61 protein-coding genes, 1 tRNA gene and 1 pseudogene (2 of these 63 running past the window's edge) are annotated in these 55,827 nt (G+C 36.2%); 32 read left to right on the top strand and 31 right to left on the bottom strand.

Annotated features, from left to right (window positions below; genetic code table 11):
• Together trpE and psaD are read right to left on the bottom strand one after the other, a co-directional pair.
• Positions 1-717: the beginning of an anthranilate synthase component I gene (gene trpE / locus CY0110_RS00585; protein ID WP_008272576.1), read on the bottom strand. It extends 807 nt beyond the left edge of the window; 717 of the gene's 1,524 nt are visible here — the first part of the coding sequence; it begins with the start codon at positions 715-717; its stop codon lies off the left edge, out of view.
• A gap of 199 nt (positions 718-916) precedes the next feature.
• Positions 917-1,345, bottom strand: coding sequence for a photosystem I reaction center subunit II PsaD (gene psaD / locus CY0110_RS00580; RefSeq protein WP_008272575.1), 429 nt, complete (start codon positions 1,343-1,345; stop codon positions 917-919).
• Between the two features lie 225 nt (positions 1,346-1,570).
• Here psaD and CY0110_RS00575 point away from each other — a divergent pair, with 225 nt between their 5' ends.
• Positions 1,571-2,077 carry a hypothetical protein gene (locus CY0110_RS00575; RefSeq protein ID WP_008272573.1) on the top strand — a complete coding sequence of 169 codons (507 nt, stop codon included), beginning with the start codon at positions 1,571-1,573 and terminating at the stop codon, positions 2,075-2,077.
• A 41-nt stretch (positions 2,078-2,118) separates the two neighbouring features.
• Entirely contained in the window at positions 2,119-2,646 is a 528-nt protein-coding gene (locus tag CY0110_RS00570; RefSeq protein ID WP_008272572.1) for a hypothetical protein, read from the top strand.
• 53 nt (positions 2,647-2,699) lie between these two features.
• Here the strand turns inward: CY0110_RS00570 and CY0110_RS00565 are convergent, their stop codons facing one another.
• Genes CY0110_RS00565 through CY0110_RS00555 form a run of 3 tightly spaced genes read right to left on the bottom strand, consistent with a single transcriptional unit; the run spans position 2,700 to position 5,019 of the window.
• Entirely contained in the window at positions 2,700-4,031 is a 1,332-nt protein-coding gene (locus CY0110_RS00565) for an aromatic ring-hydroxylating dioxygenase subunit alpha (RefSeq protein WP_008272571.1), read from the bottom strand.
• A 47-nt stretch (positions 4,032-4,078) separates the two neighbouring features.
• Positions 4,079-4,513: a VOC family protein gene (locus CY0110_RS00560; protein WP_008272570.1), complete on the bottom strand. Its 435-nt coding sequence runs from the start codon at positions 4,511-4,513 to the stop codon at positions 4,079-4,081.
• Between the two features lie 2 nt (positions 4,514-4,515).
• The gene (locus CY0110_RS00555) at positions 4,516-5,019 is read right to left on the bottom strand and encodes a TIGR02652 family protein (RefSeq protein WP_008272569.1); all 504 of its coding nucleotides are present in this window, start codon (positions 5,017-5,019) and stop codon (positions 4,516-4,518) included.
• Positions 5,020-5,245: 226 nt separating this feature from the next.
• Here CY0110_RS00555 and CY0110_RS00550 point away from each other — a divergent pair, with 226 nt between their 5' ends.
• The 8 genes from CY0110_RS00550 to CY0110_RS00510 all read left to right on the top strand — a co-directional run bounded on the left by CY0110_RS00550 (position 5,246) and on the right by CY0110_RS00510 (position 12,288).
• Positions 5,246-5,791: a gamma carbonic anhydrase family protein gene (locus tag CY0110_RS00550; protein ID WP_008272568.1), complete on the top strand. Its 546-nt coding sequence runs from the start codon at positions 5,246-5,248 to the stop codon at positions 5,789-5,791.
• Between the two features lie 65 nt (positions 5,792-5,856).
• Positions 5,857-5,976 (top strand): photosystem II protein Y, encoded by a 120-nt coding sequence (locus CY0110_RS00545; protein ID WP_008272567.1) that lies wholly within the window; start codon positions 5,857-5,859, stop codon positions 5,974-5,976.
• A gap of 100 nt (positions 5,977-6,076) precedes the next feature.
• Entirely contained in the window at positions 6,077-6,775 is a 699-nt protein-coding gene (gene pyrF, locus CY0110_RS00540) for an orotidine-5'-phosphate decarboxylase (RefSeq protein ID WP_008272566.1), read from the top strand.
• On the top strand, positions 6,759-7,334 hold the full coding sequence (locus CY0110_RS00535; RefSeq protein ID WP_008272565.1) for a hypothetical protein: 576 nt from the start codon (positions 6,759-6,761) through the stop codon (positions 7,332-7,334). Before pyrF ends, CY0110_RS00535 begins: the two co-directional genes overlap by 17 nt.
• A gap of 56 nt (positions 7,335-7,390) precedes the next feature.
• Positions 7,391-8,764: a DUF2207 domain-containing protein gene (locus CY0110_RS00525; protein WP_008272564.1), complete on the top strand. Its 1,374-nt coding sequence runs from the start codon at positions 7,391-7,393 to the stop codon at positions 8,762-8,764.
• Positions 8,765-8,834: 70 nt separating this feature from the next.
• The gene (locus tag CY0110_RS00520; protein WP_008272563.1) at positions 8,835-9,614 is read left to right on the top strand and encodes a hypothetical protein; all 780 of its coding nucleotides are present in this window, start codon (positions 8,835-8,837) and stop codon (positions 9,612-9,614) included.
• Positions 9,615-9,725: 111 nt separating this feature from the next.
• Entirely contained in the window at positions 9,726-11,450 is a 1,725-nt protein-coding gene (locus CY0110_RS00515; RefSeq protein WP_008272561.1) for an ABC transporter ATP-binding protein, read from the top strand.
• The gene (locus CY0110_RS00510; protein ID WP_008272560.1) at positions 11,437-12,288 is read left to right on the top strand and encodes an energy-coupling factor transporter transmembrane component T family protein; all 852 of its coding nucleotides are present in this window, start codon (positions 11,437-11,439) and stop codon (positions 12,286-12,288) included. The genes CY0110_RS00515 and CY0110_RS00510 overlap by 14 nt, the downstream gene beginning before the upstream one ends.
• A 26-nt stretch (positions 12,289-12,314) precedes the next feature.
• On the opposite strand, the gene CY0110_RS00505 is transcribed toward CY0110_RS00510, so the two are convergent.
• The 7 genes and pseudogenes from CY0110_RS00505 to CY0110_RS29130 all read right to left on the bottom strand — a co-directional run bounded on the left by CY0110_RS00505 (position 12,315) and on the right by CY0110_RS29130 (position 16,702).
• Complete coding sequence (locus CY0110_RS00505) at positions 12,315-12,884, bottom strand: Uma2 family endonuclease (RefSeq protein ID WP_008272559.1); 570 nt, start codon at positions 12,882-12,884, stop codon at positions 12,315-12,317.
• A 214-nt stretch (positions 12,885-13,098) separates the two neighbouring features.
• Entirely contained in the window at positions 13,099-13,461 is a 363-nt protein-coding gene (locus tag CY0110_RS00500) for a hypothetical protein (protein WP_008272558.1), read from the bottom strand.
• 196 nt (positions 13,462-13,657) lie between these two features.
• Positions 13,658-13,918 (bottom strand): annotated as a pseudogene (locus tag CY0110_RS30655) (transposase); the annotation flags it as partial.
• A gap of 19 nt (positions 13,919-13,937) precedes the next feature.
• Positions 13,938-14,150, bottom strand: coding sequence for a type II toxin-antitoxin system HicA family toxin (locus CY0110_RS00495; RefSeq protein WP_008272557.1), 213 nt, complete (start codon positions 14,148-14,150; stop codon positions 13,938-13,940).
• Positions 14,147-14,416, bottom strand: a complete 270-nt coding sequence (locus CY0110_RS00490; protein ID WP_008272555.1) for a type II toxin-antitoxin system HicB family antitoxin — start codon at positions 14,414-14,416, stop codon at positions 14,147-14,149. Before CY0110_RS00490 ends, CY0110_RS00495 begins: the two co-directional genes overlap by 4 nt.
• Before the next feature lie 215 nt (positions 14,417-14,631).
• On the bottom strand, positions 14,632-16,260 hold the full coding sequence (locus tag CY0110_RS00485; RefSeq protein ID WP_157464510.1) for a GUN4 domain-containing protein: 1,629 nt from the start codon (positions 16,258-16,260) through the stop codon (positions 14,632-14,634).
• Complete coding sequence (locus CY0110_RS29130; RefSeq protein ID WP_008272553.1) at positions 16,214-16,702, bottom strand: hypothetical protein; 489 nt, start codon at positions 16,700-16,702, stop codon at positions 16,214-16,216. The genes CY0110_RS00485 and CY0110_RS29130 overlap by 47 nt, the downstream gene beginning before the upstream one ends.
• 94 nt (positions 16,703-16,796) lie before the next feature.
• On the opposite strand from CY0110_RS29130, the gene CY0110_RS00480 reads away from it, so the two are divergent.
• The 4 genes from CY0110_RS00480 to CY0110_RS00465 all read left to right on the top strand — a co-directional run bounded on the left by CY0110_RS00480 (position 16,797) and on the right by CY0110_RS00465 (position 19,896).
• Positions 16,797-17,219, top strand: a complete 423-nt coding sequence (locus tag CY0110_RS00480) for a hypothetical protein (protein ID WP_008272552.1) — start codon at positions 16,797-16,799, stop codon at positions 17,217-17,219.
• Between the two features lie 241 nt (positions 17,220-17,460).
• Positions 17,461-17,754, top strand: coding sequence for a YkvA family protein (locus CY0110_RS00475; RefSeq protein WP_008272551.1), 294 nt, complete (start codon positions 17,461-17,463; stop codon positions 17,752-17,754).
• 336 nt (positions 17,755-18,090) lie between these two features.
• Positions 18,091-18,750 carry a hypothetical protein gene (locus CY0110_RS00470; RefSeq protein WP_008272550.1) on the top strand — a complete coding sequence of 220 codons (660 nt, stop codon included), beginning with the start codon at positions 18,091-18,093 and terminating at the stop codon, positions 18,748-18,750.
• 207 nt (positions 18,751-18,957) lie between these two features.
• The gene (locus CY0110_RS00465; RefSeq protein ID WP_008272549.1) at positions 18,958-19,896 is read left to right on the top strand and encodes a DUF1350 family protein; all 939 of its coding nucleotides are present in this window, start codon (positions 18,958-18,960) and stop codon (positions 19,894-19,896) included.
• 37 nt (positions 19,897-19,933) lie between these two features.
• Here CY0110_RS00465 and CY0110_RS00460 read toward each other — a convergent pair whose 3' ends face one another.
• Positions 19,934-20,314: a Fur family transcriptional regulator gene (locus CY0110_RS00460; RefSeq protein ID WP_008272548.1), complete on the bottom strand. Its 381-nt coding sequence runs from the start codon at positions 20,312-20,314 to the stop codon at positions 19,934-19,936.
• A gap of 32 nt (positions 20,315-20,346) precedes the next feature.
• On the opposite strand from CY0110_RS00460, the gene purS reads away from it, so the two are divergent.
• Together purS and purQ are read left to right on the top strand one after the other, a co-directional pair.
• Positions 20,347-20,625, top strand: a complete 279-nt coding sequence (gene purS, locus CY0110_RS00455) for a phosphoribosylformylglycinamidine synthase subunit PurS (protein ID WP_008272546.1) — start codon at positions 20,347-20,349, stop codon at positions 20,623-20,625.
• A complete protein-coding gene (gene purQ, locus CY0110_RS00450; RefSeq protein ID WP_008272545.1) occupies positions 20,622-21,302 on the top strand; it encodes a phosphoribosylformylglycinamidine synthase subunit PurQ in 681 nt (226 codons plus the stop codon). Before purS ends, purQ begins: the two co-directional genes overlap by 4 nt.
• A 158-nt stretch (positions 21,303-21,460) precedes the next feature.
• Here the strand turns inward: purQ and CY0110_RS00445 are convergent, their stop codons facing one another.
• Both CY0110_RS00445 and CY0110_RS00440 read right to left on the bottom strand, forming a co-directional pair.
• A complete protein-coding gene (locus tag CY0110_RS00445; RefSeq protein ID WP_008272544.1) occupies positions 21,461-22,678 on the bottom strand; it encodes an ABC transporter permease in 1,218 nt (405 codons plus the stop codon).
• A 59-nt stretch (positions 22,679-22,737) separates the two neighbouring features.
• Positions 22,738-23,202 (bottom strand): Fur family transcriptional regulator, encoded by a 465-nt coding sequence (locus CY0110_RS00440; RefSeq protein WP_008272543.1) that lies wholly within the window; start codon positions 23,200-23,202, stop codon positions 22,738-22,740.
• Between the two features lie 182 nt (positions 23,203-23,384).
• Between CY0110_RS00440 and CY0110_RS00435 the strand changes: the two genes are divergently transcribed.
• The 3 genes from CY0110_RS00435 to CY0110_RS00425 all read left to right on the top strand — a co-directional run bounded on the left by CY0110_RS00435 (position 23,385) and on the right by CY0110_RS00425 (position 24,808).
• Positions 23,385-23,957 carry a peroxiredoxin gene (locus tag CY0110_RS00435; RefSeq protein ID WP_008272542.1) on the top strand — a complete coding sequence of 191 codons (573 nt, stop codon included), beginning with the start codon at positions 23,385-23,387 and terminating at the stop codon, positions 23,955-23,957.
• 108 nt (positions 23,958-24,065) lie between these two features.
• Positions 24,066-24,138 (top strand) — tRNA-His (locus CY0110_RS00430).
• A gap of 361 nt (positions 24,139-24,499) precedes the next feature.
• Complete coding sequence (locus CY0110_RS00425; RefSeq protein ID WP_008272541.1) at positions 24,500-24,808, top strand: hypothetical protein; 309 nt, start codon at positions 24,500-24,502, stop codon at positions 24,806-24,808.
• Positions 24,809-24,921: 113 nt separating this feature from the next.
• Here CY0110_RS00425 and CY0110_RS00420 read toward each other — a convergent pair whose 3' ends face one another.
• Complete coding sequence (locus CY0110_RS00420; protein WP_008272540.1) at positions 24,922-25,143, bottom strand: hypothetical protein; 222 nt, start codon at positions 25,141-25,143, stop codon at positions 24,922-24,924.
• Between the two features lie 193 nt (positions 25,144-25,336).
• Positions 25,337-28,651 carry an efflux RND transporter permease subunit gene (locus CY0110_RS00415; RefSeq protein WP_035797914.1) on the bottom strand — a complete coding sequence of 1,105 codons (3,315 nt, stop codon included), beginning with the start codon at positions 28,649-28,651 and terminating at the stop codon, positions 25,337-25,339.
• Positions 28,652-28,841: 190 nt separating this feature from the next.
• On the opposite strand from CY0110_RS00415, the gene CY0110_RS00410 reads away from it, so the two are divergent.
• From CY0110_RS00410 to CY0110_RS00400, 3 genes are read left to right on the top strand one after another with little or no spacing between them, the layout of a single operon-like run.
• Positions 28,842-29,492 carry a potassium channel family protein gene (locus CY0110_RS00410; RefSeq protein WP_008272538.1) on the top strand — a complete coding sequence of 217 codons (651 nt, stop codon included), beginning with the start codon at positions 28,842-28,844 and terminating at the stop codon, positions 29,490-29,492.
• 19 nt (positions 29,493-29,511) lie between these two features.
• The gene (locus CY0110_RS00405; RefSeq protein WP_008272537.1) at positions 29,512-30,606 is read left to right on the top strand and encodes a HAMP domain-containing sensor histidine kinase; all 1,095 of its coding nucleotides are present in this window, start codon (positions 29,512-29,514) and stop codon (positions 30,604-30,606) included.
• A 23-nt stretch (positions 30,607-30,629) separates the two neighbouring features.
• Positions 30,630-31,352, top strand: coding sequence for a 4'-phosphopantetheinyl transferase family protein (locus CY0110_RS00400; protein WP_008272536.1), 723 nt, complete (start codon positions 30,630-30,632; stop codon positions 31,350-31,352).
• Between the two features lie 79 nt (positions 31,353-31,431).
• On the opposite strand, the gene CY0110_RS00395 is transcribed toward CY0110_RS00400, so the two are convergent.
• Positions 31,432-32,451, bottom strand: a complete 1,020-nt coding sequence (locus tag CY0110_RS00395) for a glycosyltransferase (protein ID WP_035797911.1) — start codon at positions 32,449-32,451, stop codon at positions 31,432-31,434.
• A gap of 162 nt (positions 32,452-32,613) precedes the next feature.
• Here CY0110_RS00395 and rfbD point away from each other — a divergent pair, with 162 nt between their 5' ends.
• Positions 32,614-33,492, top strand: coding sequence for a dTDP-4-dehydrorhamnose reductase (gene rfbD / locus CY0110_RS00390; protein ID WP_008272534.1), 879 nt, complete (start codon positions 32,614-32,616; stop codon positions 33,490-33,492).
• A gap of 13 nt (positions 33,493-33,505) precedes the next feature.
• Positions 33,506-34,579 (top strand): glucose-1-phosphate thymidylyltransferase, encoded by a 1,074-nt coding sequence (locus CY0110_RS00385; protein WP_008272533.1) that lies wholly within the window; start codon positions 33,506-33,508, stop codon positions 34,577-34,579.
• 54 nt (positions 34,580-34,633) lie between these two features.
• Here CY0110_RS00385 and CY0110_RS00380 read toward each other — a convergent pair whose 3' ends face one another.
• Complete coding sequence (locus tag CY0110_RS00380) at positions 34,634-35,377, bottom strand: SDR family NAD(P)-dependent oxidoreductase (RefSeq protein WP_008272532.1); 744 nt, start codon at positions 35,375-35,377, stop codon at positions 34,634-34,636.
• A 160-nt stretch (positions 35,378-35,537) separates the two neighbouring features.
• Positions 35,538-36,761: a glycosyltransferase family 4 protein gene (locus CY0110_RS00375; protein ID WP_198139083.1), complete on the bottom strand. Its 1,224-nt coding sequence runs from the start codon at positions 36,759-36,761 to the stop codon at positions 35,538-35,540.
• Between the two features lie 201 nt (positions 36,762-36,962).
• Here CY0110_RS00375 and CY0110_RS00370 point away from each other — a divergent pair, with 201 nt between their 5' ends.
• Positions 36,963-37,256: an RNA recognition motif domain-containing protein gene (locus tag CY0110_RS00370; RefSeq protein WP_008272530.1), complete on the top strand. Its 294-nt coding sequence runs from the start codon at positions 36,963-36,965 to the stop codon at positions 37,254-37,256.
• A gap of 48 nt (positions 37,257-37,304) precedes the next feature.
• Here the strand turns inward: CY0110_RS00370 and CY0110_RS00365 are convergent, their stop codons facing one another.
• Genes CY0110_RS00365 through CY0110_RS00355 form a run of 3 tightly spaced genes read right to left on the bottom strand, consistent with a single transcriptional unit; the run spans position 37,305 to position 40,483 of the window.
• Positions 37,305-38,276 carry a GDP-mannose 4,6-dehydratase gene (locus CY0110_RS00365; RefSeq protein ID WP_008272529.1) on the bottom strand — a complete coding sequence of 324 codons (972 nt, stop codon included), beginning with the start codon at positions 38,274-38,276 and terminating at the stop codon, positions 37,305-37,307.
• Positions 38,277-38,285: 9 nt separating this feature from the next.
• Positions 38,286-39,221 carry a glycosyltransferase family 2 protein gene (locus CY0110_RS00360; protein WP_008272528.1) on the bottom strand — a complete coding sequence of 312 codons (936 nt, stop codon included), beginning with the start codon at positions 39,219-39,221 and terminating at the stop codon, positions 38,286-38,288.
• A 26-nt stretch (positions 39,222-39,247) separates the two neighbouring features.
• Positions 39,248-40,483 carry a glycosyltransferase family 4 protein gene (locus CY0110_RS00355; protein ID WP_232285660.1) on the bottom strand — a complete coding sequence of 412 codons (1,236 nt, stop codon included), beginning with the start codon at positions 40,481-40,483 and terminating at the stop codon, positions 39,248-39,250.
• Positions 40,484-40,782: 299 nt separating this feature from the next.
• Here CY0110_RS00355 and CY0110_RS00350 point away from each other — a divergent pair, with 299 nt between their 5' ends.
• The 4 genes from CY0110_RS00350 (at position 40,783) to msrA (ending at position 44,825) form a co-directional block, all read left to right on the top strand.
• Positions 40,783-42,465 carry a metallophosphoesterase family protein gene (locus CY0110_RS00350; RefSeq protein ID WP_008272526.1) on the top strand — a complete coding sequence of 561 codons (1,683 nt, stop codon included), beginning with the start codon at positions 40,783-40,785 and terminating at the stop codon, positions 42,463-42,465.
• A 299-nt stretch (positions 42,466-42,764) separates the two neighbouring features.
• On the top strand, positions 42,765-43,199 hold the full coding sequence (locus CY0110_RS00345; protein WP_008272525.1) for a hypothetical protein: 435 nt from the start codon (positions 42,765-42,767) through the stop codon (positions 43,197-43,199).
• Between the two features lie 198 nt (positions 43,200-43,397).
• Positions 43,398-44,168 (top strand): peptidase, encoded by a 771-nt coding sequence (locus CY0110_RS00340; RefSeq protein WP_008272524.1) that lies wholly within the window; start codon positions 43,398-43,400, stop codon positions 44,166-44,168.
• Between the two features lie 120 nt (positions 44,169-44,288).
• Positions 44,289-44,825, top strand: coding sequence for a peptide-methionine (S)-S-oxide reductase MsrA (gene msrA, locus CY0110_RS00335; protein ID WP_008272523.1), 537 nt, complete (start codon positions 44,289-44,291; stop codon positions 44,823-44,825).
• Between the two features lie 31 nt (positions 44,826-44,856).
• Here the strand turns inward: msrA and CY0110_RS00330 are convergent, their stop codons facing one another.
• Positions 44,857-45,987 carry a TIGR00341 family protein gene (locus tag CY0110_RS00330; protein ID WP_008272522.1) on the bottom strand — a complete coding sequence of 377 codons (1,131 nt, stop codon included), beginning with the start codon at positions 45,985-45,987 and terminating at the stop codon, positions 44,857-44,859.
• A 340-nt stretch (positions 45,988-46,327) separates the two neighbouring features.
• Between CY0110_RS00330 and CY0110_RS00325 the strand changes: the two genes are divergently transcribed.
• Entirely contained in the window at positions 46,328-46,606 is a 279-nt protein-coding gene (locus tag CY0110_RS00325; RefSeq protein WP_008272521.1) for a hypothetical protein, read from the top strand.
• A gap of 70 nt (positions 46,607-46,676) precedes the next feature.
• On the opposite strand, the gene CY0110_RS00320 is transcribed toward CY0110_RS00325, so the two are convergent.
• The 3 genes from CY0110_RS00320 to CY0110_RS00310 form a co-directional block, all read right to left on the bottom strand.
• A complete protein-coding gene (locus tag CY0110_RS00320; protein WP_008272520.1) occupies positions 46,677-47,024 on the bottom strand; it encodes a carbon dioxide-concentrating mechanism protein CcmK in 348 nt (115 codons plus the stop codon).
• A gap of 195 nt (positions 47,025-47,219) precedes the next feature.
• Positions 47,220-47,531 carry a carbon dioxide-concentrating mechanism protein CcmK gene (locus CY0110_RS00315; RefSeq protein ID WP_035797956.1) on the bottom strand — a complete coding sequence of 104 codons (312 nt, stop codon included), beginning with the start codon at positions 47,529-47,531 and terminating at the stop codon, positions 47,220-47,222.
• 73 nt (positions 47,532-47,604) lie between these two features.
• Positions 47,605-48,483 (bottom strand): formylglycine-generating enzyme family protein, encoded by an 879-nt coding sequence (locus CY0110_RS00310; protein ID WP_008272518.1) that lies wholly within the window; start codon positions 48,481-48,483, stop codon positions 47,605-47,607.
• A gap of 274 nt (positions 48,484-48,757) precedes the next feature.
• On the opposite strand from CY0110_RS00310, the gene CY0110_RS00305 reads away from it, so the two are divergent.
• Positions 48,758-50,308 carry a hypothetical protein gene (locus CY0110_RS00305; protein WP_008272517.1) on the top strand — a complete coding sequence of 517 codons (1,551 nt, stop codon included), beginning with the start codon at positions 48,758-48,760 and terminating at the stop codon, positions 50,306-50,308.
• Between the two features lie 38 nt (positions 50,309-50,346).
• Complete coding sequence (locus tag CY0110_RS00300) at positions 50,347-50,982, top strand: SGNH/GDSL hydrolase family protein (protein WP_008272516.1); 636 nt, start codon at positions 50,347-50,349, stop codon at positions 50,980-50,982.
• A gap of 13 nt (positions 50,983-50,995) precedes the next feature.
• Here CY0110_RS00300 and CY0110_RS00295 read toward each other — a convergent pair whose 3' ends face one another.
• From CY0110_RS00295 to CY0110_RS00280, 4 genes are all read right to left on the bottom strand, one after another.
• A complete protein-coding gene (locus tag CY0110_RS00295) occupies positions 50,996-51,763 on the bottom strand; it encodes an HAD-IIB family hydrolase (protein WP_008272515.1) in 768 nt (255 codons plus the stop codon).
• Positions 51,764-51,815: 52 nt separating this feature from the next.
• Entirely contained in the window at positions 51,816-52,268 is a 453-nt protein-coding gene (locus CY0110_RS00290) for an NADAR family protein (protein WP_008272514.1), read from the bottom strand.
• A gap of 115 nt (positions 52,269-52,383) precedes the next feature.
• On the bottom strand, positions 52,384-54,150 hold the full coding sequence (gene recN / locus CY0110_RS00285) for a DNA repair protein RecN (RefSeq protein ID WP_008272513.1): 1,767 nt from the start codon (positions 54,148-54,150) through the stop codon (positions 52,384-52,386).
• Between the two features lie 223 nt (positions 54,151-54,373).
• Positions 54,374-55,827: the 3' portion of a DUF2064 domain-containing protein gene (locus CY0110_RS00280; RefSeq protein ID WP_035797954.1), read on the bottom strand. Its footprint extends 631 nt past the window's final position; 1,454 of the gene's 2,085 nt are visible here — the last part of the coding sequence; its start codon lies off the right edge, out of view; it ends in the stop codon at positions 54,374-54,376.

Genomic DNA, 55,827 nt, shown 5'->3' with positions numbered 1-55,827 from the left:
CACGTTTTCACAGAACTGAGTACGTTCTGTGTTGCTGGTGTACTTTAACGGTTGCGTTTCTTCTGAGTTCGTCTTTAGTTCTAGGGTTTTACCTTGGATGGGTAAGGGTAATTGTAGCTTTAAAACCAATTTCGTCACACGATCGCAAGCTTGTTGGTAAGCTTGTTCTAGACTAATGGTTTCATCCCGTAGATCAGCATAGGCGATCGCCCAGATTTTCCGTTTCACCTGATCAAAAATAATCAGATGATCCACTTGCATCCAAACCCCGTCCGGCAGATCATCGTCAGTAATGGGATAAATGGGTACTCTTGGCTCGATCCAGTTAATTAATTCATAACCCCAAAACCCAAATAAACCCCCAATCCCTGAAGGCAGTTGAGGTAAAGTGACAGGTTTAATAGAGGCTAAACAGTCGGTCAAAATATCAAACGGGTTGCCTTCAAAAGTTTTTACGCTACCATCCCGATAGGTTTGGGTGGTAATGTTTCCCCTAGCAGATAAAATCCACATCGGATCACAGCCTAAAAAGCTGTAACGGCCTAGATTTTCCCCACCTTCTACGGATTCCAATAAGAAACTATAGGGGCGATCGCCACACACTTTGTACCAAGAAGAAACAGGGGTTTCAAGATCCGCTACCCATTCTTGATAAACGGGAATAAAGTTACCTTTTTGTGCTAATGCAGAAAACTGCTCAAAGTCAGGAAACATCATATACTTAGATACAAATAAGCCGTGGCCAGTTACCAATCATCAGAATCATCAATGATTACCAGATTATTGTACCGATAATTGAGTCATTGATGTAGAGTAATTGATCTCTGGCCACTATTAGCTTGTTTTGGGCGTAGGGAGTGAGAATAAGGGTTGAATAAAATGCCTTTCTTTGCCCTAACACCCGACCCTTTAACGATTAAACCTCGTAGGGAGTATTACCGGAGAATTTCAGGGTAACAGGTTCGGGGTTATCCCCAATTTTTCTGTCTTTTTTACCATAGTAACCCCGGCCTTCGTTTACTTTTTCGGGGAACACACCATCTGCAGGGTGAAGATATTGAATTTCACCACTGGGATAGATGCGATAGATTTTGTAGTCTTGAATTTTAGGCTTGAACTTTGTCCGTAACTGGGTTCCCAGAGCCAGACATTGCTCTTTACGAGATAAATAGAGGAGATTTTCTCCTGCATTCATAATGGCAGCCCCACCTGTAGGCATTTCAAAGACTTGCTCTGTTTTGCTGGTCCAGGTGATGGCGTATTTTTCTTCCCGTTCTGCTTTCGAGAGTAAACCGCCGGTGCTGCCACCGAATTTGGGTGGCTTTCCTTTAAGCTCTTCTGCCATGATGTTTTTATTTCCCTCAAAAAAAAGGTGTTTTAGGGAATGGTATCACTCAGTTCTACGTTGTTACCTAAATTGGTAAAGAACTGTAACAATTGCTGCTCTTAAACCTACTCATGGGTAGAGGAAATGAACACCGAATCGATTTTAAAATATTGAAGCTTGTCTATTTCCCTGTACCAAAGAGGGATAAAATCGAAACTATAACCGAAGGATTTGGAGATTCAGATGAAAAACATTCATAAAGTATTAGCTGGTGCCGGTTTAACTGCATTAGGAGCTATTGGCACAAAAGCGGCCGTGGATTATCTTCGTAACCGAGATCAAGAAGAGGTGGTTGACGAATCTCAAGGAGATCAAGAAATTTCTGCTCCCGAAGAAGAAGTCGCTTATGCTGTAGTCAAACCTGAATCAGTCCAAGACTTTCTAGATAAAAGTTTTGAGGCTAATCGCTATGTACCTAACCGTTCCCCAAAAGTTTTTGAATATAAAGGGAAAAGTTATATGGTGATTTGGGCAAGGGATAATAAGCAAAACAAAAATCAAATGTTAGTGTTTGAATACACTGATGAAGGAAGAGATATGATTGCTAGTGTCGGTTACACTACCTCAAAAACTGACTACAATTTGCAACTTTCAGATACGCCTTTTGCTGTAGAAGTTAATGGACAAAAATTAGAATCCGGTAAAGGAGAAACTCAAGGAGCGGATAATGTGGATTTTGTCCTGTCCTAATTGCTTTTAATATAGTTTATAAGGGTTGATAAGGAAAAAATATGAGTTTATTTGAGCAAGTTCTTAATGCCATCAATGAGCCGAGCAAACAGGCAAGTTCGAGCCAACTATCACAAATTATTAATATGGTAGAACAGTTGTCTCAAGTTGGAGGGGTCGATACTCAAAAAGGCCAAGTAATCACCTCTATTGTGGGTAAATACGTGCGGTCTGCTTTAAAAGAAAAACGGCAAAACCAAGGTATTGAAGAGACAGAAGCCGTCATCGAAAAGTATAGCGGAACTTCCCCAGATACTGAGGCCGTTAACGCTGTTATGACACCCCAAAAAAAAGAACAAATGGCACAAGAAGCAGCTACTTCCACGGGACTTAATCGAGAGGTAATCGAATCAATGCTACCTACTCTTATTCCTATTGTCTTACAATTATTACAAGCAGGAGCTAACAACGCTAAAGCTCCTGGCCAGCGCAATAACTCAGTTCTTCAGAGTTTTCTTGATACCGATGGTGATCAAGATGTCGATGTTGCTGATGCTTTATCTTTAGCTAAGCGATTTCTTTCTAAATAAGTTTAACTGGTAAGGTGGGCAATGCCCACCTTATATGAATAAGAATTTTTAGATTATTTTTTATCTGCGTGGATATAATCAACAAAATAAAAGCGAGGTTCTAACCACCATTTTAACCAGCTATAAATCCCCAATTCAATCACAATAAATCCCCCTAAAAGCAATCCCCATTGTTGTCTAAATTCATCGGGCATGATTGAACATCCTATAAGAGAAAAAATAGCTAAAATCAGCAAAATAAATTGTAATTTTTTTACATTATTTAAAGCGTTACGACAACTTGAACAATGTTGAGTATGTTGATGATAACGATCTAATACTTCATGGCGATTATCATTAATGGTTAAGTGTGTATCGTTAATTCCCACTTGTTCCCAAGGTAACTTTCCCTGACAATAAGTATCAAACCATCGGCGAAATTCAATCACTAAACGATCCGCTTCTGTGGGTAATTGATAAGCAGTTTTCCAGCTTTGGGTCTCTTGTTTTTCTTGTAGATAATATTCTTGTTGTTGTAATAAAATCATGTCCCCTTCTAAAACTAAATGTCGGGTGGTTAAATGTTCCCACCAACGGGGAATTATTTTCATTAAACTTTTAGCAAAATTACGGGGAAATTGGCCAACAAGCCTTGATTTTCCAGGAGCAACTGGAACACAATAAACCACTAATCCCACTTGTTTATTACTATCACCGATTTTAATAGCATATTCCAAGCGACAAGGGGGTTCAAAGGTAATCGTTGAGTTCAATGCTCGCTCTATTTTTGCTTCAATTACATTAGGGGTAGATTTAACAATTTCAATCGGGATCGGTTGCCCATTGTTTCGGTTTCCTTGTACTCCATGATGAGCATAGGGAACATGACTAGGATCGGCTACATTTTCCACTAAGGTTTGCCAATCATACGCCATATCTCGTACATAAGAAGACCAAATAAACCCCTTATCGGCATCAATTTGAGGGGATAAAGGAAGAGGTGTTTTATTAGCTAAGTCTTGACTATTTTTATCAGGCCAAACCCACAATAAACCATTAATTTGACGAGAGGGAAAAGAAACACAAGCAAACTGTTGTTTGTTTTTAGTTAGAATCTTGGTATTTTCTGTTTGAGGAATACTTGTACAAATACCATTTTGATCAAATTCCCAACCATGATAACTACACATTAAATTATCACTATTTTCATCAATTCTTCCCTCACTTAAAGGGGCTAAGCGATGAGGACATTGATCCAAAAAAACTTGATAATAAGTCGAGGATCTTGGTTTCCAAATAACTAATCTTAACCCTAATAAGGTAACAGGGGTAGGAGAATTAGAGTCAATATCTTCTATAGGAATAAGGGGATACCAATGATGGAAAAAATTAAACTCTGATATCATAAGTTACTGGATCCAATTCAAGTTAAATATTCACTGATAACTGATATTTATTTCATCACCCGAATAAATTCTAAAGGTAAACCATCGCGATCGGCAATAAAAGCCACTTCATAGACTGTATCGCCGATCATTTGTTGTTCAGGTTCAAGTAAAATAGTTAGGGGACAAAATTGAGTCGGATCTTGTTGAGAAAGCTCAGTTAACTGAATTTGTAATGCCGTTAACCAAGTCGTCAGATCCGAGATGCGATCGCTTAAATCAAAAGATAAATGATAATACCCCACATAATGCTCATCCCCAAAAGCATCGGGGGCTGGTTTGGGTTCAGGAATTTGAATCAGTTCAATTCTGCCCCCTAACCCTTCCATCCAACAGGCGAGGGTGTAACCCGTGGTAAATCGTTCTTTGACTGTAAACCCTAACAGTTCATAAAAAGCGATCGCTTGATGAATATTAGCCGTGCGAATGGAAGCATGGTGCATGATTATTCAAATAACCGAAAATAAGGATAACGTTTGGGAACCCCTGGCTCTTTTTCTAAGTCGAAATTAATAACATCCCAATGATCTTCTTTGGGAATATCGGGGCTAAATTCCACGGGTAAACCATACAAACGAGGCACCGACTTAGAGTTTCCTCGCCAAGAGGTGTTCCGCTCTAAATAGGTACTGACCAAATCTTTATAACGATTGGCGATAATGACCTTAGTTGCGCGATATCCTTGGGTATACAATCGGTCTAGGGCTTCGTGAATTTCAAAACGAATGCCGTCAGGATGGGTATGTTGTCGATACCATTCTCCTTCCCACCGTCTCCAGTGTCTACCTGACTGTAAATGAACTAACTCATTATTATGGGGGTTCGCTTCAAACGCACCATGACGAGGACATAGATAAGTATCCGTCAAGGTTAATGCAGGAATGACCTGACGACAATGAGGACATTGGATTTCTGGCCCGTAAATAGGGTATTGTAAACTTAGAGTCATCTGTTTTTAGTTGTTTATAACTGCACTGGGTGGTCTAAAATACCTGTGCAACAATAAGTGTGTGTTTTGAGCAGCAGGATAGACCGGCGTTTCTCAGCAGCAAAAAAGTAAATCAATTCTTAAGTGATGCTGAGGATATCCTTAGACCCGTTGCTAGTAGCTATTATATCGACTAAATCCTGGTCGCCTCGATTCTACCGCGAGATTTTAGATTTAGCTTAGATTTATGCCAGACCGCTTATTTTCCCTTCCTTCTTATTGGCCACCTCCTGATCTCTCTCAAGCTGCCTTTATCGCTCCCAATGCTGTGATTGTGGGTGATGTCGAAATTGCTCAGGGGGCAAGCGTTTGGTATTCGGCTGTGGTACGAGGTGATGTAGAAAAAATTAAAATCGGAGCTTACAGTAATATTCAAGATGGAGCCATCTTACACGGTGATCCAGGAGAAATTACCTGTTTAGAAGAATACGTTACCATTGGTCACCGGGCTGTTATTCATGGGGCTTATATTGAAAAAGCTTGTCTCATTGGCATCGGGGCGGTTATTTTGAATGGTATTCGAGTGGGAACAGGCAGTTTAATCGGTGCAGGTGCCATTGTTAATAAGGATGTACCACCGCGATCGCTGGTGGTAGGGGTTCCAGCCCGACGGGTTCGAGATTTATCGGAAAAAGAAGGGGAAAAAATGATCGAACACGCCAAGCGTTATCAACAACTCGCTTTAGTTCATGCCGATAAAGGAACAGATTTGGGATTCACAAATGAACCCTGATAAGCTATAAATAGAAACATAAATTTTTCATTAAAGTCCCATAACAAGTAACAGAGGAAAAAACAATGGATTGGCGTGTTTTAGTAGTGTTAGGACCGATTATCATTGCAGCCAGTTGGGCAGGTTTTAATATTGCTGCTGCTGCTATTAGACAAGTACAAGGATTCTTTAATAAAGAAGCGTAATTTTCCGTAATTACCCATTTTTTTAGAGAGGCGTTATCTTATCGGTCTTTGTTAGACTAATCAGCAAACGCCTCTCTTTTTTAATCATTATTAATTATCTATGTCTGTTGCCGATAAAATCATTGTTCCCTTAGACGTTCCCACAGAAGAAACAGCGATCGCTTTACTCGATCAGTTGCCGGATGTGACGTTTTGGAAAGTCGGATTACAATTATTTGTGGCTACAGGCCCCCTCATCCTTAAAGAACTTAAAAAGCGACAAAAAAAGATTTTTCTTGACCTAAAATTCCATGATATCCCCAACACCGTCGCAGGAGCTTGTGGCAGTGCCTGTGAGTATGGAATCGATTTAATGACCCTTCATGCCACGGCTGGAAAAACTGCACTCAAAGCAGCCACCCAAGCCATTGCAAAAAGCCCCTCATCTCCCCAATTATTAGCCATAACCCTTCTCACTAGCCTCAATTCAAGGGATCTGGCATTTGATCTAAAAATCCCCCTAGAATTGCCTGAATACGCCTTACAAATGGCTTTATTAGCCAAAGATTCAGGGATTAACGGGGCGGTGTGTTCCCCCCACGAAGTTGCCCAACTCAGACAAGTGTGTGGCAAAGATTTTGTCTTAGTGTGTCCTGGGGTTCGTCCCAGTTGGGCGCAAACAGGAGATCAAAGACGAGTGATGACCCCGAAACAAGCTTTAAATGCAGGTGCTGATTATTTAGTCATTGGTCGACCCATTACAATGGCAGATGATCCTGTTATGGCCTGGAATCGTATCATTGATGAACTCAGAAGTTAGAACCACAAAATTACTCAATATTGGACTGATAATGGTTCTGAGGGTGTTAACTATTGGCTGTTGCCTGTTGCCTGTTGCCTCAGAAACACAAGCTTTACCGAAACAGGAGGCTACTTGCCCGTCGGATATCGAAACCTTAATGACTCGAATGTTAAAAGATTTACCCGGTTACAGCAACCGAGTGGCACAACGGTCTAGAATTGGCGATCGCAGTGTTGAGATATATAACTACATTTTGATAGCAGGAAACCCAGAATTTGAACCGTTACCTTTGAGTGACTTACAATATGAACCTGAGTTACCTGATGAAACCCAACAGGTATTTTTTACTACGTTAGAACGACAATATACCCCAACAGAAGCGATTCTTTTACAAAATTATTATTGGTTATTTTTAACACAAACCTCTGAAGGTTGGCGACTGGTTTTATTATTTTCTCGATTGGCTGATTTAGAACAAGGGGATCTTCCTATACCACCTCAAGATGCTAGGAATGGAGCGATCGGTCAAGGGATTAAACTGTGGTTAAAAGATTGTCGAGCAGGGGTTTTAAGGTAATAAGAAATAATGGGTAAAATAAATAGATAGAGCTAAGTTTGAGGATAAAGATATCTATGTCTCCTGAAAACAGTCAACTTTATCAACGAATACAAGGTTTTTCTTTGGATCAAAACGATGAACCTTTATCCTTTAGTAAGCGGTTAGCTAAGGAAAATCAATGGTCATCATCTTATACTGAGCGTGTGATTGAAGAATATAAAAAGTTTACCTTTCTTGCTGTTGTTGCTGGCCATATTGTTTCCCCATCAAATCAAGTGGATAAAGTTTGGCATTTACACCTTACTTATACTCGTTCCTATTGGGAAGAATTTTGTCCTAATATTTTGCAAATGTCCTTACATCATGAACCCAGTAGTGGAGGGTTAGCAGAAGAAACTAAATTTAAGGGTTTATACGAGCAAACCTTGAAGAGCTATCAAACTTTTTTTGAAGAAACTCCACCTAGGGATATTTGGACAGTACCCGGAGAAAACTCTCAACAAAATAATCATAAAAACTTAGTCAGTTTTTTCTCTAAAAAATTAGTTAAATTAATTTTAGTTACTATTCTTATTTGGTTCTTTTTAGGACTGAATATTATGCCCATTGAGGCAACCTATTTAAACTCAGGAAGATTGACTGATAAAAATTCAGCCCTAGCTCTACCGCTACCTTTATCTGAATATAACTATTATTGGGATTTTGTCAATGTCAATATTGATGCCAAGGCTGATGGAAGCATGATAGTAGAAGAAGTTCAAAAGTATACTTTTAATAAACCTGTTTCTAATCAGCGTTCTCGATTTATTCTTCTAGAGAAACTAGATGATATTAGAGATGTTTCTGTTACGGAAAATGGACAATTATTAAACAGCAAGACAAACATTGAAAATCGGAGTTTTAATATTAGATGGAGTCATCTTTTAAATGCTCCTGAATCTCATATATTTACCATTCGCTATGAAGTATTAGGAGGATTACATCGCCAACTACAATTAGATAAAGATGAACTCTACTGGAAAGCTATCTTTCCCATAAGAAGATCACCTATTTTAAATGCTAAAATCACTGTAAAATTACCCCCTGAATTAGAGGATAAAATTGTTGATTTTAAAAGTTTAGGACAATCTACTGATAAGAAAAAAATTGATACTCATACCATAGAGTTTGTTAGTCTTAATGAAATTCTACCAGGTCAAGAAATTGCAATTCAAGGTGTTTTTTCCCATGATATTCTTGATTTACCTCCTCCAAAACGACAAGTTTCTCAGCCTTTAGCAGCAGAATTTATACTCTTTTTCGTAGTAATACTAATCATTTCGTTCTTCATATTTATCTTTGTCCTTTTTTCAAATTCTAATTACAGTAGTGATAGTAGTTGTAGCAGTGGTTGTGGTGGCGGTGGTTGTGGCGGTGGCTGCGGTGGTGGTTGCGGTGGTGGTGACTAAAGAAAATCTTTCTAAAAAGGGAAGATGTTAAAGCAAAATTTTCGATAAGCTAAACTTTTATGAATCAATTATGATGATTGAACCTTCTGGTGAACAAAGAGAGATTAAGTCTTTAGGAAGTGCTTCTATTGATGGAACTCCTTTAGATTATATTGTAGTCATGTCTGCGGTGGTGACAGTGCTGGCGTTTATCCCTTTTTCTATTACCATTGGATCGGGTGGTATTTTTCCCCTCAGCCAAGGTATTTTCCCCCTTCTCGGCTGGATTTTAGGACCTGTGGGGGGTGCATTAGCTAGTGGCATCGGAACCCTGATGGGGGTGTTTTTAGCCCCTCATACCGCAGGTATTCCACCGGTGTCTATTTTTGGGGCGATGGTAGCCAGTTTTGCTGCTGGTTGTATGGTGATTGGTAAAAAACGAAAATATTGGTGGTTTGGCATGACTATTTTCTTTGTTATTGCCTATTTTCTTTACATCTCCCGTGCCATGAATAATGGGGTTTCTCTTTCGGTAATTATTAAAGGCTCTTTTATTGATTGGTCTGGGTTATTATTGTTTATTTTACCCACTCGAATTTTGTTTGCAAGATGGATTAATAGTGACAATTTACGGTTAGTTTGGTTGGGTTTATTTTTTGGTAGTTGGACAGTTGCAGGGGTGTATCATATTGCTCAAATTGTTATTACTTACGCCATGTTTAACTGGCCTGAAGAAATTTGGATTTTTTTAATTCCGATTATGCCATTAGAAAATTTAGTTCGTTCTTTAGTAGGCGCATTTATTGGAGTTCGGGTTATTTCTGGACTTCGGGCAATTGGTATTATGAAACCTGAAGCAGCTATTTATTAAACAAGGCAAAAGGCAAAAGGCAAAAGTTTCTGGTTGAAAATAAAGTCTTTTTGTTTTGCTGAAAGCTGATGATTGATGACTGATAACTGAACACTAATAACTACAAAAATCATGGATATTATTGCTGCTTTAGATAAAGTTTCTTATTTTTATCCGAATTCAAAACAACCTATTTTAAAGAATATTTCTTTAGAGATTTATGAAGGAGAATTTTTAGGAATTATTGGAGCAACGGGTGCAGGAAAAACAACACTTTGTTTAACGTTGAATGGTATTGTACCGCAGTTTTATGGAGGTCGTTTTTTTGGTTATGTTACTATTGCTGGTTTGGATACTTTAAAGCATCCAGTTAGTCATTTAGCTGGTTATGTTGGGGCTGTTTTTGAAGATCCAGAAACACAATTAATTTCAACTTCAGTAGAAAATGAGATCGCTTTTGCTTTAGAAAATTTATGTGTTGATCGAGATGAAATTATAGATCGTATTCCTCGTGTTTTAGAAGCAGTAAGATTAGAAGGAACGGAAAATAAACATCCTCAAGAATTGTCAGGAGGACAAAAACAACGGTTAGCGATCGCTGCTGCTTTAGCTTTACAACCCCGTTTATTAATATTAGATGAACCCACTTCCCAACTTGATCCTATTGGGACAATGGAAGTATTTTCAACGGTGAAAGAATTAAATGAAGAATTAGGGGTAACAATTGTGATGGTATCCCATGCAGCAGAAGAAATGGCCGAGTTTAGCGATCGCTTAATTGTACTCTCTGAAGGGGAAGTTATCGCCACAGGAAAACCCCATGAAATTTACTCAGAAATTGATTTATTAGAACGTCATAATCTTCGTCCTCCTCAAGTGGCAAAAACATTTTATGAGATTAAACAAAGAGGGTTAAATATTCCTAATATACCTGTTACCTTAGAAGAAGGAATGAAGGGGTTGAAACAATTACAAAATATAGCAAATATTTCTCCTAAATTTGAATTGAAAACTATTTCTTATCAAGAAGATCAAACCTCTGTATTATCAACAGAAAATTTAACCCATATTTATGAAAATGGAACTAAAGCGTTACATGGCATATCTTTAAATATTCATGAGGGAGAATATTGTTTAATTATTGGTCAAAATGGCGCAGGAAAAAGTACCTTAGTTAAACATTTTTTGAACTTACTACAACCCACTCAAGGAAGCGTTAGAATAAGAGAAAAAAATACTAAAATTTTAACAGTTAGTGACTTAGCCAAATCTATCGGTTATGTGGCACAAAACCCTGATAATCAAATTTTTAGTATGACAGTAGCAGAAGAGGTTGCTTTTGCTTTGAATAATGTGGGATATGAGAAAGAAAAAATAGAAAAAAGAGTCACCCAAAGTCTAGAAGAAATGGGGTTATTAGAATATAAGAAAGATCATCCTTTATCCTTACCGAAAGGGGATCGCGCTAGAATAATTATTGCTGCTATTTTAGCAATGGAACCTGATATTATTATCTTCGATGAACCGACTACAGGACAAGATTATAAAGGATCTCGTGCTATTTTAGATGTCAGTCGTCAACTACATCAAATGGGTAAAACTATCATTGTAATTACCCATCATTTATATTTAATGCCAGACTACACAGAACGAGTTATTATCATGGGAAAAGGTACAGTATTATTAGATGCACCTATCAGAGAAGCTTACCATAAAACTGACTTATTAGAATCCACTTATTTAACCCCTCCTCAAGCGGTTTTATTATCCCAAAAGTTAAGTCAATTAACGAATGAAAACTATCCTTTATTAACCCCTAATGAACTAGCGGAGTGTTTCTATCATGATGAAGTTTGAAACAGTTGATAAAAATTCTATTTTTACTCGTTTAGATTTTCGTACAAAATTGTTAATGATGGCAGTAATTACTGTTATTGCTTTTGTCTGGGAAAGTCCAGTTACTGGTGGAATATTAACCTTATTTGTTGGTATTTCTTGTGTTTTTGCAGGGGTAAAATTAGAATATTTAAGCACTGTTTTTAAGGTAATGATTCCTTTTTACATTTTAATTGTTATTGTTATGGGATTTTTTAACGTTTCTCAGGTGCAAACATTACTAAATACAGAAACATTAACCCCTATTTTTTCCGTTCCTGAAAATTGGTTTTGGATAGGAGGTTTAACCATGAACCAGGAAGGAATTGTCTACGGATTAAACATTGTTTTTAAGACATTAACAATGGTGTTAATTATTCCGTTGGGAATTTTTACTACAGATATTAATGATATGGTTGTCGGGATGGTGAAAGCGAATATTCCTTATAAAGTTGTGTTTATTTTCTCATCAACTTTACGATTTTTTCCCCTATTATTAGAAGAAATACAAGGCATTTTAGAAGCGCAAAGATTACGGGGTTTAGCGTTAGAAAAAATGAGTATTTTTAAGAAAGTCAGTGTTTATGCAACCATTGCTGTTCCCTTAATTTTAAACGCGATGGCCAAATCTCAAAAATTAGAAGTTGTCTTACAATCAAAAGCATTTTCGGGTAGTTCCAAAAGAACCTATTTACATGAATCAATTTTATCTCAAACGGATTATATTTGTATGATAGGTTTTGTTTTGTTTTTTATAATAGCAACTATTTTATATTTTCAGTGGGGTGTGGGTAAGTTTCCTTGGTTAATTTATTCATGAAGAGTTAGTCATCAGTCATCAGTTTTCTAAATAACCCCTTCATAAATGCTGTTTAAAGATAGTTCCAAGTTTAGAGAATTAAGAGTTAAATTATCTGTTTTCTCATTTAAAATATACAAAGACCATTGTTTACTTTTTCCCCGACGATAAATCATGATAGAAACAGTTTCAGGGTCAACTAAGATATATTCTTGTAAATTATTAATAGACCGATAAAAGCCAAATTTTCGGCCTTGGTCATAATCTCTAGTAGACTCGGATAATACTTCAAAAATAACGACTGGGTTAGTAACAGTTGTCTGACTGTCTGTGTAATAAATAGGGTTAGATGCTATCACCATAACATCAGGATAGGTAAACACATTAAAGTCTGATATCCATAAACGAACGTTTTCCGTATAAACTCGTCCTCCTTGCTGACGTAAAATAGGTTTTAATAATAAACATAAATTAGTAACTATTTCATTATGGTTGGTTGTTCCTCCTGCCATTGCTATAATATTCCCGTTAATAAATTCGTGACGAATATCTGCTTGTTTTTCTAGTTCTAGATATTCTTCGATACTATAATGTCGTTTTTCTATTTGTGTAATCATTCCTAGTTTATCATTGAAAAATAATAGTTAGCCTAATGCACCCTACACCTATTGTATATTTTCGATGGGGTGTAGGAAAGTTTCTTTTGTTATTATATTTATGAAGAGTCAGTAATCACATCAGTTTAGGATAAAAAATAATAGAACGAGAGACATATCCCTCATTCTACTAATCTCGAAATGTATTAAATTGTTATATGGGTAAAGTTTTCTGTTAAAAATTGCGGAAACTTTGCAGTCTGAGATCAACTAAATCAAGATAACCTTTATCATACAAAGTATCAGGGGAAACTCTACCTACAGCAATAGCAGCAGTTACTAGGGTTTCTGCGTCAACCTTTCCAGACATAACAGAACGAACAAGTCCTCCGTGACTAGGAATACCTTGATTTTTCAAAAATCCTTGATAGGCTAATTGAACAAGACTGGTTGCACCTAAACTATTAGTCGTTGTGTAATAATTACGATTAGAATCGAGATTAAGGTTAACCGCAACATCTTCAGAAGATAATGCAGGAGAAGCTAAATTAAACAACATAGCAGTAGAAAAACCACTAGCAATTATATATTTAATCATGGAGACTGGTTCCTAGAACTTGCAAAAATGTGAAGATACTATACATAATAAAGGAGTTAACTTAACATTTCTTCATGCAATGGGGTGAACAATAAGAACCGATAGGATGAATCAAGAAGAGATTTTAAATATTGTTTTTGTTTTATTCTTTATTACAGCAACTAAGTAGGGTTTGCTGAAAAAGTTTCTCCGAAAATTATCGGCTTTTGGCCGCATAATTTTCCTGACATTTTATAAGTTTACTTTTTATAAAATGGCTATAAATATAATTTTGGCTCATCTTATTGCTGTTGAATAGTTCATTAGTTTTACTATTAAGAAATAACTACAAATAAAGCGATAAAAACTGCCGTAGCAGTCTGCAAAGATTGACAACTAGAAAAGTAATGGCAATGGATGTAATGGAGGTTTCAGGAAGTTTTGTCATTACGAGATTCAGACTAAATCTTCGTTTAGCTGTTTTTATTCAGCAAACCCTATTTATGTTTAAACTCTTCCCAATCTAAATCGAGTTGTCGAATAATTTGACGTAAAGTTCCTAGTTTTAAATCTTTATTTCCCCAGTCAGGAATAGCCACGATCCTATTACTTTTTGGATTATACCATTTACGATGAGAACCTCCACTGCGTCTGGGAATTTCTTGACATCCTAATTTTTTTAATTTTTTAGCTATTTCTCTATATTTCACTTTGATTTTACAGTAGAATTAACTGGGATTAATGTTTCTGTCCATAAGGTACTATTAGGAATTAAAGGTTGTAATTCACAGGGTAAAGGTTGGTTTAAATCTTGATAGGTTTCTATTAATGCTGCTAATGCGTCAGATACATTAGGGATAACTTCTTCTAAGTTATCTGCTTCTGTAATTAAGTTAGGAATTAAAGGACAAGTTATGGTGTAACCCCCTTCAGGTTGGGGTTCCAAAATTAAAGGTAATTTATAAATATTTTCCATGTTTATTGTCAAAATATGATCAGCCTATCCATAACAGTATAGGGCATAATATTATTATTCTCCTACATCAACCAACCGTAGGAGTTTAACACCGTTAAACCCAACACTGTTAAACCTAAAAAAACGCAAATTCATGACTTGACATAAGTTTCTGATGGCCACATATCGCAGTTAATAATTCTTTGGGAAAGAGAAGAGGTTACTATTCCTACACCTCACCATCTAAAGCCATACCGACGTTCTCCACCAAGATATCCTATATAGCAAGGAAGATGTCCTAGAGGCTTTGTCGTATGGCGTGATTCAAAAGACAAATCTGAGTAATCTAGATATATTTCTTTTTGTATCCAACCGACATCATAGCAAAATTCTTTCCAAACTTTTTCATTATACTCTGTTGTCCCCCCCAGTTCGTCAATATAGATTTTTTTCTGAACAGAAAACCCAAAGCGTCCATTACTATATTTAACCCAAACTTGATCGATAATGCGTAAATCTTCACAAGGAAAATTCTCTATATCATCAATATCTAACCATCCTTCTTTAACTCGGTTCGCAACTTGAAGCATAACCTTAGCTGTCTCTTCGTCTGCGTCTTTCCAGCGTCCAGAAGACAAGTAATTAAGCAACGTTTGGTAGCGAGAGGGAATAATCTCACTGACAACCCGTAAACAGTCTCCTGTGTCTTGAGAGTTCTCAGTTATCCCTTTTGGAACTAACTGGGATGTTTCTCCAGCAGTGGGTAAACGATAATCATAAACTCCTTCTGATGACTGCAAAGTTTGTTGTGTCGCCAACCAACCACAAAACCACCGTGCATCCTCCCATTTTATTCCAGTAACAAGATAATTAGTCATATTATCGGCAATATTAATTACCTCAGCAGTTGAGTGAAACTGTCCCGATGTTTGCGCGTCTAAAAATAGTTTATATTCTTCCCAAGTTATGGGGTTAGAAATAGCCGTTTTATCATCAATAACCGTTAAATTATTAAAGCGTTGTTCTAAGGTTACAGCAACAGAAATATTTTTATAGTCTTCCCGTCTTTCTAGCAACACTTTATTAAGTTTTTGTCTAACTGTAGCTTTTAAACGTGCCGAAAATTTACACTTATTTGCTAGAGACAAAGTATAACCGTTCGGATTATTTAAAATACTGGTAATAATTGGGGTTGCATCCGCTAAAGTCATGTAAAAATAAATTACTTCTTCCCATTTTTGATTTTCTAATCTTTCTATTATTTTTTCTTGTCCTTTCTGTCCCAAGTCTTTGAGATGCAACGCTGCAAAATACTCCTGAAAAGTTAAGTGACTAAATTCATAAGTATCTAATTCTCTTTCCTGTAATAATCCCGTAATTTCCAACATTTCTGTGAAAAATTTGTGACCTGTTAACGATTGATTCTCTGAACAACAATCTTTTAAGGTTGATTCAATCCACTGAATTCCTTGTTTTGGTGTAAACGTTGTTTCTTCTACTTCCATTAAACAAAAAGCTAACACTTGTAAAATAATCTTATTATTCTTAGCGGTTAAAGTTAATAAAGTGTTTTTGTGATAGGGACGAGTTGATAGTAATAAATCAGTAATCTTACGATATAATTCTTCTCGTTCTGTCGGTAGCGTTTTTTCAGAACGATGGGTTACAGCAATCATCGTAATTAATAAAGGATTACGAGCTAAATCATTAAAAGCAAGATTTGCAAACAATTGTTTGCACAAATCTGCAGCATTTTCTTGGGCTTCTTGATCACTTCTAATTCTTGCTACTCCTTCAGTTAATTGTTCGTTTTCTGGATCATTCAAACTTCTTTGATAGCGTGGTTTCCAGAGAATTTCCCACATAATAGGTACGATAACATTTATTAATAAACTCCTCTTTTTGATCATTAGTAAATTTTCTAATGCGTAACTTTAAATCATCCTTTAAAGCTAACCCTGGTAAGTCTTGAAATCCCTCAATTTCTAACCCATAACAATAGGTTTTTAGGGATTCTAGATACAATTCTTTGAAATTTGAAAATTGAGAGGTTAAACTGCTTAAACGTTTGTCTATGGCTTTTCCTGCTGCCTCTCCTAAGCTTTTTGAACGGGGTTTAAGCACACCGATCACCCCTTCCCAAAAATTAGTTAATAAACTAGCACCGGTTGCTATTACTCCTGCAATTAATGCTTTAGGAATACTATCCGTAAACAAAAAATAAAGCGATGATCCCCCACTTCCTGCGACTACAAGTTTAATGGCAGCATCTGTTATTTGTTCAGATAATTTAGGTTCTTCTGTCATAAGCTATTGAAATAAAAAGTTGTCTGAATCAGGAAAATTTCGTTAAAATATACGCTAGTTTAGTATCATCTTACTTGATAAGGAGTAATTAAAAATGGAACGGCCTAAAGGTGTAATTATTCTCGCTATTCTTAGCTTACTAGGTGGAATACTCGGAATTATTTCTAGTTTACTTTTTTTCGTATTTGGTAGTTTAGGAACCGTAGGAGGATTTTTAGCCGGACAAGCAGACTTTACTGGAAGCAGTTTTGTAATGGTAATTACTGCCATCATCGGTTTAGTTAATAGTGTCTTCTCGTTAGGGGTTAGTTATGGTTTATTTGCCATGAAAAATTGGGCTTGGGCCATGGCGGTTGTTATTCAGTTTATTTATGCACTGACTTATATTACCAGTCTTTTAAATGGTAAAAATATCATCGGATCACTCATTAGTTTAGGAATAGCTGGGTTCATTCTTTATTATCTCTATCAACCTAACGTTAAAGAAGCTTTTCAGATATCTCCTAGCGTTGATTAGAAAAAGTAACCTTATCAAGATTAGCCATAATTAACTGACATTTTTAGTAAAAAAAGGTGAAAAATAGTAGGAATCAATAAACTTATCAATTCCTACTAATCTCTTTCAAAAGTAAGAGGACAGTTGTTAAACTGTCACCTAAAAAAAAGAAACCCTACAAAAAGGATCGGTAATCAACCCTTGGTTATGATCATCAAGAAATGGCAAACTAATAATAGTTAAAACGTTGCGGAAATATTTTATGGATTCTATTGTTAAATCCTTTTACAACTGGTATCGATCCAAAATTCAACATCCTAAATATCGTTGGTTTATTATTTTAGGAACCGTTGCTTACTTACTACTTCCTTTTGATATTGCACCCGATTTTATTCCTATTCTCGGTTGGATCGATGATGGACTGATTTTATCTTTATTAGTGGGTGAATTATCTACTTTATTCTTAGAACATCGCCAAAAAGGTAATAAATCATCTATTACCCAAGAGGATAAACTCAACAAAGAACAAACTATCGATGTTGAACCTGTTTCTTAACTAAATAATCGATAAATAACCTAATTGTAGAGGTTTCAGAAGCTGATTAAGTTTTAGTCAGCTTTATTTTTTTATGTCTTAAGAGTGAGGCTGAACTATTTGCTCTATAGTACCTTAGTTTAAGGTGTATTTGCTCAAAGTTCGCAAAAATCCTAGAAAAATAAGATTTAAGTATCAATTTTTATTTCGTAAAGTTCTATATTATTTTTTTTCGTCAATTTAAGTTACTTTTGACTAATTTATATAACTTTAACTGATTAGATATAACCCCTTCTGAAATAATTAGATTGTTGTTGTGAATTCGATAAATTCACTAAATTTTCGGAGATTTACGGAATGGTAGCGCAATTGCTTTCTCAGTTTGAACTACTTCTAAACAAACCTCAATTACCTGATTCTTTGGTAAACAGCAATCCTAATTTAAGACCAATTAGTCGAGAGTTAATTCAAGGATATTTCCTTTCTATCAGCAATACTGCCAGTCAAGACATTACCTTAGGACTTGATTTTGTCGTCAATACACAAAGTGGTGGAACTCCTTTTTCTGTTGGGAGTCCTGGTGACTTGGAAAAAACAGTTGCGATTTTTTATGATGTTGAAGGCAAAAACGAAATTTTTGGCGTTAATGCAACCAGTATACAAATAGCTTCTGTTCCTGCAGGAAATGTTCCCCCTCCAAATGTTACGACTCGTTTAACTCTCAAAATAAAAGGATTTGAGACTGGTTTGCTTTTAGTCCAACCTAACCCTTCTCTACTACTTAACCGAGGCAGTATGGTTGAGATCAGAGGTTATCTAAATGTGTTTCTTGATCCCTCTACAACAGGTGTATCAGACTCCGTTAACTTTTTATTTACAGCAGAACACAGAGGTACATTTTACAACTTAGACGCTTTGCGTATGGGTGAATTAACTAAAGTGGAACCTGATCAAACTCATTATCCTCTTCCTATCAGTTCTTCTAATGGAAGCTTGTTAAAGGTAGAGTTTGAGTAAACCTATATGATCTATATTCTGTCTTCTACTCTAAATATTAGTATTAACTCATATTGATGTAAGTGAGTAAATTTCTAATTACTTCGTTAGTTCCCTAACCATTTTTTCAAAAACATCCCAATTTGATTAGTTTATTACCAGGTCTAAAATACTCCTGTTACTAATGCTAAACTCACGGAAAAATCTCAAGAAAATCAAGGAAAAATTATGGTTAACCCTGTGTATACATCAAATAAGACATCAGAACTTAAATTTATAAAAATCTCTAAAAGTCAAGTAGCTTTACATCCTCAACCTAAAGGGGTAATTCAATTTATTGGTGCTTTTGTCTTCGGTTCTTTTCCCCTTCAATATTATTATTCTCTTCTAGAAAATCTGTATCAAAAAGGTTATACTCTCTTCATTTATCGTTTTCCCCTAAATCCTTTACAGTTCGATCACTTATCTGTAGCCGTTTCTTTGCTAGAAGAACAGTATTCTTTAAGGGTTCAATTGCTAAATAATGCGAATAGTTATGGAATTTCTGAAGAGTTTTACGCTGACCATAAAAACTATTCTTGGGTTGGCCATAGTTTAGGCGGTAAATATGTTGTTTTGTTAGAAATTTTAAGTAACTATAATACTCCGCAGCGGAACCAAATTTTGCGTCAGTGTTTAAATCAAGGGTTTGATCAAGCGATCGCCGATATCCAGAGAGGTGATAACGCTAGAATACAAGCCAATCAAGAACTCAACGGAACAGATACCGTTTTTGACGAAGACTTTTTCATTCGCGATCAAAAATCGGTATTGTTAGCCCCCAAATTTAATAATGCCGTGGATGCGCTTAACTCATCCTTTAGTCTTGTTAATCCATTATCAGAAAGACTGGTATTTCCTAATCAAAAGGCGACACAATGCTTAATCAATAACACACGAGGATTTTTCAATTTGATGGGCTTAATTCGCTTTAAAAATGATTGTCTTGCTATTGACGATCCCGAATTTATTGTTAATAAGATTCAAGAATTGATTGCCAGTGGCATTCCAATTAATCCTGAAGTTTTACAAGATATGGAGGGATCACATTTGCAACCTACGAACATTTCAACTGAAACCCTTGCTGATTCAATAGATGAAATTTTAAGAATGCTACCTTCACCTTAACGCTTTTTTCAAGGTAATAATACCAATTCGCCACCGTCTAATCCTCCGTCTGACACAAATGACACAAGCCAAAAAATTCTAAGGTATGATAATAAACTTTGAATTGATGAGAAGTTTCTAGCTTTTCTTCTAAATCATGAACGGGACATTGATCAATAGGAAAAGACTCTCCACAATTAACACAAGTCAGATGATGTTGATCCTCGTGGACTAAACTATAAACAGCCTCACCATTGGGTAACTGTCTGACTTGTACCTCACCTTCTAGCTTTAATGCTTCCAAACTGCGATAAACTGTAGCTAGTCCTAACCCTAAATCCCGATTTTTCATTTCTATGTACAAATCTTGGGCCGAAATAGGATGAGTTAAGGATTTTAGGACATGAACAATGTTAGCCTGAGAACGAGTACGTTTCATAATTGAAAATATAGCTTAATCACTGATCGCCAATGTCTCAAGAATACCATTGTCGCATTTATGTTACCCTCAGACCATCGGTTTTAGATCCCGCCGGAGTCGCCGTACAATCAGGACTACATCAGCTAGGATACGAAGGAGTTGAAAAAGTAAGAATTGGTAAGTATATTGAGCTTACCATGACAGCTAACGATCAAGCTCATGCCGAAACTCAAGTAGACGAAATGTGCGATCGCCTTCTCGCTAACCCCGTCATCGAAAACTATTGTTATGAAATCACTGCATTAGAAAAGACTGGGGGTCAAGCATGAAATTTGGTGTTATCGTTTTTCCGGGATCGAACTGCGATCGCGATCTTGCTACCGTTACCGAAGGGTTACTCGATCAACCCACCCGTATGATCTGGCATCAAGACACTGATATCAGTGATATTGATGTTATGGTCATACCTGGAGGGTTTAGTTATGGGGACTATCTCAGATGTGGGGCGATCGCCCGTTTTTCTCCTGTTATGCGATCGGTCATCGAACACGCTAACCAAGGCAAATTAGTTTTAGGGATCTGTAATGGGTTTCAAGTGTTAACGGAAGTAGGTTTATTACCTGGAGCCTTGATACGTAACCGTGATTTACATTTTATCTGCGATCGCGTTCCTGTAAGAGTAGAAAATAATCAATTATCTTGGACGAAACAATATACTTCTAATCAAGTGATTACCTTACCCGTTGCCCACGGAGAAGGGCGTTATTACGGGGATAAAGACACCATAAAAGGATTAGAAGATAATAATCAAATTATCTTTCGCTACTGCAATTTATTAGGGGAAATAAGCGAAGAGGCTAATCCCAATGGTTCTTTGTCTAATATTGCTGGAATTAGCAATAAACAGGGCAATGTTTTAGGAATGATGCCCCATCCAGAAAGGGCTTCAGATTCTCTGACAAGGGCAATAGAAGGGCGTATTTTATTTGAAGGATTACTGGTCTAAATAATAAGAAAAATCAAAGATTAGTAGAGGCTTAATATTATTAAGCCCTTCTAACTTACCAAATTATTTACTAGAAGAATGAGATAATCTTATAGGATATTTTTATTGAATTTCTTGATAATTTCATCGAGTTTATTTTTTCTATTTTTTGTTTTAAATTAATAACTTTTTAAGGCAATAATTGGATCAAGTTTGGCTGCTTGTTGAGCAGGAAAAACGCCAAAAAATAAGCCAACGCTACCCGAAACACTAACAGCGATAAGAATAGATGGAATAGAAACACTTGCTGCGATAGAAAAGAAAAGATGAGCGATAAAAACACCACCTAAACCAACTCCAATTCCTACCAAACTACCAAAGGTTGCTAACAAAATAGCTTCTAAGACAAATTGTCCTAAAATATCTTTTGGGGTTGCTCCTAAAGCTTTTCTTAGTCCTATTTCTCCCGTTCTTTCTTTCACAGAAACTAACATAATATTCATCACTCCAATACCACCAACCAATAAAGAAATAAAGGCGATCGCTCCTAACATTTGTTTTAATCCTGCATTAGTTTCTTCTGCCATATTCAGTAAAGAATTTTGAGAAAAAATCTTAATATCGTTTTCCCGAGTTGTTCCATGACGTAGTAACATTAAATTTTTGACTTGAAACTGAACTGCATCCACACTCTCTTGATCTTTTGCGAGTAAAGCAATAGTATTTAAAACAATACCATAAGGAGAATTCCAGCCTCTTAACTGATGTTGTGCCGTGGTGATAGGAACAATAACTTTATTATCTTGATTGGAGTCAAATAAAGCTCCTTTTTTAGCTAAGGTACCAATAACCTCAAAGGTTGTATTTTTAATTCTAATTTGTTTTCCAATAGGATCTTGATTATTAAATAGTTTCTCGACAATTTCTGCTCCTAACACCACAACTCTTTGATTACGCTGAACATCAATATTATTAATAAAACGCCCTTTTTCTATCTCATAATTTCTCACAGGAAGATAATCAGGGGTGGTTCCTGTGATCGAGTTTTCGACAATTTCGTCTTGATAAGTAATTAATTGATTGATATGGATTTCTGGAGAAATATTGCTTAAATTAGGAATTAATTGATCGATAGCTTCTGCATCTTCGAGTAACAGAGGTTTGGCTTGTGAGGATAAAGTACGCCTAATCCGAGTAGAAGATAAGCTCAGAAATAAAACATTCGGACCGAGGGCTTTAAATTGTTCCGCAGTAGCTTTTCTAGCCCCTTCTCCCACTGCAACCATACCAATAACCGAAGCGTTACCGATGATAATCCCTAGCATGGTTAAACCACTACGAAGTTTATGGGACAAAAGGGCAGACGTGGCCATTTTAAGATGATCTGAAAGTTTCATAATTTGTTAGATATCAGGTGATTTATCAAAGTTTTATCGATTCTAGATCAGATCACATACTACCTGAAAACTGTCATCATCCTTACGATAAGCACGCCAATTGTTAAACATAAACAGCGATCGCAAATCCCTTCGACAATCACTTCATATCGTTCTGCTTTAATCCCCTGACGTAATCCCTTTAAATTAAGAGAGTCAAAGTTTTCCCAAGGAATATCCTCTATCACACCACAACAACGACAACGAAAGTGATGATGTGATTCAACATTAGCATCATAACGACAAATTCCTGGCTCTAACAATACCTCTCGCACTAAACCTACTTCTCGTAAAGCTTGTAAGGCGCTGTAAACCGTTGCTTGGGAAGAGGTAGGAGCATTTTTATTGAGATCGCTTAAAATTTGCTCGGCAGTCGGATGATCCGTTCTGTGGAGTAAATTAGCATAAACCGCAAAACGCTGAGGTGTTACTCGCAATTTCTTCTGCTTTAGGGTGTTTACGATGGTATTCGCTTCTTGTTTCATCGTCTTAACTTTATCTTATTGATGCGTTCTTATATTATAATTGAATGTTTTTAAGATTAGATATTATATTAAGATTATTCAAGAAATTAAGTAATTATTACTGTTGACTTTTTCTTAGATAAGAATTATTCTGAGATAAGACAGCAAAAGCTGATACAAAACTGATTGTCAAGAGGTGAAATATGGCCGCTATGGAAACTGTACCAAATGTTGTATTTAAAACCCGTGTTCGTGATGAGTCCGTTCCTGGACCTAACCCTTATCGTTGGCAAGATTTAACCAGCGAAGAAATTTTTAAAGGTAAGAAAGTAATTGTTTTCTCCTTACCTGGTGCATTTACTCCTACTTGTTCCTCTAACCACTTACCTCGCTACGAAGAGTTATATGATGAGTTCAAGGCGTTAGGAGTTGACCAAGTTATTTGTATTTCTGTCAATGACGCTTTTGTTATGTTCCAGTGGGGTAGACAACAAGAAGCGAAAAATGTCTTCTTATTACCCGATGGAAACGGCGAATTCACCCGTAAAATGGGAATGCTAGTGGATAAATCTAATCTCGGTTTTGGAATGCGTTCTTGGCGTTATTCTATGCTAGTTAACGACTGCAAAATCGAGAAAATGTTTGTAGAACCTGGCTATAATGATAACTGCCCCACTGATCCCTTTGAAGTATCAGACGCTGATACAATGTTAGCTTACCTTAAAGGAAACGAATCTTCTGGCGTTTCTGAACCCGTTAAAGCATTCGTTGGCTAAAGTTTAATCCTTACAGTCGTGAAAGGTAGGGACTAATTTATGAATTAGCCCTACTTTTTTTGTGCATACTTAGGAAAATGATGTTACAATAACAAAGGTGTATGTATGGCGAGCGTAGCCAAGTGGTTAAGGCACCGGGTTGTGGTCCCGGCACTCGTGGGTTCAAGTCCCATCGTTCGCCCTTTTTAATAGTTAGTTATATAGGTTTAATGGATAAAAATACTATAACCTCTTATTTTAGTGGACTGTTTCATCTCATTTAGTGAATTAGATTTCATGGAGTACAAGCATCGTTGTTTTCTGATGTTTCTGGTTTATTCAATAAAGCATTTCTTTGTTTGAGTAATTCAACAAAATCTATGAGTCATTTTTGTGCCTCTTTTGGTAATTCATTAATATCGTGTTCTAATTTTTCAAGATTAATCATTTTATTTTTTAAGCTTAAAGTAAGGTAAGGTGGACAATGCCTACCTTACAGTAACTAAAAACAGGATAATATATAGGTATATTACATAAATCATGACTAACTTGAGGGTAACATCATGTCAACAGTTACAGAGAATGATCTTAAAGAATTAAAAGACCTCATCATTAATAATCATAGAGCTATAGAAAAAGGTCAAGCTGATTTAAAAGAACACTTAACAGAGAAATTAACAGCTATTGATAAAAGATTAGCTATTGTAGAAACTCGTTTAGAAGACTGGAAACCTGCCATTGATAAGATTCCTGACTTAGCGAAAAAGGTTGGGGAACTCAAGAACTGGAGACAGTTTTTAATTATTACTGTTACTGCTGCTATTAGCGGTGTTATTGGTTGGTTTGTTCGAGGAGGAAATCTTAAGCCTTAACTGTTATTAATTACTGTTTCAATATGTTTAAAAAAATCTCTATACATTTGAATATTAAGACCTTTATAAGATTCCTTATTTTCTCTGAATGATATTGCAAAAGCACTCACAGCTTATTTCCAAGAATTAGTATCTCCATATTCGTCATCTCTCAGTTTCTTTTGTTGCTGAACTGATTCTTGAAATGCACCAATAGCAAAGCCAACTGCTGCACCACCAAACAGTAGAATTTTTTTACGTTCTTCTCTACCTGATATTTTAGTCACAGCTAGTCCAAACATAGCACCAATTAAAGCAGTTATAATTCCAGCAAAAATAACTTTTCTAATATTCATAACGGTTATCTTCCTACTTAGGTAAAAGAAATAATTAATAAGATAATTGTCCCCACAAATAAAATGTGATTCATCCAATCGTTAAATGTCCAATTTTTAAACATTTTAATGACTCCATTTTTAGTAGTTGTTGAAGTAGGAATTCGGGGTTCGGGGTTGATATTTGTTTCTCCATACTCTCCACACTTATAACCTACTCTCCTTGAGAAGAAACCCGATAAACTGGAGTTTTTTCCTCTTCTGGTGCAGTAGGAGAGGGTTGATTACCGTTTCCGTGGCCATTTCCCCCATCGTTGGGAGGGGTTCCGTCATCCCCACCGAGAACATATTTTTCAAAGTTTTTAATAACAATATAGAGAATAGGAACCAACACCAAACTTAACACGGTTGCTAAGGCCAAACCTCCAAAAATAGCCGTCCCCAAAGACCAACGACTAACCGCTCCGACACTTGAGGCAGCCAACAGGGGAGCAAACCCCACCAAGGAAGAAACTGCTGTCATTAAAATGGGACGTAACCGTTGTTCAGCAGCATTAATGGCTGCTTGAGTGATACTCATCCCAAGATCACGGGACTGGTTAGCAAATTCGACAATAAGAATCGCATTTTTAGCAGCTAACCCGATTAACATTACTAACGCTACCTGGGCATACATATTATTATTTAACACCGGCCAAATACCGTCACCAGGGTTAAATGGGGCGGTTTGCACAAAAGTCACCCGTAACCAAATCATCCCCAACGCTCCTAAAATAGCCAACGGAACCGTCAAGAGGATGATGGTGGGGTCGATATAGCTTTCGTATTGGGCTGCTAATACGAGAAATACCATGACAAAGGCTAGACCAAAGACAATAGGGGCTGCCCCGGCCGAGCTTTGTTCTTCGGCTGCCGTATTTGTCCAGGAATAGCCGAAACCAGGCTGTAGCGTCTCCTGGGCAACTGCTTCCATTGCTTTAATCACCTGACCGGAACTATAACCCGGTGCTGGAGAGGCAATGAGTTTAATAGCAGGGAATGTTTTGTAACGAGTGAGAATCGGAGGATAAGTAGTGGTTTCGGTACTAACTAAGTTACTGAGTTGAACCATCGCTCCTTCTCGCGATCGCACATACAAACGGCCGATATCTTGGGGGTTAGAGCGATCTTGTGCCATTGCTTGGGCATAAACCCGATAAAGACGACCTTCAAAGACGAATTGATTGACAAAATTAGAGCCAATATAAGTTTGTAAAGTTCTTAAAATACTATCAATATCAACGTTTTGCGCTTTGGCCTTTTCTCGGTCGATGGATAGCGTCAGCAAAGGACTATTAAACGTAAAAGTGGTAAAGGTTTGCCCAATTTCTGGCCGTTGATTAGCGGCCGTTATCACCCGTTGCACATTATCGATCAACGCATCCATTCCCTTTAACTGACGGTCTTGAATAAAGATTTCTGACCCGTCAAAGTTACTTAAACCATCCACAGGAGGGGCATTGCTGGCAAACACTCTAGCTCCAGATATGTTTTGAGCAAACTCTCGATTGAGAGTTTGAATGATGCCAAAAGCTGATTTTTTCGCGCCTGGCCGTTCTTCCCAAGGCTTTAATTTAATAAAGGTGAGAGACTTATTGGCGTTTCTCCCTTCAAAGGAAAATCCTGTTAAATTAATCACATGGTCTAGAGTTTGCTCCGCATTATCCATATTTTGAATAATGTCTGTAATTTGTCGATCAATGGCCTGAGTATAATTGAGAGATACCCCTGGGGGTGCGTCCGTTAGGGCGAAGAAATAGCCTTGATCTTCGGCTGGAATAAAGCCGGATGGCATAGTGGTATAGACCCAACCAGTAGCCACTAAGCCGGCAATAAATAAGGCCATAATGACAATTCGGATACGGGTTAAAAAATTAATAAAACCGCGATATCCTTGGCGAATAATATCAAATCCTTGGTTAAACCAGCGAAACAAAACGGCTAAAGGGCCGTGTTTGTCTTCAGGTGGACCCAGTAAAATGGCTGACATGGTAGGGGAGAAGGTTAAGGCATTGAAGGTGGAAAATAAAACTGCAAAGATGATAGTTAGGGCAAACTGTCGATAAACGATGCCGATGGTCCCTGGGAAGAAGCACACCGGAATAAACACCGCCATTAAGACAACGGAGGTGGAAATCGTCGCCCCAAACAGTTCATCCATTGCATCCATCGCTGCTTGCGTGGGGCGCATTCCCTGGGCTAATTTACTCGAAACTGCTTCTACAATGACGATGCCATCATCTACCACTAACCCAGTAGCCAAGACACACGCAAAAAGACTTAACTGGTTGAGGCTAAAGCCAAAAGCGTTTAAACCGATCATAGCCCCTACTAATGCCACAGGGATGGCAATACCCGGAATAATAGTGGTGCGCCAGTCTTGGAGGAACACAAAGATCACCAATACTACTAAGGCGATCGCCTGGAGTAGGGTGATGCTTAAATCGTTGAGAGAGGCATTCACAAATAGCGTATTATCTAAACCGATGACCACTTTCAGGCCAGGGGGAAAATTTGGCTCTAATTCTGCCATTTTCGCTTTAGCTGCGTCGGCGGTTTCTAGGGCGTTACTACCGGGTAACTGATAAATTAAAAATGCTACCCCTGTGAAGCCATCAACGTTAACTACAGTGTCATAGTTTTCCATCCCTAATTCTGCATAACCCACATCCCCAATGCGGATCAAGGTGCCATCGTTCCCAACTTTGACCACCAGATCCTCTGCTTCTGCAACGGTTTGAAAGCGTCCTTGTATCCGTAGGGGAAGTTCAAACTGTTGTTCGGGTGGGGCAGGTTGTTGTCCAATTCTTCCTACCCCAACATCAAAATTCTGTTCATTGATCACGGCCACTACATCTAAAGCGGTTAGTCCCCTAGCGGCTAATTTATCAGGATCAAGCCAGATTCTCATGGCATAGTTTGCCCCCCCAAATAAACCCACTGATCCCACCCCTGGCAACCCTTTCATCTCATTGGAGATGTAGCGATCAACATAGTTATAGATAAAGGTTTTATCATAGAGGGGTTGACCGTCTGGCCCGTTTTCAGCATAAAATCCATACACTAGAGTTAAACTGGGTGATTGGGTGTTTGTTCTCACCCCTGCTTGATTCACCACGGAGGGTAAGGTAGATTGAGCTTGAGAGACTCGGTTTTGAACCAGTACCTGGGCAGTATTGCGATCCATTTCCGTCGGAAAGGTGACGTTAATCGAGACATTCCCGGTATTATCGGTAAAGGAGTCGATCCACCTGACTTGCTCGGTTCCGTTGATTTCCCGTTCTAATACGGCGGTAACGTTGTCTTCTGTTGTTTTAGCATCAGCACCGATATAATTAGCTGTTACTGCAACTTTTTTCGGTGCAATTTCAGGTAACTTATCTAAGGGCAACACCGCCATAGAGATAGTCCCCAAAAGAATAATAACAATAGTGCAAACGGTACTTAATACAGGTCTTTTAATAAAAGCGTTTGATAGGGACAGTAACATGATCCTGGGTCAATTAAAGACGGGTAAAGAAGAAAGTTTGTTATGATTTGAGGTGTAATGCCGATTAGTTTAACAAAGATATCGCTTATTGATAACTAAATTAAATAATTTGTTTCATTGAGATTTATTTATCTTCTTTCTTAACTTTTGTTTTTGTTTTATCATGGTTAATATTTAGCTCAATATAATCATGAAAGTTCCTTGGAGATTTTATTCTTTAGCTACCGGATACAATAAACTTTTTATTGGTCTTGTTTTACTGTTTTTATTGGCTCCATTTGCCTCTTTAAATAGTTCTATTGGTTGGCTGGTTAGTATTTTCTTTCTTGTCACGTTATTTTTAGGTTTAAACACCCTTAATTTACCTAATAATATACTTTTTTTATTGAGGGTATTTGCTGCTTTAGGGTTTATTGCTGATATTATTGTTTTACCTTCTGATACTTTAACAGCGATCAGTTCTTTAATATCTGATTGTTCTTATAGTCTCTTTAACATACTGGTTATTTTAGCGATTGGATTTAGAATTTCCAACGAAGAAAAAGTCGATAAACAAGTGATTAGAGGAAGTATTTGTGTTTATTTACTTTTAGGAGTTTTCTGGTTTAGTTTATATAAAATTGTTTTATTTTTTGATCCCAATGCTTTCTCTCTCCCTGACCATTTAGAAGAATCTTCTTTATTTTATTTTAGCTTCACAACCTTAACAACCTTAGGCTATGGTGATATTACCCCTAATAATGCTTTTGCTATGACTTTAACTAATGCAGAAGCTTTAGTTGGACAAATGTATCCAGCAATTGCTATTGCTAAATTAGTCAGTCTTTATACGTCTGAATAACTTTTATTAACATAAAAAAATGTCTAAATTAACTCTAGGAACACGGTTATTTTTATCTCATTTATTAGTGATGTTTGTGGGATTAGGTAGTTTTATTTGTATTGCTAAATTTTCTTCACCTAGAATGTTTGTTATTCGCTTGGAAAAACTAGAACAACAAGGTTTTTTTACGGTTCGTTCAGCGAGAACTTATTTAGTTAAAGGCTTTGAAACAGCGTGGAATAATAGCGCATTTTGGTCAGTAATTTTCGGTGTTAGTGCTGCTGGAGGTGTGAGTTATTTTGTCTCTCGACGTACGATGAAACCTTTAAATCAAATGAAAGAAATTACTCAAAAATTAGCGCAAGGTCATTTAGATGAAAGAATGCCAGAAACCGATATTCCAGAATGGGATCAATTAGGAAATAGCTTCAATATCATGGCTAATAGTTTAGAAGGAGTTGAAAAAAGAAGACGAGAATTAATTAGTGATATGACCCATGAGTTAAGAACGCCTTTAACTGTTATGAGGGGTTATTTAGAAGAATTAGCTAATGGTTCCATTGAAGGAAATCCTGATCTCTATTTAAACTTAGTTAAAGAGACGAGAAGATTAGAAAGATTAATTCATGATCTGCAAGAACTTTCTAAAGCAGAAGCAGGTTATCTTTCTATTACTTTACATCCTATCAATATGATTCCTTTATTAAAGTCTTTAGTAGAAAGATTTAGCGATCAAATACTCGAAGACGGCCCAACAATTCAATTAAACTGTCCTCAAGAATTACCTCAAGTTTTAGCAGATAGCGATCGCATTGAACAAATATTAGTTAATTTAATGGGTAATGCCATTCGTTATACAGAAATAGGAACAATTACGATTAAAGCTTGGTCAACAAAGAAACAAGTTTGGATCGAAATTATTGACACAGGAATAGGGATTAAATCCGAAGATTTACCCTATGTTTTTGAAAGATTTTGGCGTGCCGATAAATCCCGTTCACGGTATTCTGGAGGGACAGGAATCGGCCTAGCAATTACTCGTCGTCTGGTAGAATTACAAGGGGGTAAAATTGAAGTAGAAAGTGAGATAGGAAAAGGAAGTGTTTTCCGCTTTTCTCTTTCTATTGCTTAATCTTTATGATTGATAACTAAATTATGAATATAGTATGGAAAAGTCCTTCTAAGAACTTAAACATTAATTCCCAAGAAGTTCATATATGGAAAAAAAACTTAGAACAATCATCTATCAATGTTCAAAAGAGTTTCAAAATTTTAAATGAAGATGAAAAGGATAAAGCTCAACGATTTCGCTTTGAAAAACATCAAAAAAGATTTACTATAGCAAGAAGTAGCTTAAAACAGATTTTAAGTTATTATTTGTTAATATCTCCTCAAGAAATTGAATTTGAGTATAATGATTATGGAAAACCTAAGTTATTAGATAAAATCAATAAACTTGGTTTACAGTTTAATGTATCCCATTCAGAAGATATTGCAATTTATGGCATAACTTGTCATTCTTTGATTGGAGTTGATATTGAATATATACGTCCGATGCCAGAAGCAGAGAATTTAGCAAAACGTTTCTTTTCTAAGCAAGAATATGAATATATTAGTTTATTATCGTCCGCAGAAAAAGAACGAGAGTTTTTTAAATTGTGGACAGTAAAAGAAGCTTATTTAAAAGCTATTGGAAAAGGAATAAGTGGAGGATTAGAAAAAGTAGAAATTTCCCCGAATGAACCAATAAAATTTCTTAATCTTCCTGGTTTTAATAGGGAAATTTGGCAAATATTTTCTTTTATTCCTGAAGACCACTATTTAGCAGCTATAGTCTTTAAAGGAGAATATTATAGAATTGATTATTGGCAATTTTAAACTTATATTGTGAAGCTAATAAACTTCCACATTGTTAGGAATAATACAAGATTTCCAGTCCAAAGTTATTAATCTATTACTATGTCAGTTGATCGAGGATTTTACCTAAATGCCTTCCTGCCGATTCATCAGAAAAATTCATTTCGGCATAGTTACCTGCCTCTTTAGCCATAGAACTCCGTAATTTCTCATCAGACCATAATTGAGCAATAGCACTACTTAAATCGTCAATAGAGTAAGGTTTCACAAATAGTCCTGTTCGACCATGGTCAATATAATCTTCTGAACCTACGCAACGAGTAGCGATCACAGGACGACTCATACGCATCGCTTCAACAATAGTTACTTGACCTGCTCCTGTAGTATGTTCTATTAATGGAATAATATTCACTCTTGCTTTCTGAGCTAAAACATGACATTGTTGTGGAGTCAGGCCTGAACGAACCTCTACGTTAGAAGGAATAGCTAAACCTTGTATTGAATGTTGAGCAGCAACAACAATGGTTCGTACTCCCAGTTTTTTCACAGCATTAAATAATGTTTGATAGTCACGATTAGCTGATCCCATTGCGACGACAAAAGGATTATCCATTTCTTCTGAGGTTACTATCGGAATAGGTGCTCGTTGTAAAGGAATGAATTTAAATCTACTTTCAGGGAGTTTTAACCAAGAGCTTACCGTTTCACATTCTTTTTTTGAATGAACAACAAACTGATCTATTTCTCTAAGTCCAGCACTAGCTAGTGACTGTTTGATCCCTGAATAAAGTTTTCCAATATTGAAACACCATGCTATGACTGGTACATTCTTCCTCGAAAAACGCTTTCTCCATCCGATCAAACTTGCTAGTTGAGGGAAAACAGTAATACAACCTCCAATAGTTTGTCCCCAAGCATCTCCACTTTGATTCCAGTGAATCAACCATTCTTCTAAAGGGGTATTTCGTGATGAACGATTGTGCCAGCCTAAATTAGTTGAATTTTCCTTACGGGGAATTTTTGTGAATTGATGTTCCCCAGAAGGAACAAAATCGTCTAGCCATCGAGCTTGGTCCATATTATTTTTCTCAAAAAAAGGTGCAACAACAGTCCAGTGCATAAGATTACTCTATTAGGCTATTAAAAAATTTTTTATATCGTACCATGATACTACAGTAAAAATCATAGTCTCAAAAGCGGGATTGATTACCTTTTGCGATTGCATTACACCTAAAACCTGTAAAATAATAAGTGACTTCATAGCTTCTTAGGTAAAATACCCATGTACAAGATATTGTTAACCGGAAGTGATGGACAAGTTGGCCAAGACTTACAGCAAACCTTAAGCCCTATTGGAGAAGTCATTGCTACTAACCGTCAGCAACTTGATTTAACCTCTCCTGATAATATTCGTCAAGTTATCCAAAAAATTCAACCCGATATTATTATTAATTCTGCTGCTTATACTGCCGTTGACAAAGCAGAAAGTGAATCAGACTTAGCTTTTGCAGTTAACGGAGTTGCTCCAGCAATCATAGCAGAAGAAGCTAAAAAAATAGGTGCATTTCTATTGCATATTTCTACAGATTATGTGTTTGACGGGAAGAAAAATACGCCTTATTTAGAAACAGATATCACTCACCCTTTAGGAGTTTATGGAAAAAGCAAACTCGCAGGAGAACAGGGTATCGAAAAAAACGGCGATCGCTATGTTATTTTAAGAACAGCTTGGGTTTATGGTACTGAAGGGAAAGGTAACTTTGTCAAAACTATGTTACGTTTAGGTCAGCAAAAAGAGCAATTAGGCATTGTTAGTGATCAAGTTGGCAGTCCCACCTGGTCTTATGATATTGCTAATACAATCTCCCAAATACTAACTAAACTTAATCTAGCAGAAACAAGAGAAATTTATCATTTTACAAATAGCGGTGTAGCAAGCTGGTATGATTTAGCAGTAGCTATTTTTGAAGAGGCTAAAAATCTTGGTTTTCCTCTAAATATTAAACAAGTTAATCCTATTACAACCGAAGAATATCCCACACCAGCTAAACGTCCTCATTATTCAGTTTTATCTGGAAAAAAGACGGCCAACCTATTAGGATACAATGCACCCTATTGGCGTGATTCCCTTAAAGAAATGTTAATAAAACTCTCTAAATAACTAACTTAAAATTATGAAGGCATTAATTCTTTCCGGCGGAAAAGGAACCAGACTACGACCCCTTACTTATACAGGTGCAAAACAATTAGTTCCTGTTGCGAATAAACCCATTCTATGGTACGGAATTGAGTCGATTGTTAAAGCGGGAATTACCGAGATTGGTATTATTATTAGTCCCGAAACAGGGGAAGAAATACGCAAAAAAACCGATAAGGGTAAACATTTAGGAGCAAATATTACCTATATTGTACAAGAGGAACCTTTAGGATTAGCCCATGCGGTAAAAGTAGCCCAACCCTTTTTAGGAAATGACCCCTTTATTATGTATTTAGGGGATAACTTAATTCAAGATGATCTGAACCTCTTTTTAGATAAGTTTAAAAATAAGCATTTAGATGGATTAATTTTATTGCGTTCCGTCCCTAATCCTACTGCTTTTGGTGTAGCTGAAGTGGACGAAAAAGGACGAGTATTAAAATTAGTTGAAAAGCCCAAACATCCTCCGTCAAATTTAGCACTGGTTGGGGTTTATTTCTTCTCTACTGGTATTCATGAAGCTATTGAGAACATTCAACCATCAGCGAGGGGAGAATTAGAAATTACCGATGCTATTCAAAAATTAATTGATAGTGAAAAAATTGTTGAATCAGTTCAATTAAATGGTTGGTGGTTAGACACAGGAAAAAAAGATGATTTACTAGAAGCAAACCGCATTATATTAGACACGAATTTAACCATCGATAAAGCAGGAAATATTGATCAATGTAGTAAAATAAGTGGTAGAGTCAATATAAAAAAAAGCTCAAAAATTATTAACAGTACCATTCGCGGACCTGTTATGATCGGAGAAAATTGTCATATTGAAAATTGTTTTATTGGTCCTTATACAAGTATTGGCGATCAATGTACTTTAATCGATGCTGATATTGAACATAGTGTCCTTTTAGAAGGCGCACAAGTATTAAAAATACATCAAAGAATTGTTGATAGTTTAATTGGACAACGAGCTAAACTAGAAATGGCTCCTCAACGACCAAAAGCTCTGAGATTCATGGTAGGAGATGATTCTCATATTGAATTAGTTTAAACTGGAGAATAAATTGTCCTCAAAGTTCTTTTATCAAAAAATCTCTTTCAACATCTATGCGCCCCAACCGCCATCCACACGCAGGGTTGCTCCAGTAATATTGCTGGCCTCCGGTGAAGCAACATACGCTACCAGGGAAGCCACCTCTTCGGGTTTGCCGTAGCGACCGAGAGCGGTCACAGCCTTTTGGTAGTTAGCTTGTGGTCCATCAGCGGGATTCGATTCGGTATCAATTGGCCCGGGTTCCACACAATTGACAGTAATCTTCTGCGGACCGAGATCTCGCGCCCAACCTCTGGTCAGACCGGCTATGGTGAATTTAGTGGCGCAGTAGATGGAAAGTCCTGGCATGGGTACGGCTTCGCCCAAAGAACTACCAATGTTGATGATGCGTCCGCCCGACTCCATACGTCGAGCAGCTTCTCGACTGGCGACAAACACCCCACGCACGTTAAGGTTAATTTGCTTGTCAAAATCTTCGTCGGTAATCTCGGCCAGGCTTCCAGGGACGGCAGTTCCTGCATTATTAACCAAAATTGAGACCTTACCCAAACTCTTTTCGGCTTCGTTGAACAGGCTGATCACTTGAGCCGGGTCACTCATATCAGCTTTGATAGCGATCGCCTGTCCGCCATCAGTCACAATCTGCTCCACCAGCTTTTTAGCTGCATCGGGACTGCTGGCGTAATTCACTACCACATGGGCACCATGACTTGCTAACTTCTGGCAAATCGCAGCTCCGATACCACGGGAGCCACCAGTGACGAGGGCAACTTTGTTCGATAACGGTTGATTCATAAAAAATAACTAAAATAGAGAACAACAAATATTATAAATTTATAATTTCGACATTTCTGAAAAAACGAAGGTATTTCAACCTCATGGGGTACGTCATTTTCATTATAGCAGTTTTCAATTGATCTGAATTCCTACAAGGTCTTAACCATAATTTATAGTGCTATCGTAACTTACATTTATCCATAATTATTTTCTCATATTCTTTCCCTAAACTTTCCCAAGTAAAATGATTTTCTACATAATATCGAGCATTTTTTGATAAAGTCTGGCGTAATTTTTTATCTTCAAATAAATTACTAATAGCTTTCATATATTCCTTTATTGTATTCGCTCTTAACGCTCTTAAAGGGATGTTTTTTCCATCAACTTCCATTCCTTCTAAACCGCGATCGCTTGCTACGATAGGAACCCCTACAGCCATTGCTTCTAGGGTTTTATTTTTAATACCAAATCCTGACCTTAAAGGAATGACACACACCGTTGCTTTATGCAAATACTCTGCCATTGAAGGCACTTTTCCCGTGACAATAATATCTGGGATTTCTGCTAATTTTATAACTGAAGGTGCAGGATTTGCACCAACAATAGTTAAAGTAAGATCAGGATATTTTTGACGTAATAAAGGAAAAATATCTTGACTAAAAAAGCAAGCAGCATCAATATTTACCACATAATCCATTCCCCCCGTAATAATCAAATGATGACCTCCTGGGTCACTTTTTCGATAAGGAAAAATGTCTAAATCAACCCCATTAGGAAGTACAGAAACTGGAGTATCGATCTTAAATTCTTTCAGTTGTTGATAATCTTCATCTGTGGTGACAACAATATGGGAAAACTTCTGATAAACTCGTTTTTCGTAACGTTTTAATAACGGTAAATAAAGGCGATCACGTTTAAAATTTTCAGAGGTTCCTGTTTCTAATTGATGTTTACAGGTTCGGTAGACAGAGCTATGACTATTAATAATGGTTTTTATCTTATTTTTATAAGAAGGACGAATATAAATTTCATTCACACTGTGTTCACAAGTAATGGCATCAAAATTATTGTTTTCAACTGCTTGATCAAGCCACTTTTGAATAGACTGGTCGTACAAAAAAGAAACATTAGGAGGGGTTCCTGTTATTAAAAATTGACTAAATCGGTTAAATTTTTTAAGTAGTCCTGTTTTGGGGTTAGCAGGACGAGGAAAGAGTATTAAACTTTTAACCCAATGCTTTAAAGCTTCTATTTCTTCTGTAGTAATATCTTCAGCTTTTTGAGTTAAAAAAGTGATTTCATGATGATAACTTAACTGTTTTAATAAATTAAAGGTTCTAACTTGAGTTCCCCCTCGACTGGGAGGATAAGGAAAAGTAGCACAAATCATTAATAATTTCATTGCATCAGAGTAATGGAAACGACAAGTAAACCTGCATGATCTTAATCCAAAAGATATGTTATTATATCAAGTGAGACAAATAAGTATTCGGTAGCAGATTTTGTTATTAGCATTGACGGGTCTTTCCCTTTCAGCCTTGATACGATTCTCTCCGATCACTCAATCTCTACAATCCTTGTAAATAGCGGAGATAATCTAAAAATGTCAATTTATGTAGGAAATTTATCCTATGACGTAACCAAAGAAGACCTTAGCGAAGTCTTTACAGATTATGGTCAGGTTAAGCGTGTTCATATCCCTACTGATCGTGATACCGGCCGTATGCGTGGTTTTGCTTTTGTAGAAATGACTTCTGATGATCAAGAAGAGAAAGCTATCTCTACCCTAGATGGGGCTGAATGGATGGGTCGCACCTTAAAAGTTAACAAAGCAAAAGAACGTCAACCTCGTGGTTCTTTTAACGGTGGTGGTCGAGGAGGCCGTGGCCGTTTCTAAGTTCAAATCATTGAATTAATTCATTGAAGGGTAGGGGTTTTCGACTTTCTACCCTTTGTTATGACTTAGCCTATGTTCTACCATCATTTTGACCACCTCTGGCATTTTATATTGAGCTTTCCAACCTAATTTTTCTTCTGCTTTGCTTGGATTAGCACAACTGTAAGAGATATCGGTAGGACGAAATAAACTTTGATCAGTGATTACATAATCTTGCCAATTTAATTCTAAACAATTAAAGGTTTCAATGACAAACTCTTCTAAAGAATAACTATCTCCTGTAGCAATAACATAATCATCAGCTTGGGGTTGTTGCAGCATTAAATACATGGCTTGAATATATTCAGGGGCCCATCCCCAGTCCCGTCTAATCTTAACATTTCCTAGTTGTAATTTCTGGGAGTGATCTTTAGCAATTTTACAAGCTGTTGCGACAATTTTTTGAGTCACAAATCGTTGGGGACGAAGAGGAGATTCGTGATTAAATAAGATACCAGAACAGGCAAAAATACCATAAGCTTCTCGATAATTTGCCACTTCCCAAAAGGCCGCAGATTTAGCTACAGCATAAGGACTGCGAGGACGAAACGGGGTTAATTCATCGGCCGGGGTTGTCCCAATATCCCCAAAACATTCGCTTGACCCTGCATTATAAAACTTAATCGGTGCATCGGTAAAACGAATGGCCTCAAGTAAATTTAAAGTACCCGTGGCGATACTATCTAATGTTTCTACAGGAAGTTCAAAAGACAATCCCACGGAACTTTGACCCGCTAAATTATAGACCTCATCGGGTTCAATTTTATTGAGAGTTTGTAGAACACTCCGAAAGTCATTTAAAGCCATGGATTCAACTTTAACTTGTTTGCGAATTCCCAGACGAACTAAGTTTTGAAACGAGGACATTTGAGCGTCCCGTGAGGTTCCGCAAACCAAATAACCCTTGTTTAAAAGAAACTGAGCTAAATAAGACCCATCTTGTCCAGAAATGCCACAAATTAAAGCTGTTTTTTGTCCCATTTTATATTGTTATTTTGTTGAAGAATTAGAAGATTTGAAGAATAATTGTAAAGCTTCTTTTAAATAGCCAATTTGACCATAAGCATAAACTAAATTATCAAAACTTTGTGCCGGTTTACCAAGATATTTTACAGATTTATATAAACCTCTAAGTAATCTTTCTCCTCCTCTTCCTAACTGATTAATACCAGTACGGCCAGCAATTTCTTCTCGATAACATTCGCTCACCCCTTGCCACCAACTACGCCGTAAAAACCAACTTCGTTGAAGCCTTTCCGGAGCAACATTATGGGCAACCAGTGCATCAGGAAGATAGGCAACCTCCCATCCTTGATTTAAGGCTAATTCTGTCATAAATAATTCTTCGTTAGATAGCAGTTTTTGGCCGACTCTACCTAAATTAGCATCGAAACCACCAATTTTCTCTAAAAATGACCGTCTCAGGGAATAATTTAAACCTCTTGGGGTAAGTTGGGGGTTGGTGATTGATACTTCTTCTTCCCCTAAATCATAAGCTCCTAATCCTCCTGCTAACTCTTGAGAAATCCAAGCCGGCGGAGTCATATGATCAGGCCAGATTAAGGTGACTTTACCCCCCGCGATCGCTAATTTTTCTTTGCGTTCATAAGCGTCTACCAGAACCTTTAACCAGTGAGGTGAAGCGATCGCATCATCATCAAGATAGGCTAAAATGGGAGCAGTAGTTTCTTTAGCTCCTCGATTACGAGCAACGGATAGCCCTAAAATTGGCTCATAAACGTATCTAAGGTGAGTATTTGATAAAAAGGGTTCAACCACTTCTTTTGTACCATCTGTGGAGCCATTATCGACGATTAGGACTTCATAGATTACCCCCTCTTGAGCTAAAAGACTTTTAATAGCATCACCTAAATAGCGATCGCGGTTATGGGTGCAGATGATAGCAGCAATTTGAGCATTAGACATGATTATAAGAAGGGGTATAGACCATTTCAGGGTGTGAATTTAGTATAGGTATCTAACAACACTTGTTCATAACGTTGAGTCATTTGTTCCCAAGTATATTTATTTTCGACTAAAGTCCGTCCGTTATGGGATAATTTTTCTCTTAGCTTTGCATCCTGAAAGAGACGGCCTACTGCATAAACATATTCATCTACATTATTGGCTCTCATGGCTACTAAAGGAACCCCTGGCCCATCAACGGGTAATCCTTCTAAACCGTAATCACTAGCTACTAATGGGGTTCCGGTGGCCAATGCTTCAAGAGTTCGCATTTTCGTTCCGACACTTTTGCGAATGGGAATAACTGATACAGTGGTGTTATGGAGGTAGTCAAGAACACAAGGGACTTGTCCCGTGACGTGAACCCCTGAAAGTTCCTTTAATTCTAAAACTTTTTCAACCGGCCGACTTCCCACGAGATCAAGGGTTGCATCGGGATAGCGTTGGCGAATTTTCGGAAAAACCTCTAAACTAAAAAACCGTGCAGCATCGACATTAGCAGGTTTGTCCATAGCACCAACAAAGGTAATACGGTGTCCGTCCTTATTATTAGAACGTTTTGGAAAAACTTGTAAGTTGAGTCCATTGGGAACGAGGATAACAGGGACTTCTAATTTTAAGTTTTTTAGGGTTTGTTGTTCGGTTTGATTCGCTGCGACAACGGATGCAAATTTATGACAATATTGTCTTTCATAGCGACGTAATAGGGGTAAACTTAATTGATCCCTTAATCCGCTATCATTAGAATTGGTTTCAATTTGATGTTTATACATCCCATAGACAGAACGATGAATATCAATCACTGTCGGGATTTTTGTTTGCCATTCTGGTCTAACATAAATTTCATTCGCACTTCCTTCGCATAACAAGATATCAAACTTTTCAGATTCAATTGCTTGATCTAACCATTCTTGAATAGCAGACGAATAATGAGATAACACCCTCGGTGGTGTTCCTTGCTGCACAAATACCCCTAGTTGTTTAGCCGTTTCTAAGAAACCTTTGCCATTTTCATGATGGTTGACAGCAGGAAAAACAATACAATTGTTAATGTGCTGCTGTAGCGCATCAATATCCTCCTCTAACACTTGTTCGGGTTCTTGGGTAACTAGGGTAATGTCATACTTTGTATTAAGATGTTTGAGTAAGGAGAAGGTTCTTACCTGGGCTTTTCCCTGTATTGGTGGATAAGGAAAAAGGGATGAAAGTACAAGAATCTTCATAGGTAGATTCATTAGTTATCTAGATTTAGTTTAGCAAGCTTCTCTTTATCTGCAACCTATCTTAAGTAAATATTATTACCCCGTCCTCATAGAAAACTCTGAAATACTCAATTTTTATGATTTTTCACTCATAGTTTATTATGTTTTTCTAACTTTTTTAGTTCATTTGTTCAAAAATGCTTAATTATAACTTTATTTTTGTTGTTATTTAAGATTTAGTTAAAAAATTGAAAATCTCGAATTTTGTAAGAATTATTCCTACGCTATTATTTATCCTCGCTTTTTTATTTGTTATACAAATGTCTTCTAGTCATTCTAATTTAGATTATTCTTTACTAAGCGATCCGTTTTTACAGTTTCCTACGGAATCATCGGTTAAAGTTATTTGGTTTACTGAATTTCCGGGAATTGAACATAAAATTGTTTATGGAGACAATTTAGACAAAGAAATAATTGCTAAGACAACTGAATTAAGTCGTACGAGAGAAGATGAACAATCAAAGGTAAAGGGTGATTATTCGCAAACAACCAGACGCAATATTTGGCGACACGAAGGAGAAATTACAGAGTTGAATCAAGGAAAGAAAGTTCCTTATAAAGTGGTGAGTTTAGTTAAAGAAAATAAAATAGAAAGCAATGTTTTTTCTTTAACTTCTTCTCCTAAAAAAGAAACGCCTTTAAAAATTTTATTAACCTCTGACCATCAATTAAAGCCAATGGTAGCAGCTAATTTACAAAAAGTTGCGGAAACGATGGGTAAAATTGATGCTATTTTTTTTGCTGGTGATTTAGTTAATGTTCCTGACCGCGCTTCAGAATGGTTTGATGATAAACGAGGTGGGGCTTTTTTTCCTTGTCTGCAAGGATTAGCTAATTATACAATAGAAACTGAAGAGACAAAAACCGTTTATCGTGGAGGTCAATTGATTCAATCTGCCCCATTATTTCCTACCATTGGTAATCATGAAGTCATGGGAAAATGGTCAGAGAGCAAAGGTCTATCTAAACAATTTGTAGATGCTATTCCTAGAGAAGTGGCTGAAAGTCTTTACTCAGAAAAAGCTGATGGTATCAACCCCAATTATGATAGTGATTTTAAAGAAAATTGGATAAAAAACAATTCATTTAATACCGATACTTATGAAGAGATTTTTTCCTTTCCTCAAACACAATCGAATAACAGTCATTATTACGCTGTCACTTTTGGTGACATTCGTTTAGTGGTTTTACAAGTGACTAATATTTGGCGTTCTCCTAGCTTAGATAAGAATGTCAAAGGAAGATATCAAGAAGCAGAAAAAGACTTTAATAACGCTGAAAATTGGGGTTATGGTCAACATATTTTTAAACCGATTAAAAAAGGAAGTGAACAGTATCAATGGTTAGAAAAAGAACTAAAAAGTGAAGTATTTCAAAAAGCAAAATATAAAATAGTAATGTTTCATCATCCCGTTCATACCTTAGGAGGCAATATTGTTCCACCTTATACCGATCCCATACAAAAAATCAATAAGGATGCTGATGGAAATATAACAGAAATTCGTTACCAATATCCCAAAGAAAAAGATTATCTTATTCAAGATTTAATGCCACTTTTAGAAACAGCAAATGTTAACTTAGTATTTTATGGTCATTCTCATCTGTGGAACCGTTTTATCAGTTCTAATGGTATTAATTTTCTCGAATCTTCTAATGTAGGTAATAGTTACGGCGCACATTTAGGAGAAAATAAAAGACCAATTCCGCCTGATTATTCTGCGTTAAACTATGTCGAAATTGGCGATCCCAATGGACTTAAACCCGTCATTCCTAATTTAGCACCTTTAATAGATGAAAATAATCATCCTTTACCTTACATTGCCAGTAATGAAATTACCGTTTTTAGCATTTTAGATACAAAAAAAGGAACAGTTAGTAGTTATTACTTTGATATCCGTAAACCTGATTCTAATGCGATTAAATTTGATGAATTTGTAATTTGATGATATTTTTATAATGTTTATCATGATATTTGTTGATCCCCATTAGGTAAGTTTTTGCGTTAGGGGCTTTGCTTAGGTTACATTCATTGATATACTGACAACAGCATTAAATTGATAATAAACCGTACACAACCTTTAAGGAAGTTGTGTTTTTTCTAGGGACAATTCATAAACTGTTCTTATGAATCAATTTTTTGCGTTCCTTTTATAGATAATGATTTCTTTCATAACTATATAGCAAATTCACTTAAGTTTGAGTCAGTTTGCTATAACCCCTTAAAAATAAATGATGGTTAATTATGAATCGTTTTCTGTACGAAAAATCTAAAAGTTACCAAGGATATTTAATTATTCCTTTTCTTATTGCTAAAGTTAGTGGAGAATTTATTTATTCCTATGCTTTATTATCAGCAGAGGGTTACGATGATGAATTCCACAAAGCTAAAAATCCCACGGGACTCTGTTCTAATACATTAGGTGGGATCATAGATATTGCTCAAGAACATCTTAATCAATATAGTGTCAATTTAAAAGAAGATAATTATTTTAATCAACGCTATACTTACCAAAATACATTAATTATTATTCATCAAGAAGGAAAGAGATGTTTTTATGATCATTATCCTTCCCATGAATTAAGAAATATTGCTGCACCAACTTTATTTCTAAGTCCTAATGATTGTATTGATTGGATCAAAAAAAGATTGGATCGTCGTCAAGCTCAACTATATTAAAATGATTGATATAGTTTAAGGCAACATTTTTACTCAGTTAGGGAAATTTACGAAAAGTAACTTATTCGTTTTCTCTAACTTGTTATCCTGGATACCTGAATTTAGATAATATTATCGCTATACACTCCAAACTCCTAAACTGAATCCGAATTTGATAGTATAGATTCTAGGTTAAGAAACAAATTAATCTATTGATTTATGCAAAAACGACAAAAAGATAAATTTTACTTTAAATTATCCTTACCATTCCTGATCATTGTTTTTTTTATTTTATTAATTATTACTCCATCTTCTGCGTTAGAAAAAGACTTAGAAAAATCCTTACCCCCTTTACAAAGTCATTCCTTACCCACCCCCTTAAATCAATGGAAAAATGAACCTTATTCAGGGGATTATTTTGAACAAATTCAACCCAGTGTAGCAGGATATTTACTGTGGTCAAAGTTTCCCATTAAAATATATTTTAATCGTCCCGATAATCCTAATGATACTGCTGCAACAACTCGTCGTTTTAATCAGTGGGTTAATGCAGTTGAAACTTCTATCACTGAATGGAATAGTTATTTACCCATAACAGAAGTTTCTCAACGAGAATTAGCCGATATTATTATACAAAGAATTGACCCACCTATTGATGCAGAAATTGATCCAGAAACAGGAAACCTAAAAATTCCTAGAGCAAAAACAGCGCAAACTCGCTATGAATTCTATATTAAAGATAATAAACTTTTCCATAAAATGATCATACAAATTAGTCCCCGTTTAGGTCCTCTTGCAACCCTATCCGCAGCGCGTCATGAATTAGGCCATGGTTTAGGAATTTGGGGTCATAGTTTACAAAAAAATGATGTCCTTTATTTTTCACAAGTCAGTTCATCTATTCCTATTTCTTCTAGGGATATTAACACTTTAAAAAGAATTTATGAGCAACCGACTCGTTTAGGATGGACGTTACCAATGAATAATTAATAATCAATTATTATCTCATACTTTTTAATTATGACTTTTGGCAGAAATTTAATGAAAATCTAATTAGAAACTGTTATATTAAGAAATGTAGCAATTATAATTAATAACGGAGATAAAAAAATGTCAGAGACAATTGTATTAGGTGGTGGCTGTTTTTGGTGCGTCGAATCAGTTTATCAAAATGTCGAAGGGGTAGAAAGTGTTGAATCTGGTTATGCAGGAGGAGATACGAAAAATCCAACTTATGATCAAGTGTGTGGTGGTAGAACTGGACACGCAGAAGTGGTTAAAGTAACCTTTAGTTCTAAGAAGATTTCCTTAACAGAGATATTACAAATCTTTTTTACGGTCAGTCATGACCCTACTACATTAAACCGACAAGGAAACGATGTGGGAACTCAATACCGTTCTATTATTCTCTGGAACTCACAAGAACAACTCGAAACTGCGAAGCAAGTGATTGATAAGCTCAATAAGGAAGATGTTTTTAATGGGAAAATTGTCACAGAATTAAAAGAATTAACCGACTATTATCCCGCAGAAGACTATCATCAAAACTATTTCAAAAAGCATCCTAATCAACCTTACTGCTTATTTAGTATTCCTCCTAAATTAAACAAGCTCAAGAAGTATTTTCCTGAGAAAATGTTAGCTTAACATTCTTCTACCTTCTGTCTTTTTGTTGATATTATTCCTTATCTTCTGACCAAACAGACGGAGAAATGTCTTGTCGAGGTAAGGGAGAAACAGGAGGAGGAGACACGGGACCAAATAACTGAGGAGTCGATAAAGGCCGTTCATAGTCGGCCACTACTTCTCGTAGTTGACTGACACGGAAGACGAGTTTAAACTTTTGCCCCAACTCCGTCTTAATTAACTGTTCAACTAAGCTAACCTGAGTGGGAGTAATGGGGTTTTTAATATTTTCTTGAACGGTCACTAAGATAATGGGATATTCTTTACTCCAGGGAAACGTTGGCCATTGAACTTTTAAACCAACTAACTCACTTTGTTGACCAACGGTAACAGTTCTATTTTCTAAGAGGGTTTTAATTTTTCCTTCAAACCTTTCTTGTCGAAGAAGATTACCAAAACTGATAAACAAAGGAAACACTAAAATTCCTGTCATGGCCACAAAGCCACTCAACGCTTGACTGGTTTGGCTGTAATTGAGGTAATAACCCCCAAAAATAAAGATAACGATGCAAGATAGGGTAATGCCTAAAAGGTTGGTTAAATACAGCAAAAATGCGCCACTGGCTAGGGGTAACGACTGTTGAGATAGGGCAATACCAACAACACATAAAGGAGGCATCAAGGCTACAGAAATAGCGGTTCCTGCTAAAGCATCGCTGAGTTTACGACGAATTTTCGCAAAACCACTAATAGCCCCTGCGGCCACAGCAACCCCTAAATCCGCTAAATTGGGTTGAGTGCGTCCTAAAATTTCTGAACCAAAAGAGGCTTCTGGAAGACCGAAAAACGCTCCAACCAAAGCAGAAATCATCATCGATGTTCCCGTTCCAATGATTAGGGTCATCAAACTAATTCTTACCAAAATGCGATCGGTATCTAACATTCCTAACGCTAAACCCCGTAACGGTAACATTAAAGGAGCGATTAACATAGCACCGATAATGACGGCAGCACTGTTAATTAAAAGTCCAAGGGTGGCAATAACACAAGAACTAATCGTTAAAACCAGAAATTCAGTATCGAGTTCAGCCTCGTCTAAAAGTTCTTGTTGCAATTTTTCCCTAATATCCGGGGGAACTCTGGGAATTTTTCGTTTTAACCATTGCTTGATCTCCATTAACATTAACCACCTCGAACCCTATGAAAAAATAAAATATTAATTATTAGCTTAGCCATTGCAAAATAGAATGGCTGAGATTTCTTAGTCATCGATTATAAAAATTAAATGTTAAGAATTAAACAAAAAAAATCTAAAAATCAGTCTTGTGATCAAGGGTTTGCTTATATATTATTCATGGTTTAACTCAATTTATTCAATTTTCCCTAACTTTGTGTTTTTTTGATGACACGATCGCTGATTTTTGAGAGATAAATGTGTTATCCCATGATCAGTAAACGAGGCGTTAATGATTTAAGTCTCCCGTCAATTGACAGGTTGTTTTATTTTCTATTTTCCTTAAACTATGAGCAAAACAGGTAAAATTTACTGTTTTCAAGCAGATTATCGAGCATCTACCCAGTTTGATGCCCATCAAGTTCCTGATTGGCTATCTTTAGAGGTTCACTGGAAAGGTTATTGTATCTCTACGGTTCCTTGGGTTGCTGATGTAGCTAGGGTTCTAGGTGTTTTACCCGTTGACGATACCCCAGAAGCTTGGATGAATTATCTAGAAGAATTAGGGCTAGAAGGGGTGACACAGGTATGCTGTGAAGACTTTTATGAAGACCGATTATATTCTTGATGAAAGCTTAGCGATAGAATTCGAGGGGGCAACATCGCCCCCATTAAGAGCCAAGTTCACATAAAAAAAATTAAGAACTTGAAGCAGGAAGGGCAATACCTTCGGCTGCTTGGCGAAACGTCTCCACCTGATCGCTATAATCAATGGGTAAGACTCCAACAACATTATCGTGGGGACGAGGAATAATTACCCAAGTTTCTAGGGTAGCCCCTTCTGTCCGTTCAATGGCATCAATTCCAGCAGCCATAGCGGTTTTAACTTCTTGAACGTCTCCGCGAATATTGAGAGTAAAACGAGCGCTTCCGGCTCGAATATAACCAACGATGGTAATTCTTCCTGCTTTAACCATAGCGTCAGCGGCCGCTAAAATTCCTGGAAAACCTTTTGATTCAATTGATCCGACAGCTTTTTGAGTCATAGGAAGTCTCCTAAATAGTGATTGATGGCGTTGTTAACAATAGGATTAATTTTATGGTGAAAGGGTGCAATAACGAAGTCAGACGTTTCATCGTTAAACTTTGCTACGATTGCAGAGCAATAGTCAAAATTAATAAAGCTTTACCCTGCAATATAATCAAGAGACAGGATTTTTCACTCCTTTATCTTGATAACTTTATGAAACTCGGAATGGTTCAATTTCTTCTGTGAAATCTAGAGGTAGGATACTGAGCAAGTTTTCTGGGGGGTTAGGGACAATGTAATGACTAGATACTTTACCATTGTAAGATTTTTCAGCTGCTTCTTTTCCTGCTTCCATAGCGATTTTTACCTCAGAAACGGGGCCACGAATGGCTACTAAAAATTCTCCACGTTCGGCTTTATCAGAATAAACAATTGTCACCCTTCCTCCTTTTACCATTGCATCAGCTGCTGCTAACACGGCGGGAAATCCTACAGTTTGAATGACACCAACGGCTTGAGGCATAAGGGTAATGATGGGAAAAGCATGGTTTTTCTTGCTCACTCATCATATCATGATAGGGATTCTCCTATGTCAATTAATAATGAACGATACGAAAGCCAATATCATAAAGGGATGTCAGGGGATCAAGTTTAGCTCGGTAAGCTGAACGACATTTATGGGGAGAACAATTCCATGATCCTCCTCTTAAAACTCGTCTGGTTTCTTCTGTATGGCCAATCCAAGCCTGGCCATTGTCAGGAGATCCTACATAATTTTTATGCCAGACATCCTCACACCATTCTCGGACATTACCGTACATATCATAAAGTCCGAAACTATTAGCAACTCCAAAATGTCCTACCGCAGTGGTTTCCCGTCGATCTTCTCCCAATGGCCCATGACGATAAGACCCTTTACTACAAATTTTCCCTTGATACTCCCAGTCAACCCCAGAATAGTTAGCTAAGTTTGTGGTAATGGTTTCCCCGAAATGAAAAGGGGTGGTTGTATTAGCACGGCAAGCATACTCCCATTGAGCTTCACTAGGGAGATAATAAGACCGTTGACTATATTCGGATAACCTAGCACAAAATTCTTGGACATCGTACCAACAAACTTGTTCTACAGGACGATTCGGATTAGAAAAATTAGCTGGCTCAGGATCGAGAAATTGTTTAATACAAGGCAGTTTGGCCACGACTTTCCATTGGTGTTGAGTAATAGGATATTTACTCATCCAAAAGGGTTTGAGGGTGACTAAATGTTGAGGGGTTTGGGAAGATAAGCATCCTTCTTCTGTCTTCAAAGAACCCATATAAAAGGTTCCCCCTGGAATGGCTACCATTTCTAAGGTAGATTCGTGTTCTAATTTTTCTAGGAAATATAAGGTTTTTTTGTTTTCCCGTTGAGTAATTTCGCCTTGGGGGTTGACTGTGACAACCTCGAATTCATAAGAGGAGAGTTGAGTCGTCATGAAAACTATGAGATGAGGGAGTTTTACTAAAAGATTTTTAATCTGTTGTAAGTTTCACCATAGAATACCATAGTTGCGTCTTCGGGGTGGAGAACTAGCAAGCTTAGACCAATGATTAATAATTAATAATTTTATTGACTTTTAAAATATATTTTTAATAGCAAATGCAATAAAAATTCATATGATTGTTCAGTGAATCTCAGTTAAAATAACCCTATATTAATACTCAAAAAATATCTTGTATTTTTAAAAACTAAAGATAGGAGTTATTCTCATGGTAACAAAAGTCGGAATTTTAGTAGTTCACGGCATTGGTGAACAGAAAAAATTTGAAACAGTTGAAGAAATTGTTAGGGATATGGCAACGGCTTTAAAAGCTGATAATAAAAAAAATCTCAAAGTTAGAATCATTATCAATGATCAAAATACAGGAGCTTACGGAGCCAGTCAACAAACTTGGCAAGCTGATGATAAAGAACCTCTTATTATTGAAGTTAAAGATAAAAATGATCAGATAACAGAGTTAGCTTTTAGTGAGGTTTGGTGGGCGGATCTTGGAGATCCAGATAGCTTAAAAACTGAACTGGGTTTTTGGGCGTGGGGGTTATCTTTATGGTCAAGAAAACAATATAGTAATCCTAATTTAGCAACAAGTGATAAAGTAAGACCCCCTGAAGATATGCAGGGCAACAGACCTAAAATGGACTTAAAAGGTCGCTTAAGCTTCTTTTGGGTCTCCTTGGTTATTTTATTAGTTCTTCCTGTACTTTCATTTTTGAGTGTTATTTTACGTAAAGTCTTAGGCTTTGATTTACGCCCTGATATTTTAGTTCAATATTTAGGAGATGTTAAGCTTTATCAAGAAGGAAAAAGAACAGGAAAAGGCCCCTTAGTAGATTTAGGACAACCTCCCCGTGTTTCCGTTCGACGACGGATGGTTAAAGGGTTAGTGAACATGAGTTTGAGGAATTACGATCGCTGGTATGTTTTATCCCATAGTTTAGGAACCCTTGTTGCGTTTAATGGATTAATGGAAACAGAGGAAGCTTTACCTAATTATTTGAGTCAAGAATTATGGAAAAAATGGAAGAATCGACCCGATTTCCAAACCCAAAAAGCAGCTAAAGGTTTAACATCGGAAGAAGAAGAGAATATGTTTCCTTCTCGTCCTGCTTGGTTAAACAACAATGATATTGTTTCTCGTTCTGAGTTGTTTAAAAACTTACAAGGATTTGTCACTTATGGTTCTCCTTTAAGTAAATTTGGTGTAGTTTGGCCAGCTATTGTTCCTGTGAATAAAGATAGCAATATTTTTAACTCTAAATTTCAATGGTTAAATATTTATGATCCGACAGATCCCGTAGCAGGAAGAAGCGCATTATTCAACTTCAAAACCAATGAAAATAAGCAACAACCAAAAGAAATTGCTTATAAAGCAGAAGGAATTCATTTGTTGAGTCATATTAAATATTTGAATTATAAACCAAGTCGAAAAACCCCATTAATAAAACAATTAGCGGACTGGATATTAGAGGGGAATTCTTTTCAACCTGGAAAACCCTCTTTAGGTTGGCCTCAACCTTCTGTGATTTCAATTTATAATAGTATTCGTATTCTAATTTGGCTAGTTGTTGCAGTTCTAATTTCTTGGGTTTTAGGTTTCTTTATCCGCTTTGCGTTACCAGATTCCATTGAAAAAGTAGTCCGAGACATTCCTTATTTATATATAGCAAATCCATTGACCTATATTTTATTAGGGATTATTATTGTCTTTATTGTTGGCATTATCATGAGAGTATTGCAACTGAATACTAACTCAAGATAAAGTTTAAATAGATTAGGTCATGGAAAATAAACAGTAAAATGCCTCATATTATCTTAGTTGGTGATTCAATTTTTGATAACGCTGCATACGTTGGTGAGAACAATCCTGATGTTATTACTCAGTTACAAAATGTTCTACCTGAGACTTGGCAAGGAACTCTAAATGCAGTTGATGGCCATAAAGTAGAGGATATTAATAGCCAACTTGGAAAACTACCAAAAGATGCAACTCATCTCATTCTCAGTGTGGGTGGCAATGATTCCTTGAGTTCTATTAACATTTTAGATGAAAAGGTGGATTCTTCTGCACAAGTTTTTGACCAACTGGCCAAGTTAAGAGAAGAATTTGAACAACAATATCAGGAGTTGTTAAAAACAATTCTGGGGTTTCATCTCTCAACGACTATCTGTACTATTTATAATCCGAATTTTGCGGATAAAATGTTACAAAAACGAAGTATGACAGCATTAACTATTTTCAATGATGTCATTCTGACACAGGGGTTTAAATTGGGTCTTCCTATCATTGATTTAAGATTAGTGTTTAATGAATCTCAAGATTATGCTAATCCTATTGAACCTTCTATGCAAGGTGGTCAAAAACTTGTCAATGTTATTTTAAATGTTATTGAAAATTATGACTTTAATCAACAATACACTCGAATATTTTATTAATTATGTAGTTATTTTAAATCAATAATTTTGCTAATTCACAAAATCCATCAATTTCTAACAAGTTAGTTATATAAGCAGGCTTATATTGTAATTTTTCTGTATATTTGAGAATATTATTAACCCCGACAGAAATAGGAAATATGTCTGTATTAAATAAGCTTTCATCATTGGGACTATCTCCTACGGTCATAATTTCTTGTAAAGATAATTGTTTAAAGTATGTTTCTTTGATCCTCATTAATGCTTTTGCTTTATCCTGTTCTACAGGTTTGAGATGTCCTTGAATATGACTGTAAGTAAAACCCCAGTTATTTTTATCACAAATTTTTTTGATATTTAGTAATTGTCCTTGAGTTAAGTCATGACAATCAAATGTCCAATCTGTGATTCTGAATTGATTATCACTAGAGGTTATTAATTGAGGAAATTGAGATTTTAAATATTCAAAGTTATGTTGTAACGATTGACGATGTTTACTGACATTATTAATAGCTGTTAATGGGGTAATTTTTTGATTATCTTTTAAACAATAAATACCTCCATTTTCAGCAATAATACCCCAAACAGGTAAATAATTAACGATTCCTTGACACCACCCTGCTGATCGTCCTGTAATTAGTATAACTTGTATATTATGTTGTTTTAATTGTTCTAAAGTTAAGAATAACTGACTACTAAATTCACTATTTTTAGTTAAAGTTCCGTCAATATCGGTAGCAATAATTTTGATGTTTTGAATATGTTTAGTAACTAATTCTTGAGTTATTTTTCTTAAAGTCATTTTAGAGAATTCCTCAATTAAAATATTTCATGTTCTTACTATAATTCCTATTTTATAGATTTGATAATTCTTCTCGTACCTTCATTAATAATTCTCCTAAACGATTTTTTCCAGTATGTTGTTTACCAATTCCCCAATAATAGTCGTAAGGAGAATTTTCGTAAAGATGTCTTGTTTCAGTTTTTAATAAGATTGTTTTCATTTTAGGATGACTGAACTTTTTTCTTAAAGCATATAACATCACTTCTTCTTTAACAGTTTCCCAGTCTTTTCTTAAGGGAATTTCTCTAGTTTGTCCTAATTTTTTGGCTTTCCCTGGAGTTTCAGCAAGACGTATATTTTCCCTATATTTTTGGTATTTTTGCTCGGAAAATTTCATGGCTTGAAAATAATGTTCTACGGTTGGCCAATACAAGTTATCATCATCAACAAAACCAAATGTATAAAAGTTCGATAACTCATACCAATCATTGGTTTTACTAAAAAAATAAATCGATTTACTCATAAGTGTATTATTTAATCTATTAGTATTAAAAATGCCCAGGATGAAATTAAAATGACTAGAGTTAAAATCAGTATCTTACTAATTAGTTTAAATGATTGATTATCAGTTGTTGGTTCTAAATTGACTGCTTTCCCAAGCGATAAGATTCTGCTTTAACTAATAAAGATGTTGCAAATTCCATTGCATCTTCTGAAGAATGTCCCCCTGTTAATTGTGCTAATTCTTCTTTTCTAGTTTGAATGTTTTCTAATGCTTTCACCCTGACAACTGTTCTTAATTCAGGTAAACTTAATTGTCCGTTTTCTTCATTTTCAAGTTGGGAGAGTTCTTCAATAATTTGCTTTTCTACCCGAAAATGATTTTCGGCCATTGCTGCAACTAGCGGTTGATGGGTGACACATAAAACTTGATACGTTTCGCTTAAACTGTGTAATTTTTCTGCGATCGCTTGGGCAACTTTTCCCGATACACCGGCATCAATTTCGTCAAAAATCAAGGTACTAGAGGATTTTTCTGACTTAGCAAAACACGCTTTTAATGCTAAAAGAAAACGACTCATTTCTCCCCCTGATGCAGTACGGGATAAAGGTTGTATTTTTTCTCCTGGGTTGGGACTAAAATAAAATACTACTTTATCACTCCCATTTATACTAGGAGAACAAGGGGTTATTTGACAGACAAACACGACTTTATCCATAGCCAAAGGTTTTAATTCTTTGACTAATTGTTTCTCTAGTTTTGTAGCTGCTTTTTGTCTTAATGCGGTTAATTCTTGACAGGTTTTAACTAAGTTTTCGTAAGCGAGATTATATTCTGCTTCTAACTTTTCAATGGACTGTTCACTATCATTTAATTCATCTAACTCTGTCTTTAATTTCTCATAGAAACTAATAGCATCTGATAAATTGGGTCCATATTTGCGACAAATACGCTTAATTAGGTTAATTCGCTCTTCTACATCTGTTAATCTCTGGGGATCGGCTTCTAGTCTATCCCCGTAGCCATTTATCTCTTTTCCTGCTTCTACCACCTGGGTTAAAGCAGATTGTATCATCTCTAATAATGGCTCAATTTCCCGATCATATTCTGTCATATCTGTCAAGAGCATTTCTGCTTCTCCCAGGCGATCAGCGATCGCTGGTTCTCCACTATCATTTTGATAGAGAAGTTGATAGGTTTCGTAACTTAATTTTTGCAACTCTACCACATGAGAAAGGCGATCGCGTTCTTGTTCAAGTTGTTCAAGTTCATCAGGATCGCTTAATTGCGCTTCATCCAATTCTTTTAATTGATATTCCAATAAATCGAGGCGTTGCAACCGTTCTTGCTCTGATTTTTTTCGCTTTTCTAGAGCTTTTTCCGTTTTTTTCCAATTTTCATGAGCAGATTCCACTAAATTTCGTTGTTTGAGGATAACATTACCCCCATAGAGATCCAATAATTCCCGTTGTCGGGTTGCATCCATTAATTGAACAGTTTGGCCTTGTGCGGTGATTTCTACCAAAAAATTACGAAATTGTCCCATTAATTGCAAGTTTACCAGAACGCCGTTGATACGGGAACGCGATCGCACGGTTTCTCCTGTTAAGGACAACTCTCGTAAACATACCACAGTCCCATCATCCAAGGGATCAATTTCTTGCTCTTTTAACCACTGTAACACCTTCGTATTCCCCTCAAAGGTTGCTTCTAGGGATGCGTGTTGAGTTCCTTGACGAATAAGACGGTTATTAACTTTTCCCCCTAATACAACGTCGATCGCATCTAGGATAATTGATTTTCCGGCCCCGGTTTCCCCCGTCAACACATTCAACCCTTGACCAAACGGGAGGGTTAAGCGATCGACCAACGCAAAATTTTTAATCTGCAATAAAGAGAGCATGGAGTTATCTTTACCTTTAGAGCCTGGAAACCAGTATAAGTTTATTCCTTGATCTTAAGCAATTTATAGAAAACTGCAACTTAAACAAATCAGGATAATCAAACAAATAAGACTTATCAGCTAGAAAATGCTTATAATAGTCCCTTTTTATCTGACTCACTGACATAACATAACTTTGAATATTAAACACTAATACCTGTTAGTTTTCCCTGTTCTCTTCAACTCATATCTTGTGCTTAGGGTAAGCAATATAATTAATAAAACTAAATTTATCTACTTGGTAGTTTAAATTATTAAGTAAGTATATCATAGCGTTAATATCATTTTTAGTGTCGCTTTGAGCATTGGGAAATAAAAAAATTGATGGAGTTAAAACTAAAATCGGTTGATGTTGTTTAATAGTGCTTATCATTCCTTTAAGTACATTTAACTTATTGCTATTTAAGTCAATTTTAATAATGCTGATTTTTTTCTTTATAGGAAACTGATAATCATCTAAGGCTATTTCTTTAACTTCAATACTATTATTCTCTTCTTGTTGATCTCCTAAAGCTAAATTTTCTAGATAAATTTTATTTCTTGTTTCATTAATATAAAGCTCATAATTTTTTTTAAAGAGTTGATACAGATAAGAAACAGGTTCAAAGGCAAAAATATCAGTTTTGATGCGATGTTTAGCTAACTCCATACTCAGTAAACAACTAACAACCCCTACATTAGCCCTAATATCGATAAAAATATCATTACCCTGGCAATGATTTAAAATTTTAGGGATTAATTGATTCATCAATTGTCGATAATATACTCTTTTCCAGATTAAAAGTTTATGGTGTAATTCTTTAGGGAAATGATAGTTAAATGTATAGATTTTATCTTGAAAGGCAACTTCTAATAATTCATAGTCAGGAGATGAACCATAATGAATTTTTCTTAATTGACAAGCCGGTAATTTTAATAGTTTTGTTCCTGACATAATCGCTAAATTTTTACTGACGTTTTTAAAAATAGACAAGTAACTATATTCATTGTTTTGATTACTATACTTACGCGCATTTGTAGTGACGGGTTCAGGAATTCTGTGAGACTGTTGATAACCAATTTTATTATCAATCAAAGTAACATCTTCTAGCAAAGAAAGATAATCAAAACCTCCTATTGCTTTAAAATAATCTCGTCTCAAACAAAAAACTTGATCTCCGTAAGGCGATCGCCTAATATTATTAGCTGTCCAAGCAACCCATTTTAATCCTAAATGATCTTGTTGAAATTGTAAGTCAAAATAAGCTAATTTAACCTTTTCGTTGCTTAGTATTGAAACTATTTTTTTATCCCATTCTGATGGTAATAGGGTATCTGCATGACAAAAAATAAGATACTTTCCTGATGAATGTCTTAACCCTGTGTTCATCTGAAAAGCACGACCTAAAGAGGATATAATTAACGACTGTATGAGAGTATGGGGATAGTCTTTTTTAAAGTCTTTGACCCGTTGTAATGTATTATCTTTACTTCCTCCATCTACTACCAAAATTTCTATATTATTTACTATTTTGGCCTGTTTAACTAAAACTAAATTAACTAACGTCTCGTAAATAGAATTAACTTCATTTAAGGTAGGAATAATAACTGAAATCTCAATTTGATTTTGTTTTATTAAGTCTGTTAAACCAAGAAATT

This window comes from Crocosphaera chwakensis CCY0110 (assembly GCF_000169335.1).
Taxonomy (GTDB): domain Bacteria; phylum Cyanobacteriota; class Cyanobacteriia; order Cyanobacteriales; family Microcystaceae; genus Crocosphaera; species Crocosphaera chwakensis.
Note: the sequence above shows the minus strand (reverse complement) of the source record. Positions and strands in the feature narration are given on the sequence as shown.

Excerpts from the sequence above, each read along its gene's own strand:
- CY0110_RS00575 (WP_008272573.1), top strand. The coding sequence starts at position 1,571 with ATGAAAAACATTCATAAAGTATTAGCTGGTGCCGGTTTAACTGCATTA.
- CY0110_RS00290 (WP_008272514.1), bottom strand. The coding sequence starts at position 52,268 with ATGAGTAAATCGATTTATTTTTTTAGTAAAACCAATGATTGGTATGAG.
- CY0110_RS00405 (WP_008272537.1), top strand. The coding sequence starts at position 29,512 with ATGTCTAAATTAACTCTAGGAACACGGTTATTTTTATCTCATTTATTA.
- CY0110_RS00300 (WP_008272516.1), top strand. The coding sequence starts at position 50,347 with ATGCCTCATATTATCTTAGTTGGTGATTCAATTTTTGATAACGCTGCA.
- CY0110_RS00315 (WP_035797956.1), bottom strand. The coding sequence starts at position 47,531 with ATGCCTCAAGCCGTTGGTGTCATTCAAACTGTAGGATTTCCCGCCGTG.
- CY0110_RS00330 (WP_008272522.1), bottom strand. The coding sequence starts at position 45,987 with ATGTTAATGGAGATCAAGCAATGGTTAAAACGAAAAATTCCCAGAGTT.
- CY0110_RS00525 (WP_008272564.1), top strand. The coding sequence starts at position 7,391 with ATGTCTCCTGAAAACAGTCAACTTTATCAACGAATACAAGGTTTTTCT.
- CY0110_RS00470 (WP_008272550.1), top strand. The coding sequence starts at position 18,091 with ATGGTAGCGCAATTGCTTTCTCAGTTTGAACTACTTCTAAACAAACCT.
- CY0110_RS00415 (WP_035797914.1), bottom strand. The coding sequence starts at position 28,651 with ATGTTACTGTCCCTATCAAACGCTTTTATTAAAAGACCTGTATTAAGT.
- CY0110_RS00420 (WP_008272540.1), bottom strand. The coding sequence starts at position 25,143 with ATGAATATTAGAAAAGTTATTTTTGCTGGAATTATAACTGCTTTAATT.
- CY0110_RS00475 (WP_008272551.1), top strand. The coding sequence starts at position 17,461 with ATGGATTCTATTGTTAAATCCTTTTACAACTGGTATCGATCCAAAATT.
- CY0110_RS00355 (WP_232285660.1), bottom strand. The coding sequence starts at position 40,483 with ATGAAGATTCTTGTACTTTCATCCCTTTTTCCTTATCCACCAATACAG.
- CY0110_RS00565 (WP_008272571.1), bottom strand. The coding sequence starts at position 4,031 with ATGATATCAGAGTTTAATTTTTTCCATCATTGGTATCCCCTTATTCCT.
- CY0110_RS00465 (WP_008272549.1), top strand. The coding sequence starts at position 18,958 with ATGGTTAACCCTGTGTATACATCAAATAAGACATCAGAACTTAAATTT.
- CY0110_RS00460 (WP_008272548.1), bottom strand. The coding sequence starts at position 20,314 with ATGAAACGTACTCGTTCTCAGGCTAACATTGTTCATGTCCTAAAATCC.
- CY0110_RS00380 (WP_008272532.1), bottom strand. The coding sequence starts at position 35,377 with ATGAATCAACCGTTATCGAACAAAGTTGCCCTCGTCACTGGTGGCTCC.
- CY0110_RS00350 (WP_008272526.1), top strand. The coding sequence starts at position 40,783 with ATGTCTTCTAGTCATTCTAATTTAGATTATTCTTTACTAAGCGATCCG.
- psaD (WP_008272575.1), bottom strand. The coding sequence starts at position 1,345 with ATGGCAGAAGAGCTTAAAGGAAAGCCACCCAAATTCGGTGGCAGCACC.
- CY0110_RS00425 (WP_008272541.1), top strand. The coding sequence starts at position 24,500 with ATGTCAACAGTTACAGAGAATGATCTTAAAGAATTAAAAGACCTCATC.
- CY0110_RS29130 (WP_008272553.1), bottom strand. The coding sequence starts at position 16,702 with ATGACAGAAGAACCTAAATTATCTGAACAAATAACAGATGCTGCCATT.
- CY0110_RS00435 (WP_008272542.1), top strand. The coding sequence starts at position 23,385 with ATGGCCGCTATGGAAACTGTACCAAATGTTGTATTTAAAACCCGTGTT.
- CY0110_RS00505 (WP_008272559.1), bottom strand. The coding sequence starts at position 12,884 with ATGATTACACAAATAGAAAAACGACATTATAGTATCGAAGAATATCTA.
- CY0110_RS00515 (WP_008272561.1), top strand. The coding sequence starts at position 9,726 with ATGGATATTATTGCTGCTTTAGATAAAGTTTCTTATTTTTATCCGAAT.
- CY0110_RS00570 (WP_008272572.1), top strand. The coding sequence starts at position 2,119 with ATGAGTTTATTTGAGCAAGTTCTTAATGCCATCAATGAGCCGAGCAAA.
- CY0110_RS00370 (WP_008272530.1), top strand. The coding sequence starts at position 36,963 with ATGTCAATTTATGTAGGAAATTTATCCTATGACGTAACCAAAGAAGAC.
- pyrF (WP_008272566.1), top strand. The coding sequence starts at position 6,077 with ATGTCTGTTGCCGATAAAATCATTGTTCCCTTAGACGTTCCCACAGAA.
- CY0110_RS00305 (WP_008272517.1), top strand. The coding sequence starts at position 48,758 with ATGGTAACAAAAGTCGGAATTTTAGTAGTTCACGGCATTGGTGAACAG.
- CY0110_RS00310 (WP_008272518.1), bottom strand. The coding sequence starts at position 48,483 with ATGACGACTCAACTCTCCTCTTATGAATTCGAGGTTGTCACAGTCAAC.
- CY0110_RS00550 (WP_008272568.1), top strand. The coding sequence starts at position 5,246 with ATGCCAGACCGCTTATTTTCCCTTCCTTCTTATTGGCCACCTCCTGAT.
- CY0110_RS00295 (WP_008272515.1), bottom strand. The coding sequence starts at position 51,763 with ATGACTTTAAGAAAAATAACTCAAGAATTAGTTACTAAACATATTCAA.
- CY0110_RS00545 (WP_008272567.1), top strand. The coding sequence starts at position 5,857 with ATGGATTGGCGTGTTTTAGTAGTGTTAGGACCGATTATCATTGCAGCC.
- CY0110_RS00375 (WP_198139083.1), bottom strand. The coding sequence starts at position 36,761 with ATGAAATTATTAATGATTTGTGCTACTTTTCCTTATCCTCCCAGTCGA.
- CY0110_RS00410 (WP_008272538.1), top strand. The coding sequence starts at position 28,842 with ATGAAAGTTCCTTGGAGATTTTATTCTTTAGCTACCGGATACAATAAA.
- CY0110_RS00400 (WP_008272536.1), top strand. The coding sequence starts at position 30,630 with ATGAATATAGTATGGAAAAGTCCTTCTAAGAACTTAAACATTAATTCC.
- CY0110_RS00325 (WP_008272521.1), top strand. The coding sequence starts at position 46,328 with ATGAGCAAAACAGGTAAAATTTACTGTTTTCAAGCAGATTATCGAGCA.
- CY0110_RS00340 (WP_008272524.1), top strand. The coding sequence starts at position 43,398 with ATGCAAAAACGACAAAAAGATAAATTTTACTTTAAATTATCCTTACCA.
- CY0110_RS00555 (WP_008272569.1), bottom strand. The coding sequence starts at position 5,019 with ATGACTCTAAGTTTACAATACCCTATTTACGGGCCAGAAATCCAATGT.
- CY0110_RS00345 (WP_008272525.1), top strand. The coding sequence starts at position 42,765 with ATGAATCGTTTTCTGTACGAAAAATCTAAAAGTTACCAAGGATATTTA.
- CY0110_RS00385 (WP_008272533.1), top strand. The coding sequence starts at position 33,506 with ATGAAGGCATTAATTCTTTCCGGCGGAAAAGGAACCAGACTACGACCC.
- CY0110_RS00445 (WP_008272544.1), bottom strand. The coding sequence starts at position 22,678 with ATGAAACTTTCAGATCATCTTAAAATGGCCACGTCTGCCCTTTTGTCC.
- CY0110_RS00560 (WP_008272570.1), bottom strand. The coding sequence starts at position 4,513 with ATGCACCATGCTTCCATTCGCACGGCTAATATTCATCAAGCGATCGCT.
- CY0110_RS00520 (WP_008272563.1), top strand. The coding sequence starts at position 8,835 with ATGATGATTGAACCTTCTGGTGAACAAAGAGAGATTAAGTCTTTAGGA.
- CY0110_RS00500 (WP_008272558.1), bottom strand. The coding sequence starts at position 13,461 with ATGATTAAATATATAATTGCTAGTGGTTTTTCTACTGCTATGTTGTTT.
- CY0110_RS00440 (WP_008272543.1), bottom strand. The coding sequence starts at position 23,202 with ATGAAACAAGAAGCGAATACCATCGTAAACACCCTAAAGCAGAAGAAA.
- rfbD (WP_008272534.1), top strand. The coding sequence starts at position 32,614 with ATGTACAAGATATTGTTAACCGGAAGTGATGGACAAGTTGGCCAAGAC.
- recN (WP_008272513.1), bottom strand. The coding sequence starts at position 54,150 with ATGCTCTCTTTATTGCAGATTAAAAATTTTGCGTTGGTCGATCGCTTA.
- CY0110_RS00510 (WP_008272560.1), top strand. The coding sequence starts at position 11,437 with ATGATGAAGTTTGAAACAGTTGATAAAAATTCTATTTTTACTCGTTTA.
- CY0110_RS00360 (WP_008272528.1), bottom strand. The coding sequence starts at position 39,221 with ATGTCTAATGCTCAAATTGCTGCTATCATCTGCACCCATAACCGCGAT.
- CY0110_RS00395 (WP_035797911.1), bottom strand. The coding sequence starts at position 32,451 with ATGCACTGGACTGTTGTTGCACCTTTTTTTGAGAAAAATAATATGGAC.
- CY0110_RS00365 (WP_008272529.1), bottom strand. The coding sequence starts at position 38,276 with ATGGGACAAAAAACAGCTTTAATTTGTGGCATTTCTGGACAAGATGGG.
- msrA (WP_008272523.1), top strand. The coding sequence starts at position 44,289 with ATGTCAGAGACAATTGTATTAGGTGGTGGCTGTTTTTGGTGCGTCGAA.
- CY0110_RS00320 (WP_008272520.1), bottom strand. The coding sequence starts at position 47,024 with ATGACTCAAAAAGCTGTCGGATCAATTGAATCAAAAGGTTTTCCAGGA.
- CY0110_RS00490 (WP_008272555.1), bottom strand. The coding sequence starts at position 14,416 with ATGGAAAATATTTATAAATTACCTTTAATTTTGGAACCCCAACCTGAA.
- CY0110_RS00535 (WP_008272565.1), top strand. The coding sequence starts at position 6,759 with ATGAACTCAGAAGTTAGAACCACAAAATTACTCAATATTGGACTGATA.
- purQ (WP_008272545.1), top strand. The coding sequence starts at position 20,622 with ATGAAATTTGGTGTTATCGTTTTTCCGGGATCGAACTGCGATCGCGAT.
- CY0110_RS00485 (WP_157464510.1), bottom strand. The coding sequence starts at position 16,260 with ATGTGGGAAATTCTCTGGAAACCACGCTATCAAAGAAGTTTGAATGAT.
- CY0110_RS00480 (WP_008272552.1), top strand. The coding sequence starts at position 16,797 with ATGGAACGGCCTAAAGGTGTAATTATTCTCGCTATTCTTAGCTTACTA.
- purS (WP_008272546.1), top strand. The coding sequence starts at position 20,347 with ATGTCTCAAGAATACCATTGTCGCATTTATGTTACCCTCAGACCATCG.